This is a genomic window from Lysinibacillus sp. RC46 (assembly GCF_041262385.1).
Lineage (GTDB): Bacteria > Bacillota > Bacilli > Bacillales_A > Planococcaceae > Lysinibacillus.
The window spans coordinates 1-56611 of the sequence record NZ_JBGCCF010000032.1; the positions used below are offsets into that span (position 1 = coordinate 1).

The 56611-nt window shown below is 37.7% G+C and carries 57 protein-coding genes and 1 other RNA gene; 17 read left to right on the top strand and 41 right to left on the bottom strand.

Features of this window, described 5'->3' with window-relative positions:
• Window positions 1–439: 439 nt before the first annotated feature.
• From ABH966_RS21975 to ABH966_RS21985, 3 genes are all read right to left on the bottom strand, one after another.
• A complete protein-coding gene (locus ABH966_RS21975) occupies window positions 440–880 on the bottom strand; it encodes a CcdC protein domain-containing protein (RefSeq protein WP_370082155.1) in 441 nt (146 codons plus the stop codon).
• A 241-nt stretch (window positions 881–1121) separates the two neighbouring features.
• Window positions 1122–2126 carry a serine hydrolase domain-containing protein gene (locus ABH966_RS21980; protein ID WP_370082157.1) on the bottom strand — a complete coding sequence of 335 codons (1005 nt, stop codon included), beginning with the start codon at window positions 2124–2126 and terminating at the stop codon, window positions 1122–1124.
• 24 nt (window positions 2127–2150) lie between these two features.
• Window positions 2151–2975 carry a MerR family transcriptional regulator gene (locus tag ABH966_RS21985; RefSeq protein WP_370082159.1) on the bottom strand — a complete coding sequence of 275 codons (825 nt, stop codon included), beginning with the start codon at window positions 2973–2975 and terminating at the stop codon, window positions 2151–2153.
• 184 nt (window positions 2976–3159) lie between these two features.
• On the opposite strand from ABH966_RS21985, the gene ABH966_RS21990 reads away from it, so the two are divergent.
• Window positions 3160–3756: a TetR/AcrR family transcriptional regulator gene (locus ABH966_RS21990; protein ID WP_370082161.1), complete on the top strand. Its 597-nt coding sequence runs from the start codon at window positions 3160–3162 to the stop codon at window positions 3754–3756.
• 62 nt (window positions 3757–3818) lie between these two features.
• Window positions 3819–4961, top strand: a complete 1143-nt coding sequence (locus tag ABH966_RS21995) for an MFS transporter (protein ID WP_370082163.1) — start codon at window positions 3819–3821, stop codon at window positions 4959–4961.
• Window positions 4962–5236: 275 nt separating this feature from the next.
• On the opposite strand, the gene mdh is transcribed toward ABH966_RS21995, so the two are convergent.
• Genes mdh through pduL form a run of 5 tightly spaced genes read right to left on the bottom strand, consistent with a single transcriptional unit; the run spans window position 5237 to window position 8320 of the window.
• Window positions 5237–6181, bottom strand: coding sequence for a malate dehydrogenase (gene mdh, locus ABH966_RS22000; protein ID WP_370082165.1), 945 nt, complete (start codon window positions 6179–6181; stop codon window positions 5237–5239).
• The gene (locus ABH966_RS22005) at window positions 6178–6540 is read right to left on the bottom strand and encodes a BMC domain-containing protein (RefSeq protein ID WP_370082167.1); all 363 of its coding nucleotides are present in this window, start codon (window positions 6538–6540) and stop codon (window positions 6178–6180) included. The genes mdh and ABH966_RS22005 overlap by 4 nt, the downstream gene beginning before the upstream one ends.
• Window positions 6533–6817 carry a EutN/CcmL family microcompartment protein gene (locus tag ABH966_RS22010; RefSeq protein ID WP_132359031.1) on the bottom strand — a complete coding sequence of 95 codons (285 nt, stop codon included), beginning with the start codon at window positions 6815–6817 and terminating at the stop codon, window positions 6533–6535. The genes ABH966_RS22005 and ABH966_RS22010 overlap by 8 nt, the downstream gene beginning before the upstream one ends.
• Before the next feature lie 33 nt (window positions 6818–6850).
• Complete coding sequence (locus tag ABH966_RS22015; RefSeq protein WP_370082169.1) at window positions 6851–7717, bottom strand: phosphate propanoyltransferase; 867 nt, start codon at window positions 7715–7717, stop codon at window positions 6851–6853.
• Window positions 7718–7729: 12 nt separating this feature from the next.
• On the bottom strand, window positions 7730–8320 hold the full coding sequence (gene pduL / locus ABH966_RS22020; RefSeq protein WP_370082170.1) for a phosphate propanoyltransferase: 591 nt from the start codon (window positions 8318–8320) through the stop codon (window positions 7730–7732).
• 42 nt (window positions 8321–8362) lie between these two features.
• On the opposite strand from pduL, the gene ABH966_RS22025 reads away from it, so the two are divergent.
• From ABH966_RS22025 to ABH966_RS22045, 5 genes are read left to right on the top strand one after another with little or no spacing between them, the layout of a single operon-like run.
• On the top strand, window positions 8363–8683 hold the full coding sequence (locus ABH966_RS22025) for a hypothetical protein (protein ID WP_370082171.1): 321 nt from the start codon (window positions 8363–8365) through the stop codon (window positions 8681–8683).
• Entirely contained in the window at window positions 8680–8886 is a 207-nt protein-coding gene (locus ABH966_RS22030; RefSeq protein ID WP_370082173.1) for a hypothetical protein, read from the top strand. The genes ABH966_RS22025 and ABH966_RS22030 overlap by 4 nt, the downstream gene beginning before the upstream one ends.
• Complete coding sequence (locus ABH966_RS22035; protein ID WP_370082175.1) at window positions 8883–9053, top strand: hypothetical protein; 171 nt, start codon at window positions 8883–8885, stop codon at window positions 9051–9053. The genes ABH966_RS22030 and ABH966_RS22035 overlap by 4 nt, the downstream gene beginning before the upstream one ends.
• Window positions 9050–9256 carry a hypothetical protein gene (locus ABH966_RS22040; RefSeq protein WP_370082177.1) on the top strand — a complete coding sequence of 69 codons (207 nt, stop codon included), beginning with the start codon at window positions 9050–9052 and terminating at the stop codon, window positions 9254–9256. The genes ABH966_RS22035 and ABH966_RS22040 overlap by 4 nt, the downstream gene beginning before the upstream one ends.
• Entirely contained in the window at window positions 9253–9399 is a 147-nt protein-coding gene (locus tag ABH966_RS22045; RefSeq protein ID WP_370082179.1) for a hypothetical protein, read from the top strand. The genes ABH966_RS22040 and ABH966_RS22045 overlap by 4 nt, the downstream gene beginning before the upstream one ends.
• 58 nt (window positions 9400–9457) lie before the next feature.
• Here ABH966_RS22045 and ABH966_RS22050 read toward each other — a convergent pair whose 3' ends face one another.
• The 20 genes from ABH966_RS22050 to ABH966_RS22145 all read right to left on the bottom strand — a co-directional run bounded on the left by ABH966_RS22050 (window position 9458) and on the right by ABH966_RS22145 (window position 31510).
• Window positions 9458–9736, bottom strand: a complete 279-nt coding sequence (locus tag ABH966_RS22050) for a BMC domain-containing protein (protein WP_053482447.1) — start codon at window positions 9734–9736, stop codon at window positions 9458–9460.
• Between the two features lie 16 nt (window positions 9737–9752).
• On the bottom strand, window positions 9753–11243 hold the full coding sequence (locus ABH966_RS22055) for an aldehyde dehydrogenase family protein (protein WP_370082181.1): 1491 nt from the start codon (window positions 11241–11243) through the stop codon (window positions 9753–9755).
• Between the two features lie 15 nt (window positions 11244–11258).
• A complete protein-coding gene (gene eutL, locus ABH966_RS22060) occupies window positions 11259–11909 on the bottom strand; it encodes an ethanolamine utilization microcompartment protein EutL (RefSeq protein WP_370082183.1) in 651 nt (216 codons plus the stop codon).
• 11 nt (window positions 11910–11920) lie between these two features.
• Window positions 11921–12952, bottom strand: a complete 1032-nt coding sequence (eutC, locus tag ABH966_RS22065; protein WP_370082184.1) for an ethanolamine ammonia-lyase subunit EutC — start codon at window positions 12950–12952, stop codon at window positions 11921–11923.
• A gap of 9 nt (window positions 12953–12961) precedes the next feature.
• Window positions 12962–14332, bottom strand: a complete 1371-nt coding sequence (locus ABH966_RS22070) for an ethanolamine ammonia-lyase subunit EutB (RefSeq protein WP_370082186.1) — start codon at window positions 14330–14332, stop codon at window positions 12962–12964.
• Between the two features lie 5 nt (window positions 14333–14337).
• On the bottom strand, window positions 14338–15762 hold the full coding sequence (locus ABH966_RS22075; protein ID WP_370082188.1) for an ethanolamine ammonia-lyase reactivating factor EutA: 1425 nt from the start codon (window positions 15760–15762) through the stop codon (window positions 14338–14340).
• A 20-nt stretch (window positions 15763–15782) separates the two neighbouring features.
• Window positions 15783–16280, bottom strand: coding sequence for a EutP/PduV family microcompartment system protein (locus tag ABH966_RS22080; RefSeq protein WP_370082190.1), 498 nt, complete (start codon window positions 16278–16280; stop codon window positions 15783–15785).
• Window positions 16281–16290: 10 nt separating this feature from the next.
• Entirely contained in the window at window positions 16291–16632 is a 342-nt protein-coding gene (gene eutS / locus ABH966_RS22085) for an ethanolamine utilization microcompartment protein EutS (protein WP_053482454.1), read from the bottom strand.
• Window positions 16629–17891 carry an ethanolamine utilization protein EutH gene (eutH, locus tag ABH966_RS22090; RefSeq protein ID WP_370082192.1) on the bottom strand — a complete coding sequence of 421 codons (1263 nt, stop codon included), beginning with the start codon at window positions 17889–17891 and terminating at the stop codon, window positions 16629–16631. Before eutH ends, eutS begins: the two co-directional genes overlap by 4 nt.
• A gap of 183 nt (window positions 17892–18074) precedes the next feature.
• A complete protein-coding gene (locus tag ABH966_RS22095) occupies window positions 18075–18653 on the bottom strand; it encodes an ANTAR domain-containing response regulator (protein ID WP_370082194.1) in 579 nt (192 codons plus the stop codon).
• Window positions 18646–20076: a sensor histidine kinase gene (locus ABH966_RS22100; RefSeq protein ID WP_370082196.1), complete on the bottom strand. Its 1431-nt coding sequence runs from the start codon at window positions 20074–20076 to the stop codon at window positions 18646–18648. The genes ABH966_RS22095 and ABH966_RS22100 overlap by 8 nt, the downstream gene beginning before the upstream one ends.
• A gap of 256 nt (window positions 20077–20332) precedes the next feature.
• Window positions 20333–22240, bottom strand: a complete 1908-nt coding sequence (locus ABH966_RS22105) for an ATP-dependent DNA helicase (protein WP_370082198.1) — start codon at window positions 22238–22240, stop codon at window positions 20333–20335.
• An 85-nt stretch (window positions 22241–22325) separates the two neighbouring features.
• Window positions 22326–23462: a THUMP domain-containing class I SAM-dependent RNA methyltransferase gene (locus ABH966_RS22110; protein WP_370082200.1), complete on the bottom strand. Its 1137-nt coding sequence runs from the start codon at window positions 23460–23462 to the stop codon at window positions 22326–22328.
• Window positions 23463–23465: 3 nt separating this feature from the next.
• Complete coding sequence (locus ABH966_RS22115) at window positions 23466–25205, bottom strand: EAL domain-containing protein (RefSeq protein WP_370082202.1); 1740 nt, start codon at window positions 25203–25205, stop codon at window positions 23466–23468.
• Between the two features lie 293 nt (window positions 25206–25498).
• Window positions 25499–25879, bottom strand: an RNA gene (gene rnpB / locus ABH966_RS22120) — RNase P RNA component class B.
• A gap of 60 nt (window positions 25880–25939) precedes the next feature.
• Complete coding sequence (gene gpsB, locus ABH966_RS22125) at window positions 25940–26233, bottom strand: cell division regulator GpsB (protein ID WP_370082204.1); 294 nt, start codon at window positions 26231–26233, stop codon at window positions 25940–25942.
• Between the two features lie 118 nt (window positions 26234–26351).
• Window positions 26352–27605, bottom strand: a complete 1254-nt coding sequence (locus ABH966_RS22130) for a ribonuclease H-like domain-containing protein (RefSeq protein ID WP_370082206.1) — start codon at window positions 27603–27605, stop codon at window positions 26352–26354.
• A 378-nt stretch (window positions 27606–27983) separates the two neighbouring features.
• Window positions 27984–30248: a DEAD/DEAH box helicase gene (locus tag ABH966_RS22135; RefSeq protein ID WP_370082208.1), complete on the bottom strand. Its 2265-nt coding sequence runs from the start codon at window positions 30246–30248 to the stop codon at window positions 27984–27986.
• Window positions 30223–30597, bottom strand: a complete 375-nt coding sequence (locus tag ABH966_RS22140) for a YppE family protein (RefSeq protein ID WP_370082256.1) — start codon at window positions 30595–30597, stop codon at window positions 30223–30225. The genes ABH966_RS22135 and ABH966_RS22140 overlap by 26 nt, the downstream gene beginning before the upstream one ends.
• 718 nt (window positions 30598–31315) lie before the next feature.
• Window positions 31316–31510 (bottom strand): hypothetical protein, encoded by a 195-nt coding sequence (locus tag ABH966_RS22145; RefSeq protein WP_053482465.1) that lies wholly within the window; start codon window positions 31508–31510, stop codon window positions 31316–31318.
• 413 nt (window positions 31511–31923) lie between these two features.
• Here ABH966_RS22145 and recU point away from each other — a divergent pair, with 413 nt between their 5' ends.
• Together recU and ABH966_RS22155 are read left to right on the top strand one after the other, a co-directional pair.
• Window positions 31924–32574, top strand: coding sequence for a Holliday junction resolvase RecU (recU, locus tag ABH966_RS22150; RefSeq protein ID WP_370082210.1), 651 nt, complete (start codon window positions 31924–31926; stop codon window positions 32572–32574).
• Entirely contained in the window at window positions 32571–35306 is a 2736-nt protein-coding gene (locus ABH966_RS22155; RefSeq protein WP_370082212.1) for a PBP1A family penicillin-binding protein, read from the top strand. Before recU ends, ABH966_RS22155 begins: the two co-directional genes overlap by 4 nt.
• A 588-nt stretch (window positions 35307–35894) precedes the next feature.
• Here the strand turns inward: ABH966_RS22155 and ABH966_RS22160 are convergent.
• From ABH966_RS22160 to ABH966_RS22185, 6 genes are all read right to left on the bottom strand, one after another.
• On the bottom strand, window positions 35895–36209 hold the full coding sequence (locus ABH966_RS22160) for a YpoC family protein (protein WP_370082214.1): 315 nt from the start codon (window positions 36207–36209) through the stop codon (window positions 35895–35897).
• Window positions 36206–36868: an endonuclease III gene (gene nth, locus ABH966_RS22165; RefSeq protein ID WP_370082216.1), complete on the bottom strand. Its 663-nt coding sequence runs from the start codon at window positions 36866–36868 to the stop codon at window positions 36206–36208. The genes ABH966_RS22160 and nth overlap by 4 nt, the downstream gene beginning before the upstream one ends.
• Before the next feature lie 12 nt (window positions 36869–36880).
• Window positions 36881–37609, bottom strand: a complete 729-nt coding sequence (locus tag ABH966_RS22170; protein WP_370082218.1) for a DnaD domain-containing protein — start codon at window positions 37607–37609, stop codon at window positions 36881–36883.
• A 96-nt stretch (window positions 37610–37705) separates the two neighbouring features.
• The gene (gene asnS / locus ABH966_RS22175; protein WP_370082220.1) at window positions 37706–39001 is read right to left on the bottom strand and encodes an asparagine--tRNA ligase; all 1296 of its coding nucleotides are present in this window, start codon (window positions 38999–39001) and stop codon (window positions 37706–37708) included.
• Window positions 39002–39029: 28 nt separating this feature from the next.
• Entirely contained in the window at window positions 39030–40223 is a 1194-nt protein-coding gene (locus tag ABH966_RS22180; RefSeq protein WP_370082222.1) for a pyridoxal phosphate-dependent aminotransferase, read from the bottom strand.
• A 16-nt stretch (window positions 40224–40239) separates the two neighbouring features.
• Window positions 40240–40722, bottom strand: a complete 483-nt coding sequence (locus ABH966_RS22185) for a cell wall elongation regulator TseB-like domain-containing protein (protein ID WP_370082224.1) — start codon at window positions 40720–40722, stop codon at window positions 40240–40242.
• Window positions 40723–41190: 468 nt separating this feature from the next.
• On the opposite strand from ABH966_RS22185, the gene ABH966_RS22190 reads away from it, so the two are divergent.
• Entirely contained in the window at window positions 41191–43203 is a 2013-nt protein-coding gene (locus ABH966_RS22190) for a multicopper oxidase family protein (protein ID WP_370082226.1), read from the top strand.
• Window positions 43204–43344: 141 nt separating this feature from the next.
• Here ABH966_RS22190 and ABH966_RS22195 read toward each other — a convergent pair whose 3' ends face one another.
• From ABH966_RS22195 to ABH966_RS22215, 5 genes are all read right to left on the bottom strand, one after another.
• A complete protein-coding gene (locus ABH966_RS22195; RefSeq protein ID WP_370082228.1) occupies window positions 43345–46338 on the bottom strand; it encodes an efflux RND transporter permease subunit in 2994 nt (997 codons plus the stop codon).
• 38 nt (window positions 46339–46376) lie between these two features.
• On the bottom strand, window positions 46377–47129 hold the full coding sequence (locus tag ABH966_RS22200) for a helix-turn-helix domain-containing protein (protein ID WP_370082230.1): 753 nt from the start codon (window positions 47127–47129) through the stop codon (window positions 46377–46379).
• A 380-nt stretch (window positions 47130–47509) separates the two neighbouring features.
• Window positions 47510–48772 (bottom strand): MFS transporter, encoded by a 1263-nt coding sequence (locus tag ABH966_RS22205; RefSeq protein WP_370082232.1) that lies wholly within the window; start codon window positions 48770–48772, stop codon window positions 47510–47512.
• A 17-nt stretch (window positions 48773–48789) separates the two neighbouring features.
• The gene (locus ABH966_RS22210) at window positions 48790–49104 is read right to left on the bottom strand and encodes a YtxH domain-containing protein (protein ID WP_370082234.1); all 315 of its coding nucleotides are present in this window, start codon (window positions 49102–49104) and stop codon (window positions 48790–48792) included.
• Window positions 49097–49672, bottom strand: a complete 576-nt coding sequence (locus tag ABH966_RS22215) for a MarR family winged helix-turn-helix transcriptional regulator (RefSeq protein WP_370082236.1) — start codon at window positions 49670–49672, stop codon at window positions 49097–49099. The genes ABH966_RS22210 and ABH966_RS22215 overlap by 8 nt, the downstream gene beginning before the upstream one ends.
• A gap of 347 nt (window positions 49673–50019) precedes the next feature.
• On the opposite strand from ABH966_RS22215, the gene ABH966_RS22220 reads away from it, so the two are divergent.
• From ABH966_RS22220 to ABH966_RS22245, 6 genes are all read left to right on the top strand, one after another.
• The gene (locus tag ABH966_RS22220; protein WP_370082238.1) at window positions 50020–50394 is read left to right on the top strand and encodes a DUF2085 domain-containing protein; all 375 of its coding nucleotides are present in this window, start codon (window positions 50020–50022) and stop codon (window positions 50392–50394) included.
• Window positions 50395–50405: 11 nt separating this feature from the next.
• Window positions 50406–50813 (top strand): zinc ribbon domain-containing protein, encoded by a 408-nt coding sequence (locus ABH966_RS22225; RefSeq protein ID WP_370082240.1) that lies wholly within the window; start codon window positions 50406–50408, stop codon window positions 50811–50813.
• Between the two features lie 21 nt (window positions 50814–50834).
• Window positions 50835–51137, top strand: coding sequence for a zinc-ribbon domain-containing protein (locus ABH966_RS22230; RefSeq protein ID WP_370082242.1), 303 nt, complete (start codon window positions 50835–50837; stop codon window positions 51135–51137).
• A 216-nt stretch (window positions 51138–51353) separates the two neighbouring features.
• On the top strand, window positions 51354–53108 hold the full coding sequence (locus ABH966_RS22235; protein WP_370082244.1) for an ABC transporter ATP-binding protein: 1755 nt from the start codon (window positions 51354–51356) through the stop codon (window positions 53106–53108).
• A gap of 17 nt (window positions 53109–53125) precedes the next feature.
• Window positions 53126–53803 (top strand): response regulator transcription factor, encoded by a 678-nt coding sequence (locus ABH966_RS22240; RefSeq protein WP_370082246.1) that lies wholly within the window; start codon window positions 53126–53128, stop codon window positions 53801–53803.
• A 37-nt stretch (window positions 53804–53840) separates the two neighbouring features.
• Complete coding sequence (locus ABH966_RS22245; RefSeq protein ID WP_483308142.1) at window positions 53841–54872, top strand: HAMP domain-containing sensor histidine kinase; 1032 nt, start codon at window positions 53841–53843, stop codon at window positions 54870–54872.
• Between the two features lie 42 nt (window positions 54873–54914).
• Here ABH966_RS22245 and ABH966_RS22250 read toward each other — a convergent pair whose 3' ends face one another.
• Window positions 54915–55502, bottom strand: a complete 588-nt coding sequence (locus tag ABH966_RS22250) for an NAD(P)H-dependent oxidoreductase (protein WP_370082250.1) — start codon at window positions 55500–55502, stop codon at window positions 54915–54917.
• Between the two features lie 121 nt (window positions 55503–55623).
• Between ABH966_RS22250 and ABH966_RS22255 the strand changes: the two genes are divergently transcribed.
• Window positions 55624–56061, top strand: a complete 438-nt coding sequence (locus ABH966_RS22255) for a MarR family winged helix-turn-helix transcriptional regulator (protein ID WP_370082252.1) — start codon at window positions 55624–55626, stop codon at window positions 56059–56061.
• 44 nt (window positions 56062–56105) lie between these two features.
• On the opposite strand, the gene ABH966_RS22260 is transcribed toward ABH966_RS22255, so the two are convergent.
• Window positions 56106–56510, bottom strand: a complete 405-nt coding sequence (locus tag ABH966_RS22260) for a GNAT family N-acetyltransferase (RefSeq protein ID WP_370082254.1) — start codon at window positions 56508–56510, stop codon at window positions 56106–56108.
• Window positions 56511–56611 lie beyond the last annotated feature (101 nt).

Below are 56611 nucleotides of genomic sequence, written 5' to 3' on the forward strand. Positions count from 1 at the left end.
CTCCGCTTTGGTCACAAGGCTTTAGGAGTTAAAAGCAATTAACGTGGAGTTCGCACCAATCGCTTGATACGAAGGGTATTCTGTTATAAATCTATATTTCTATACATATTTGTATAGTTTTATCTAAATTTGTCACGACAGTTTAGTTACCCAATAAATCACACTTAATGCTTCTCCGTAGTGCTGCATTTTTTTTACATAATCAGTAAATTGTTGAACAGTCATACTTCATCCTCCTTTTCACGCTACTATTTTATCATATTTTCGAAAATTTTGTATATTATGGACTTTATAGTATTTTTATAGCAATAATAACTGTTCACAATTTTATATCTACAAAACTATTCTATTGCGAATGGCATATACAACCGCTTGTGTTCGATTCTCTGCACCAATTTTTTGTAAAAAGCGAAAGAACCATTTTAAATCCATATTTATTTCATCCCGTAAGTTGTTTGTATCTCATATAAATAATATACCGGCGAGCACATACACTACCAAGCGGTATAAACATAAGAGCATTCGTTAATGATATGACAGCATGCTCTTTTCCCCATTTTGCTGCAAGTAGACGCAAAAGAAGAATGCCAAGAAATAATATAACTCCAGCTACAGAGCTTTGTGTAGTTACGATTCCACTTTCATGATTAACACGAATTTTTTCTAATTTTCCTCTCCATATCCCGATACCTATGCCAATTATTAAACAAATGAAGTACAAGACAAAGCTTATCGGCGTTAATTTATCTGAATTTAAAACGGAAGTACACGTTATCCCAATTAACAAAATCGGTATTATCCACATTCGAGTTGGTCTAACTTTTTTCTCCCTTAACATAAGAAGAATAATGACTAAAAGGATAACCAAATAACTACTCATTTCTTTCCCTCTCTTTATTTAATAAATTCTTAATAAAAGTATAATTTAAAAGAAAAAAAACAGTCCATTTTTTAGATAATTTTTTGAACTACTGCCCTCTCAAAAAAACCTCCCCAGTTAGGAATGTAAATGACTTTAGCCGCATTTTTCATTTCTACTCGGAGAGGATTAACTTAATTGTAATAAGAAGTTGTTATTTGGATAACTCATATATCTTTCTCTTTTATGTACAGCATAAAATTTAAATTACCGCTGGGATTATATACTCTTTCATTAATGGCCATCTATCTCGTGGATTCATGATGAATTCTGAACTAATTGCCACAACCATATTCATCTTCGGTATACAACAAATCATATTGCCTCCATCCCCCATTGCTGAATATGTAGAAAGTCCATCTTCTTGTCGTAGCCACCATAAATAACCGTAATTATTATGGTTCATTTCCGTGGATTCACGAATCCATGTCTCTGAGAGAACTCTATTATCATCCCAAATGCCATTGTTTAAATAAAGGTAGCCAAATCGTGCCATATCACGAGTAGTTAATGTTAGCCCCCATCCACCTGTCGAATGACCGTATGGATCATGTACCCACCCCTTAACGTTTTTCCCGAATAAATCATCAAACCCATATGCGTTCATTTGATAGTCAGGAATTTCCTTCATGCCAAGCGGTGTAAACAAATGTTCATTAGCGAACGCTCGTGCACTCTTACCTGTACTTTCAGTAAGAATAGCTGACAATAAATGTGCGCCAGCTGTAGAATATTTAAATGCGCCTAAATCACCGTTTTTACCCATTATATCAAGTGTATATTTTATCCAATCCTGCTGTTGACATAGAACATCTAGTGGCTCATGCCAATCCTCAAATGGATATGGTACTGTCATCGTGAGAAGATGTCGTATAGTAATCTGTTGTTTCTGCTTATCAGCATCAGAAATATATTTAGGGAAAAAATCTAACACCTTTTCTTCAACGCTTTTAATATACCCTTTATCAATAGCGATGCCTATAAGCGCAGATAGTACACTTTTGGTAACAGAAGCTACATGGTGACATTCATCAGGACCTTTGCCGTTAAAATATTTTTCATAGGCTAAATGACCATTTCTAATAATTACAATGCCATTTATATTGTGATAATCACTTTTTACCATGTGCTCAAGCTTAGAAAGCTTTTCATTATTCATATATATGCTTTCAGGCTCTACCTTGTGCCAATTTATTGTTGTTTGCATAGGAATCTCCTAATGGTCGTTTTGTCATTTTTTCTTTACAGGAAAATATACCTCAGTAATATAATCTCCAGGGGAGTTTGCTTGATGTGGATCTGTTACATATATTTCATATGGCGGCAATATCAATTCATAACCCTCGTTTTCAATCCACTTCATCAAATTAGCATAGACAGATGTTAATTCGGGATATGCTCCCTTTAAAACGGATTTAGCACAGAGGCTACCAGGCAAATCTCTCGTTCCTTTGATAGACTCAGCTATTGGAATAGCGAACTCAGTATCATTACCAGTAGGATTAAATTCAGGGCTATGGTAAATTGTCATCGGCTTACCGAGTAAAGTGAGCTGCTCCTTCGCAATTTTTTCATATAACTTGCTAAAATAGGTACCGTATCCCGATGAATAGTCATCACTGCTCATTATTAGACGCTTAAAAAGGATATTTATTGGCTTTGTTTCAACCAGCTGTACTTCGATATCGTCAAGGTACGACATAATTGGTATACCCTTTTCTAAGTTTGCAATATCATGACTTAGTTGTTTAACAAGATATTCAAAAGCCTTTAGTTTTTCTTGAATTTCATTTTTCTTTTTGTTAAGGGCTGAACAAAGCATTTCTTCGGATTGATCCTCTTCTAATTCCATCATAGTTCTAATTTCTTCAAGGGAAAAACGATAGGATTTTAAACGGTTGATATAGAGCATCCTTTTTAGTTGTTCAATGGAATAATACCTATAACCGCTTTCAGCATTAATCACATCTGGATTAATTAATCCAATTTCATCGTAATATCGAAGTGTTTTTGTGGAGACACCACATATCTTCGAGAATTCTCCAATTGATAGCACAAAACCACCTCACTCTTTGATTTGTTACTTGCTACAATTCATTTATACACCTTTCCCTTAGGGCAAAGTCAATCAAGACTTATGCTTTACTACCTTTATCTTTAACTTTACTTGACTGAAAAATTTTATTGACCGTTTAGTACAAAAAAGATATTCTATTAATGTAAACGAGAGGTGGATAAATTTGACTAAACGAGGCAGACCCCGAGAGTTTGATTATTCCTCAATTGTAGATGTCGCTATGAAAACTTTTTGGATAAGAGGGTATGAGGGGTGTTCTACACAGGATTTATGCAATGATACTGGACTCGGGAAAGGTAGCTTATACAATACTTTTGGTAGTAAACATGAACTTTATAAACAAGTATTAGAACGTTACCATGAGTTTGGAATTAAGGAACAGCAGGAATTATTAAATGCTCCAATTCCATTGAAAGAGCGGTTTTGTAATTTTTTCGAATGGGCATTAAAGGAAGATTTTGAGAATATCGATCAAAAGGGTTGTTTATTAATTAATGCGAGTGTGGAAAGAGCTAAAAATGACGTAATGATTCAAGAAATTTTCTCACGGCATGTCGAGCTTCTTAAACTAGCTATTGAAAAAGTAATGGAGGAAGGATTACGAACTGGAGAAATTTCAAAAAAGCAAACAGCTGAGGAATTAGCTAGTCTATTTTTAAGCAGTTATTACGGGTTTCGTGTTCTTAATGTTTCGATGCAAAATCGGATGTTGTCTGAGCAAATTATGAATGGAACATTGGAATCTATTTTTGGCGCTTAGTGCGCTCTTTTTTAGCATCATTTTTGTACCAATCGTTACAATAATAAATTAGGAGTGTTTTTATGCCATCGATTATTTATTTACTAGCTCTAGCAATTTTTTGTATGACTACATCTGAATTTATGGTTGCAGGTATGATGAACGAGCTTGCTCTTGCATTTCAGGTTCCTATATCTTCAATCGGGTATTTAATTACAGCTTATGCAGGAGCAATGGTGATAGGAGGTCCCATTTTAACGGCAATTCTCTTAAGAATACGCAGTAAACAAGCTTTATTATTTTTAATGTTTGTATTTTTAATTGGCCAATCGCTCGGAGCTATCGCTTGGAACTATGATAGTATGATGGTTTCACGCATTATTACCGGTATTGCTTCATCTTCAGCATTTGGTGTTGCCATATCCTTTTCTGCAACATTGGTTCTTCCTAATTCAAGGGGAAAAGCTGCATCTATTGTTCTTGCAGGTTTAATGATCGCAACAGTCCTAGGCTTACCTATAACAACAGTTATCTCGCAAAATTTTGGCTGGCGTACGAGTTTTTGGTTTGTTTCTATTCTCGTACTAGTTTCCGGGATTATGATTCAATTGTTACTACCATCATCGCCAAACAAAGCACGTTTAAACTGGAAAGATGAGCTCATGCGCTTTAAAAATATTCATCTTTGGGCAGCGTACATAACAAGTATGTTTATTATAGGTGGTACGTTTGCAGCATTTAGTTATTTCACGCCAATCTTTACAAATATCACAGGCTTTTCAAGCGCAAGTATTCCCTATTTACTTGCTCTCTATGGTAGTGCAACAGTCATTGGGAATATAATGATTGGCAAATTTGCTGATAAGTATACAATGGAAACACTTTTGTGTGGATTGATTATTTTAATCGTAGCATTGTCTTTATTTGCTTTAGGAGCTGAGAATAAATATGTTGCAGTTATTACTACTGTTTTTATTGGCTTCACTGGAGTGGCAATGAATCCTGCTATGGTGGCGAGGGTGATGAAAACTGCTAATAATGGCACGATGATAAATACCATTCATAGTTCTTTTATTACGCTTGGTATTGTTATTGGTTCATCACTTGGCGGCCTAGGTATTAGTAAAGGATATGGCTATATATCACCACTGTGGATTGGCGTTGGTTTAGCTATCCTAGGATTACTATCATTATTCCCATATTTACATAAAAGGAAGGAAAATTAATGGGTACTGCATTACGTGCGTTCCGGTGGCTACCAAGCCGTTTTTCAGCAGGTGTGTCTAAACATTCACCCTATCTTAAATTGCTCAATTTGAGTTGTATATACCAAAGAAGCTCTCCTCATCGTTTTCACGATCAAGGAGAGCTTCTACTTTTATATAAATACGGGGAGTTTTACTAGCTTTCAAGTCCAATGTTAGGTTTCCAATCAAACATTTTTAAGGGCAAAAATTTATAACAACAGATATATAGTTGGGGATCCTACATATCAAAGAAGTTAAATGTTTTGACAAATTGTTAATACTTGTTTAACGGCTTCTGCCGATTGATGGAGCGCCGCTTTTTCTTCATTTGTCAGGTGCAATTCAATGACTGATTCAATACCATTGCCACCTAATATTGTCGGCACCCCTAAAAATAATTCGTGGTAACCATACTCTCCTTCTAGTAGGGCGATAGAAGGAATTATTTTACGTTGATCTTTCATGATGATTTCAACCATCTGTGCGCAGGCAGCAGCTGGTGCATAATAAGCACTGCCATTGCCTAATAAACCAACAATTTCTCCGCCACCTTTACGTGTACGTTCTACGATTTGCTGTAGTCTATCTTGAGGAATTAGTTTTTCTAATGGGATCCCTCCAGCATAGGAATATCGAATTAAAGGGACCATTTCGTCGCCATGTCCACCTAAGACGAATCCTGATACATCCTCTGGTGCAATTTGCAGTTCTTGTGCTACAAATGTATTAAAACGCGCTGTATCTAATACACCTGATTGACCGATGATACGATTTTTCGGAAAGCCTGTTTCCTTATAGCAGACATAGGTCATGGCATCGACTGGATTGCTTAATATAAGGACTATGCTGTTTGGAGCATAATGTTTTATTTGTCTAGATACTTGTTGAATAATTTTTGCATTCGTCGTCACTAAGTCATCTCGGCTCATTCCTGGTTTACGAGGAATACCGGCTGTAATAATGACAATATTTGCTCCAGCAATATCCTCATAATTGCTCGTTCCTTTAATAGAAACATTAAACTTTTCGATTGGTCCTGTTTGTAATAAATCCAGCGCCTTTCCTTTTGTCGGATTTTCCGCTTCTGGAATATCTAACAGGACAATATCTCCTAGCTCTTTTTGTGCCAAAAATAAGCTTAAAGTTGCACCAGTATGACCAGCACCGATGACAGCAATTTTACTTTTTCGAAATGTCATTTTGCCTCACCTCGATTGTCAGTGGCTGCTGTTTCCGTCGTTTTTTTAGCACGTGTTGCTGCTGGTGCCGGCTTTTTCTTCAGTGCTTCCGGTCCTTTAATCATCTGAAAAACATCTTCATCAGGTCTCGGAATTACGTGAGCGCCTAATAGTTCTCCAACGCGTTTAGCCGCCTCTTTTCCAGCATCAACAGCTGCTTGAACTGAACCAACATCACCTTTAACTACTACAGTAACGATGCCACCATCAACAAATTCTTGTTTGACGATGGTCACATCTGCCGCCTTTATCATCGCGTCTGCTGCCTCAAAAGAACCAACTAATCCTTTCGTCTCAATCATTCCAATTGCGCTACCCATTTTCCTCACCTCGCATCACTTCCGTAGAATCAATAATACCTATAACGACCGCATCGATAGGCAATGGATTTTCTTTCATAATATATCGGGATGATCCACCACTTGTAATGAGCACATCATCTCCAATTCCTGCCCCGATACGGTCAGCTGCTACAATTTCTGTACGAATCGGCTGTTGATTGGAATCGATTGGTTGAATAATTAATAATTTTAAGCCATTCAACCCTTCTTCTTTACGTGTTGCCCATACACTACCGATCACTCTGCCCATCTGCATGAACTTCACCTCTTTATCCCGTATGGACTATATTTACTCAGAGCGAATTGTTAACGTCTTATTCAGCTCTCGTATTTTGTCATACGCCAATGCTGTCACAATTGTTTTTTTAGGAACCACAATTTCCTGCGCCTCTATTTCAAGCACTTCTACTTGCGAAAGTAGTTTCTTATCAAATTGATAGCTTAATGGTTTTTCAGCCTGACTTACGACTGGCGAAAGTTCTTGAACATTCATTTGTCCCTTAGCTTGAGCATTGACAATTTCCGCAAATGCACCTTGCTGGATTAAACCGGCATTTGCCTCATCTGTATCGATATGCATCTCCAATCGATAACGCTCTGAAACGCGAATCATTACATTTGATAAAATAATCGGTCTTATACCTTCTACTTTAATTTGTACCGATTGTCCGTCCACTACTTGGAACTGAGCACTGTCAGTCGGTGACATATGAATATGTGCTTGTGCAATAATGAGTCCCTCATTTAGCACGACACTGCCCTTTGGACCAATAAGTGTAACGGGGCTAGAGCCTTTAATATCTCCTGATACCCTTAAAGGTGGCTTAACCCCTAATTTCATCGCGTCTGTCCAGCTAATTTCTACTTGAGATAATGAACGAGCAGGGCCTAAAATGCGTACTCGTTCAATAGATCCCTTCGGACCAGCAATAACAACTGTTTCCTCAGCAGCAAATTGTCCTGGCTGCGAAAGCTCAAACTTAGGTGTTAATTGATAGTTTTCACCAAAAAGCTGCTCCACTTCCGCTTGAGCAAGATGAACATGTCGTGCTGATACACCGACAGGGATCTTTCCGTCATGCTGAGAGGAAGGCTGATTTTTTAAAACTTGTTGTAATACTTCTTCAACAATTTCTTGGATTAAATTTTCCTGCATCTAACCTCCTCCTTATGTCAATGATCTAATAATTCTTCCTTGGGCTTGTTGTTCAATAAAGCCAGCATTTGCTTCATCTGTATCGATATGCATCTCTAAACTAAAATCGTTTGATACACGAACTACAACCCCTCGAAATGTCACAGGTCGCTCACTATCAACTTCAACAAATACTAATTCATTATTTTGAACGTCCAATGCTAACGCATCTTCTTCCGTCATATGAATATGTGCCTGTGCAATAATGACTCCCTGCTTAATGATAATTTCTTGTTCTTGATTGATTAATTTGATGCCAGCTGAACTTTCAATATCACCCGATTGTCTCAAAGGAGGGGTTAATCCTAATTTCATTGCATCTGTTCGACTAATTTCCACCTGTGTTGCCGCTCTTACAGGACCTAATACACGTACATTGTGAAGAATACCTTTTGGTCCCTCAATAGAGACACGCTCTTTAGCTGCAAACTGTCCTGGCTGCGAAAGATCAAAATCCTTCGTTAGCGCTGCATTCGGACCAAAAAGTGCCTGTAAATCTTCTTCACTGACATGTATATGACGAGCTGAAATGGCCACAGGAAATGTTTTTGTCGCTGTATTCAAGTTAGCCACCTCTATATCTATTTCGCTATATTGTTATAGGAAATGAAGCAGGATGAGACGCAATGTGTAACATCCTGCCCTTCCGTTTATGATGTTCTATCTGTCGGTTCGAGGATTCTTTCCGTCACCTCGGACCTTCTATCCGTCACTTTGATTTTTATCCATCGCTCCTGGGATTCTTTCCGTCGCTGCGGACCCTCTTTCCGTCACTTTGGCACTTCTTTCCGCCGCTTCGGCTTTTCTATCCGTCACTTCGTTGATTCTTTCCGTCGCTTCGGACCCTCTTTCCGTCACTTTGACTTATGTCCGTCACTCCTGGGATTCTTTCCGTCGCTTCGGCTTTTCTATCCGTCACTTCGTTGATTCTTTCCGTCGCTTCGGACCCTCTTTCCGTCGCTTTGACTTCCATCCGTCACTTCGGCACTTCTTTCCGTCGCTTCGGCTTTTCTATCCGTCACTTCGTTGATTCTTTCCATCGCTTCGGATCTTCTTTCCGTCGCTTTGACTTCCATCCGTCACTTCGGGGATTCTTTCCGTCGCTTCGGACCCTCTTTCCGTCGCTTTGACTTCCATCCGTCACTTCGGCACTTCTTTCCGTCGCTTCGGCTTTTCTATCCGTCACTTCGTTGATTCTTTCCATCGCTTCGGATCTTCTTTCCGTCGCTTTGACTTCCATCCGTCACTTCGGGGATTCTTTCCGTCGCTTCGGCTTTTCTATCCGTCACTTCGTTGATTCTTTCCGTCGCCTCGGACCTTCTATCCGTCGCTTTGACTTATATCCGTCACTCCTGGGATTCTTTCCGTCGCTTCGGCTTTTCTATCCGTCACTTCGTTGATTCTTTCCGTCGCTTCGGACCCTCTTTCCGTCGCTTTGACTTCCATCCGTCACTCCTGGGATTCTTTCCGTCTCCCCGGATCTTCTTTCCGTCGCTTTGACTTCCATCCGTCACCCCGGGGATTCCTTCCGTCGCTTCGGCTTTTCTATCCGTCACTTCGATGATTCTTTCCGTCGCTTCGGACCCTCTTTCCGTCGCTTTGACTACCTTCCGTCGCCTCGGATCTTCATTCCGTCGCTTTGACTTCTATCCGTCACTCCGACTTTTTCTTTCCGTCGCCCTTGTCTGGACAGAAATAAAATTAAGCTTCTGCTTTTGGTAAAATTAATTCTAATTCATGGTGTGGGCGTGGGATTACATGAACTGATAGAAGTTCTCCAACACGTTGGGCCGCTGCTGCACCTGCGTCTGTAGCTGCTTTTACTGCGCCGACATCACCACGAACTAATACAGTGACAATACCGCCACCAACATGTACTTTTCCTACTAAATTAACGCTAGCAGCCTTCACCATTGCATCTGCTGCTTCAATTGCTCCTACTAATCCTTTTGTTTCTACCATTCCTAATGCTGTACTCATTTGTCATTCCTCCAAATTATTTATTTTGTAATGTTATTTGTTTTAATACTTGATCAACAATTTGTTGAACTACTGCTGTATCCAAAGATGGATCTTGTGCCTTGATATTCTCTACTACTGGTTTTGCTAAAAATTCTGGTTTTGGCACTTCTACATCTTTAATGCCGTAAGCCATACGTTTAATATTCAATAAATGTCTCGCTGTAATGTTATCGGACGTAATATTGCCACCAAACGTACCACACCCTAATGTAAAGGATGGGGCCAATCCAGTAGTTCCACCAACAGCGCCGATGGATGATAATGTATTAACAACAATTCTAGACACCGGTAATTCAACTGAAAACTGCTCAGCTAAAGCTGTATTTTCTGTATGAATCGAGCATGTATGCCCGCGTCCACCTATGTTTAATAAATCAATCATCACCTGTTTTGCCTCTGTACTGTCCTCGACAGTGTATAACGCAAATATCGGTGATAGTTTTTCCAGTGAAAATGGAATGTTTTTGCCAATCATCGTTTCCATACCAACAAGTACTTTTGTATCTTCCGGCACGGTAATACCGATAGAATCAGCTAAGCAAGCTGCTGACTTACCTACAATTTGAGGATTTACCTTCCCAGGGATAGGAGAAATCAACTTCTCCATCTTCACCTTCTCTTCATCACTCAAAATATAAGCGTTGTTTTTCTTTAGCTCTGTTAAAACTTGTTCGGCAATGACTTTATCTACAATAATCGATTGTTCTGTAGCACAAATTGTACCGTTATCAAAAGACTTACTTTGGACAAGCTGGCGAACAGATTTGGATATATTCGCCGATTTTTCAATGTAAGCTGGCACATTTCCTGGTCCTACACCATAAGCAGGTTTGCCTGAACTATAGGCTGCTTTTACTAGTGCACCACCACCAGTCGCTAAAATTAAGTGAATATCTGGGTGCTTCATTAATTGCTGCGTAGCTTCCATAGAAGACATTGTTAAACAGTGTAGCAATCCTTCTGGTGCTCCTGCTTGTTCTGCAGCTACTCTACAAATCTCTAAAGCTTCCTTTGTACAATTAACCGCATATGGGTGTGGGCTTAGTACGAGACCATTTCTAGTTTTCAATGAGATAAGTGTTTTAAAGATTGCTGTTGATGTTGGATTTGTCGTTGGTACAATGCCCGCGATGACTCCAAACGGACTAGCAATCTCTGTCACTTTTTTCATTCGATCGACACCAACGACACCAACAGTCTTCAAATCTTTAATATCTTCATAGACATCTCTAGAGGCTACCTCATTTTTCATTTTTTTATGATTAGGTATGCCCATTCCTGTTTCTTGAACGGCCATATTTGCCAAACGTTCTGCCTCTTTAAATGCGGCATCTGCAACAGCCTTGATGATATGATCAACTTGCTGCTGTGAATACTGCATGTAAGCAGCCTGTGCCATATTGGCATGTCTCACGGCGTCTCTCATTTCTTGAATTGCTAATAAATCTTTATCTAGTGTGGCCACTAAAGCCCCTCCTTTCTAAACAACTGGGTTTCTCGCTAAAATTTCAATAGCTTCTCTAAAAGCATTAGCAGCAGCTTGGCAGGAAGATTGGCTACCACTTACTAAACCGCCACCGAAATTGGTTTCAGATGGTGGACCAAAGAAAACCTTTAACTCTACATCTGCCGCTTTTAATGCAGCATCTAAACCAACTACAGCCTCAAGTGGCGGTGCAATTAAATATGCAAGGGCTGTTCCAACCTTTACGTTTGCTAGCTCTGCCAAATACGTACCACAGCTCGCTACAGTATGTGCAAAAAGAGCGTGGCTTTCATTTTGAAGAATGGCTTCAAAATACGTATCAAACTGGATTTTCTGCTGAATCGCATCGAAACCACTGCGTATTTCATCAGGCGAGCTACCAGCAATGATGCCAATGACCTCACCAGATAATGGCCCAGATGCGTGTGCCGCTCCAGCATAGAAGCTTTTTGCATAAACAACATCAACATCTGCTTTTTTCGTAGCCTCGTCCAGCGCTACATATCCAACATCATCTATTGTTAGAGTTACGAGTCCAATGCTATTGTGATATGGCTTTAAATCTAATTGCTCTGCTAATTCATTATTCACTCTTGGAATGATTTGCATTGCCAAAATTTCTGCCATAATTTTTTGAGGATTCATTGTTTGGCCCCCTAACTTTCTTTTGCCACAAGACCTACTCCACTTGCCTTGTAATGCAATATTTTTTGAACGACTGTTCCTAAATATGCACCTGCCTCTAATGGCGGGATACCACCTTTATGAATATTCGAAACGACCATTCGATCTGCTTCTACAGTGCCCATTCTAGGTTGATAGCATATATAGGCACTCATTGACTCAGCAGATACAAGTCCTGGACGCTCACCTATTAAATAAACGATTACTTCTGCTTGTAAAAGCTCGCCAATTTCATCCATAAGAGCAACACGCCCTTTATCAATATAGAAAGTAGTTCCTATTTCAATATTTAAATTACTAAGACTTTGCTGTAACGCTAAGTAAACATCTTGCACATTTTCTTCAATCGCACTTGCACTTAATCCGTTAGAAATAATGATTTGTACCTTTGGGTTTTTTCTACACTTCGATTGAATAAGTGTCTTTGCTTCATCTGATAAACGACGACCTAAATCCGGTCTAGTAATGTATTCTTCCTTATCTGTCACTCTTGATGTTACTTGAAAGACATCGAGCTTTTGTAGTAGCCCTTCTGTCACTTCTCCATATACTGCATCTACTGCTGCCGCATGATCGAGTCGGAACTTTAGCCAAGTTTTTGTTTTAGGTCTTGTTCCAGCTCTGCCAACACCTATTCTTGCTGGTGTATGCTTTTTTGCAGCTTGAACACTTTCAGACACTTCATCCTCTTCAAATTTAAAAGCTGTGATAGGTACTGAAGTGTAAGTCGATTCATCATTACTTGCACTGTAATATGATTGTTCATGATTACTTGATTCAGTATGATAAAGTCTAATTAGTGGTTCATTAGATTGTTCTGTTACGCTCGGACTTGCTACTTCATCAGCATACTTAGCATTAGCTACTGTATCGTGAAACTTAATAAGTGGTTCCTTTTGGTCTTCTGTTAGCACTTCTATGTCATGAGAAGATTTGTCTAACGCATTATTGCCCATCTTTTCCATTACGAGCTGAGTAATCATCGATACTAGTTGGTCATTCAATTGACTCACCTACCTTTCAAATATAGATAAATCGCCAGCTCTTGCAGATAGACGACCATTTTCATAAATGCCCATTTTTTCTAACCACGCTAGATATTCAGGTGCTGGTTTTTTACCAAATGTTTGAAGTAATGTAGCGACATCATGGAAGCTCATGGACTGATAATTCAGCATGATATCGTCGCCCATAGGTGCAGCGATAATAAAATTGACACCAGCTGCTGTTAGTAAAACACTTAAATCTTCAACATCATTTTGGTCTGCCTTAATATGGTTCGTGTAACAAATATCAACGCCCATTGGGATGCCGTGCATTTTGCCCATAAAGTGATCTTCTAGTCCTGCACGTATAACCTGTTTGTTATTGTATAAATACTCGGGTCCAATAAAGCCAACAACCGTGTTCACAATATACGGATTAAAATGTCTAGCAAAGCCGTAATTGCGCGATTCAAGTGTTACTTGGTCAATACCCCTATGTGCCTCAGCAGATAGCTCCGAACCTTGTCCAGTTTCAAAATAGAATAAGTTCGGACCTATTCCTGTTCCTTGCTTTTTCACAAGCTCTTCTGCTTCTCTTATTAAGTCAGCAGAAATGCCGAACGAGCGATTGGCAATTTCCGTTCCAGCAATACTTTGGAAAATCATATCGGCTGGTGCCCCTTGTTTAATAGCTTTCATTTGTGTTGTAATATGTGCTAACACACAGTTTTGTGTAGGAATCGACCAATCATTGATAAATTCCTTTGTGGCTTGCAATACTTTTTTCACACTTTCAACTGAGTCATCTACTGGGTTAATTCCAATGACTGCATCGCCAATACCATAGGACAATCCTTCTTTTAATGAGGCAATAATCCCGTCAATATTGTCTGTTGGATGATTCGGCTGTAATCTTGAGGAAAGTGTGCCCTTTTGTCCGATCGTAATATTACAAGTTGACAGTATTTCTACTTTATTGGCAGCATGGACGAGATCTAAGTTAGACATTAGCTTAGTAACGGCCGCAATAATTTCTGAATTCATGCCCTTGCTTAAGCGTTTTAATTCCCGGTCGCCTGTTTCGTTGGATAAAATATATTCTCTTAGTTGCTCGATACTCCAGTTTTTAATTTCTCCATAAATTTGCTCATTGATATCACCTTCAATAATGCGTGATACTTCATCATTTTCAGAAGGAACTAATGGATTTTCTCTTATATCCTTCACTAACAGCTCACTGAGAACGGCCTTTGCCGCAATTCGTTGCTGTACAGATTCAGCCGCGATTCCAGCTAGCTGATCTCCTGATTTTTCTTCATTGGCCTTAGCCATTACATCTTTTAATGAATTAAAATTATATTTTTCTCCACCAAATATCACCGATAGATTCACATTCATCCTCCTTACTTTGAATGGAAAGCAAGTGTTTTTACAACGACTGGGACAACACCAGATGGTAGTACTTCCCCAATGTCAATATAATCACCTGTTTCTACTTTGATTTGATCGATGCAAATGATGGGAACTGTTTGATTGATTGCTCGTATCGTTTGCCCAATAACCTTTGCATAATCTGATTGAATGACTATGATAATTGGTATTTCCTTGGAGCTTCTCATAGCTAAGTGCTTCAAAATGGCCTCACATAATATATGGACATCCTGGAAGCTTAAATAGGGTAAATGACTAAAATAAAGTGCAAACGGAGAACGATTCTCCTGTATAGAAAAGAGAGCCTCAGCTCGTGCAACAGCTGTTTTCACCGCATAGTCGAATTCTTTGCTGTGCGTATCCATATGGCAATTGAAAACAGGCACATTTTTCAAAGGCAATACTTCCGCATCTACCTGAATCGTTGCACCACTAATCTCAGTTGTTTGCGTACCCGCACCAGTCACTGTTGCCCTCGCTGTTTCCTCTGGTTTTAACCATAAAAAGGATTGTAGCTGTTCATGCTGTAAAAGCTTTTTTGCCAATTTTTCACCGATATCATCATACTGTCGATTTATACATTCATTTTCATAAATACAGGCAGCTACCCCACCGGAAAAAACGATTGCATCAATTGGTTTATCCCAAGTTGGCAAATGTCCTAGCAATAAAGGATGCTGTTCTTCTGTTAATTGTCCGCTTAGCGTCATCGCTACTATATCCGCCATTTCTTGTATTAGTTGTATGACACGTACATCTTCTGCTGAATCACCAACCGTTAATGGCTTTGACCATTTCTCCATTAGTTTCATAATGGGTGGTGAAATCGATTGAACAATGCCATTCTGAAATTCTATAAGTCTTCCACCGACATGCAATGTACACGTACCCATTACTTCTCCGAATTGCATTACCGCAATATTTGCTGTACCACCACCGATATCGATGTTAGCGATAACTTTGGCAGTATTTTTAGATTGCTGTAATGTACCTGCGCCTTTTGCCGCAATAATCCCTTCCAAATCAGGTCCAGCAGTAGCAACTAAAAAGTGCCCGGCTGTATCTGCAATCGCATGAACAACCTCGCTGGCATTTTCCTTTGTGGCAGATTCGCCTGTTATGATAATGGCACCTGTTGAAATATCTGCCGGTGAAATGTGAGCCAATTGATATTGCTGAAAAATAAATTGCTCGATTTTTTCCATGTCGATAATTTCTTTATTGATAAACGGTGTTCTAATAATTGGACTTTGATGCAAAATCGTTTTTTCAATAATTTCTATGCGTGGCACATGCGTTACACCTGCAACGTTTTTCAACAGAAAACTACTGACAACCATCTTTGTTGTACTTGTACCAATATCAATGCCTGCACTATAAATTTTTTCTGTCTTCAATTTACTCTCCCCTCTCGCCACTACGGGCAATACATGAGATAAGGACTATCACGATCCTTCACAAATTGACGAATTTCTTCCTCAGTACTGAGCTGTATAAGTGGTGCAATAAATTTAATACCTAGCTTTTGCCACGAAGAGGTTTTCACAATAGGACCATGCGTCATGACATTTTGTAATAGCGATACTGCTCTTTCTACATCTGCAAGGGGTGCATCAATTTTTGTAATGACACCAATTTGTATTTTGGGAATTCCTAAGCTAAATTGCGGAGGAAAAACACTCTTTGATGAGGTGGCATCCTGCAAATAAATCACATGTGTCACTTCAAGCGATGTCGCCATAATGTTTCTGTAATACATCGGATTTTCTATATATTCTCCGGGTGTATCAACTATCCAGTCATCATAAACGAGCGCCTGTGTTTTATTGGCTTGTCTATCTTTCCCCAATAACGCATTCATCAGTGTCGACTTACCTGCTTGCACACCACCTATGATCATTACTCGATTTTTCATACAGCACATCCTATGACTTGGTTATTTTTGATGGCGTATAGCCTAGCATCTCTGATAGAAAACGATTAATCTCTAACATCGCCATTTCAACCTCGGAAACACTACCAACAATAACGAGACTGCCAGTAAAGCGATCTAAAAATCCTAGTCTTACATTGGCTGCCTTTGTTGCTAAATCTCCTGCGATAATAACTGTTTCACTCGGTGTACAAGTCATGATGCCTAGTGCACCGGCTTCTTGAATGCCGAGCTTTTGAAACATCTCAGGATCAGGATTTGCTATTAGATGACTCAATGTTAGTTGCTTTCCTGGCACAAACTCCTGAATAAAGCGTTTCTTTTCTTCACTCACACATCATCACTCCTTTCAAGATTTTTATCTGTTAAATATTCACCTTCTTTAATAATGCCTGCCTTGCGATCCTCTTGTTCTAGCCTTAGAGCTGTTGGAACAGATAATTTATAGGCTAAAATAATAGCGATCACACCCGCTAAAAACTTACCAGTAATAACAGGTAAAATAATTGTCGGCTGGAAATTAGCCGTAAACGATAAATGATCTCCTAGTAGGAATGCTGAACAAACACCAAAGGCAATGTTAATAACCTTATCTTTCGGCGGCATATGTCGAACGAGTGTAAACATGGCTAAAATATTGGCAATCGTCGCTAAAAGACCTGCGCTTCCTACTGATGATAAGCCTAATTTTCCACCTACTGCTTCTAGAGGTTTCGATGCATATTTTCTTATTAAGTACACCATTGGGAATGCACCCGATAACATAATACCGATATACCCTGCTGTTTCTAATGCCCGGAATTGATCGATTTCATCTGCCATGATCGGATCAAAGCCCCACGCACCAAAAATTTTGGTGAAAACACCTGTGAATATTTCTACAATCGAGAACACTAGCACAAGCTTGATAGCAGCATCCATCACGCGTCCAAAAATCATGAAACCTTTGATCATGCCATTCGGAATTAGTTTAAGACCTAGCGCAATTAACACTACGAAAATAAATAAAGGCAATAAATTAATTAATATTTGTAAAACAGAAATGGCAAACACGTATGTTGGTGCAGCTGTTGTACTAATCACTTCACGAACATCTGTATTAAACGTCACAATCATGATGGAAGAAATAAATGCTCCAATCGGAATTGTTAAAACACCTGCCATAATACCTAAAGCCATATATTTATGATCACGCTTATCTAACATGGCAAGTCCCATCGGAATAGAGAACACGATTGTTGCGCCTGACATAAATCCGACAACTAGAGCCATAACCCATCCTTCATAAGACTCTTTTAACGCATTCGCTAATTGGTATCCTCCCATGTCCGAGGCTAAAATTGTCGTTGCTGCAATTGCTGGATCTGCACCAATCAATTCAAAAATCGGACTAATAAAATGACTTATAAACCACGTTAAGTAAGGTATAGCAGCCATGATCCCTGCAGCAGGTACAAAAATATGTCCAACCGTATGAATACCATTCATAAACTCTTTCCCGATTCCATATTCAGCATCTCGAATTGCTCCGATTGCCCCTAAAACTGCACAGGTCATAATAATATAAACGATCACCGTTCCTACCATTGCCATCCTACTCATCCCCCCTTTAATTTTTCTATTTATCAATTCCGCCTTGGCGTAATTGTTGCTGTCACTGCGCTTTCGCACAGAAAACACTTGTGGCTGGCGCTTTGTTTTCGCCACAGAAAACATCTCTGAATGAAGATAAAAAAAGACGCATTAAAGAGGAATTCTCTTTAAAGCGTCTTTGCTTTAACTATTTACTTGTAATGTATTGATAATGCGCCTTGCAATAAGCGCCATTTCCTGTTGAGTCTGCATACTCTCATTGCGAATTTTTTTATAAGCTTCGTCCTCGCTAAGGTTCTCTGACTGCATTAGCAAACCTTTTGCTCGTTCGATTATTTTTCGCTTTTCTAATTCTGTTTGTTTATGCAGCAATTCCCCGTTTAGACGGTTGAACTTATCAATCTGATGAAATGCCACTTCCAACGCCGGAAGGACATTCCTCTCAGAAAACGGTTTCATAACATAGCCTAAAATATTGTCCTGCTTCATATACAGTAACAATTCTTTTTCACTATAAGCTGATATAAATAGCACCGGTATACCGAGCTGCTGTTCAATAATTTTGCTTGCCTTCAAACCATCTAGCTTTGGCATTTTAATGTCCATTAAGATTAACTGTGGCTTATGTGTAAAAGCCAACTCAATTGCCGATTCTCCATTATTCGCTTGTGCTACCACTTCGTAGCCGTTATCTTCTAGCATAAACTTCAAATCAATGGCAATAAGTGACTCATCTTCGACAATCATAACTTTCCTAGTCATTTAGGATAAATACCTCCTCACTTACAGGGAACTGAATTTGAGTATGTGTACCTTGTTCACTAGGGATAATTGAAAATGTGCCAGCTAAATCATATTCAACAAGCCTTGTAATAATCTCCATTCCAAATGATGCCTTCACCTCTTGCATTCCAACGCCATTGTCAGAAATATAAAGTGAAATAGTGGAAGCATCCTGTTGAAATTGAATATTGATTGTACCCTCCTCACGACCAGTAAAAGCATATTTCAGTGCATTTTGCAGTAGCTCACAAATGATTAACGCGAGCGAAACAGCTTTTTTAGAATGACAAAATAACTGTACATTATCATCATGAAAAGTCAACTGAATAGATGGTGTGTTGGATGTCCCAACCATTTTATGTCCAATTTTTTTAGCCAACGCGATAACGTCTACTTTCTCTTCAGCGTTATCCTCATTTTCTAAAATAAGTTCATAAACTGATGAAATACTATATATTCGATTTAACGCCTCTTGAAAAGCACTTGCACTTGAAGCTGACAAGTCATTTCGCATTTGCAAGCGCAATAGACTTGTAACTGTCTGTAAATTATTTTTCACTCGGTGGTGAATTTCTCGTATAGCAAATGTTTTCATCATTAGTTCATTTTCTTTTAGCTTAAGCTCTGTAAGATCATGAATAATGAGGAGTGTCACTCTATCGTTTTGATCACGAATAGGAATTTTCTTTACAATAAAGGATTTACGATCAATCGTAATTTCTAAGAAAAAGACATCATCGCCTTTATCATAGACCTCCTGTAAAAAAGGTAAAATCTTATTCAATGCAACGTTGTCAAAACGTTCTAGCCCTGTTAGTTCCGATATAAATCGGTAACCCGCAGGATTGCTATAGATCACTTTATTTTCATGATTTGTGAGAATAATTGATTCAACTAGCAAATCAGAAACTACTGGAATCGGTTGAGAATTTGGCTCTACAATATGCTCAATTAATGCAAAAGGCATATGACGAAAATCATCTTTAGGTGTTGTTTGCATTTCCACCTTTTTTTCCTGGATTAACACTGCAATAACCTGTTGGTGGTTATTAAAGAGAGGGACAACGTTTTGTTCAACCGTTATACCTTCCTGTGTGATTGCTCTAGTAATTGATGATTTTTCTTTATTTTTAAAAGCAGCAAATACTGCTGGCTCGAAGCTTTCAAAGACAAATTTGCCAATTACAGATTTTTCGTATAAGCCTCTTTCTGTTTTTGGGAAAGCTTCTGCCACAACAATTGCATGTGGTAAGTTTTCCAGCATGCAATCTATGAACATATAACAATCTGTCAACTCAGCATAATACGATAATGTAGCTTCTATTTCTATTAACTTTTCTACATCTGTTGCAGATAAGCTCGTAAATTTTTGGCACAGCGATTGAATGTTCGACAGGCTCAAACCCCCTATCATAGAATAATCAAAAATTAACGTTGATTATTCTTGAAATTTCTTGTCATCATTATAAACCTTTTGCAAAATTATTTTCAATATAAAAAATAATTTATTTTAATAATTTTCGTTACATTACAAAGAACTATATAGCTTAAAAGAGAAATATTCAACACTTTTTTCAATCTCATCATTATCTCACGATAAAAATATTATATTAATATATAAAAAAGCGAGATTGCAACAGATGCAAACTCGCTTTTTTCTACTTTATTTCTGGTGTAACGGCTAATATATTTTCAAATGTTTCACGTTGCTTTGCTTCTTCTTCATTTAACAAGATATGAATATCTCCATGGTCGTTTGAAGTACGAATTAAACGCCCCATTCCTTGCTGTAAACGAAGTTGCATAAACGGTAATTCCACTTCTTCATATGGATTTTCTGCAAATGTACGTTTCGCATCAAATAATGGATCATGTGGTGGGAAAGGCAAATCATAAATAATAACTCGTGTTAATGCCTCCTCCGGCAAATCTAGACCTTCCCATAAATGATAGGAGCATAATGTTTTGATGGTGCCTTCTTGGAAATCACGAACAATTCCTGATAGTTCACGGTCCCCCTCAAACGCTACATACATCCGTTCCATAAGAGGTAACTCTGCTTTGAAATCTAACATTGCTTGTTTTGATTTAAACAAAATTAATGTTTTTTCACCGTCACGTAATAGCTGTTGAACACGCGCCGTTTTCCCCTTTTGAGATAGCTCATGTAAATAAATTCGCATAACTTCTTCATAATCGAATGGAGATGGAACAGAAAACGATTGATAATCGCGAATTCCTAAGCTATAAGCAATATAGGAGAAATCTTTGTTGACTGATAAAGTTGCTGAAGAGAATATTATTGGAAGTTTTTTAGAGAATAATTTTTCTTCTAAAACTTCTGTGATGAGACGCGGCATAATTACGAGCGTTTCCTCTCCATCAGTTTCCTCTAACCAATCGACTGCATCTCCCTGCGCTATGAAAATACGTAAGGATGCCTCGTATTGTTCTAAATACTCCTCTGCCATATTTAATTCATACTCTGGAATCATATACATTTCAGATTCAAAGACAAGTTCCTCGAGTAATGTTTCAACATCAGCAATAAGTTGTTTACCGTATTTCAATAAATTTGGCGATTTATTAATACGTTTACGCTCTTCTTCAGAAGCTACTAGATCATCTCGTAGCTGGTCAAAAAATAACTCATGGTCATCTTGTAATTTTTCCATCGCATATAATGTACGTTCTCGCACACCATCTACCATTAAACGCTCTAACAATGTAACAATTGTTGTCGCCTGTACTTTATACGTCATTGCTTTTTGTGCGGCATATTCTAATAAATGGCCTTCATCTAGCACCATCATTGACACTTCAGGTAATAAAGCTAATTGCCCTTCACGTTCACGAGAATCCTTTGTAGCTAAATGCTCCATTAAAAAATCTTGTGAACAAATAATGAGATCCGCCGATTTACGATAATGTGCACGATGTAATGTTTGACCACATCGATTACGTAGGTCACATACTGAACACTGCATAATCGAGTTGTAGTTTACTTTTTGCCAATCTTCATCACTGACAGTTGGATAATCACTACGTTCACCATAAGGTTGTATAGCAATCATCGAGCCTTGTGCATATACTCCATCAGGTATAGAAAACGCAATATCGTCGATCCATTCATCGGACACTACTTTTTCAGCTTCCTCAAAACGCTTTAAACATAAATATTGGTCTCGTGACTTTGCTAAGCGAACATCAATTTCAAGACCTAACGTTTTTTGTAGCTTATAAATATCGCCGCCCTCTTTTACTAGCTGATCGATTAAGGTTTCATCAGCACATGCGATCAGAGCTGGTTTTCCAGTATAGCGTGCATAAGATACTGCAGGTAGTAAATAGGCAATTGTTTTCCCAGTCCCTACACCTGCCTCTGCAAAAAGCACGTTTTTCTCTTTTAAGGCCTGCTCAATTTGATATGCCATAAAAATTTGTTCATCACGGCATTCAAAGCCCTTTTCAGGTAATTCATCGTAAAGGACGTCCCCCATCCAGTCACCTAATGACTCAAAAAATGAGCGGTCCTTCGTTAATACAAATGGTAAAGATTTACGCAATTGACGTTCCCCCTCTAACTATCTGTTCCTATTATACGCGACGAAACGGAAGATAAGAAAAATTCTTATCTTCCGTTACCGTTTGTTAATCTCTTTTAGACTTTTGTCCCCAGAACTGGTAATAATTCGTTTCAATAAAGCCATTGAATAATTTACGCTTCTTCGTCGATTGACGACCGTACAATTCCTCAAAGTTTTTCATTGAAGACAACATGTATACAGACCAAGTCGGATAGTTTTTCATAACTTTTCCTAAATCACGAATTACCTGTTCCACGACTTCGATGTCGCCAATACGCTCTCCATATGGTGGATTACCAATCATAACACCATCTGTTAGCAGTGTTGTAAAATCACGTGCTTGCATTTGCTTGAACGTCATCATATCACCAAAACCTGCTTCTAGTGCATTTTCTTGTGCAATACTCACCATACGATGATCTATATCAGACCCGATAATTTCTAATGGCTGATCATAGTTCGCTAAGCTATCCGCTTCATCTCGCACTGCATCCCAAATTATTGCCTTCATCCATGGCCAATTCTCTGAAATAAATTCACGATTATAGCCCGGTGCAATATTTTGTCCAAACATTGCTGCTTCTAATGCAATTGTACCTGAACCGCAGAATGGATCAACAAATGGTCGATTCGGATTCCACTTTGAAATTTGTACGAGTGCCGCTGCTAATGTTTCTTTTAATGGTGCTTCGCCCTGTGCTTGACGATAACCACGCTTATGCAAGCCCGCACCAGAAGTATCAATAGTAAGTGTAGCCACATCTTTTAAAATTGAAACTTCAATTTTATAAGTTGCACCAGATTCATCTAAAAATCCTAAACGCTTATAATGTTGTTTCATGCGCTCTACAATTGCTTTTTTAGTAATTGCCTGACAATCGGGTACACTAAATAATTTGGATTTAACAGATTTCCCCGATACTGGGAAAGCCGCATCAACTGGTAAGTATTTTTCCCAAGGTAGAGCTTTTACACTTTCAAATAACTGTTCAAAAGATTTAGCAGGAAACTGTCCTACAACGATTTTTACTCGGTCAGCTACACGTAGCCATAAGTTTGTTCGTGCAATGGCCGTCTCGTCACCTTCAAAATACACTTTACCGTTATCGACTGTTGTTTCATAACCTAATGCCTGTACCTCTTGTGCTACAATCGACTCTAATCCCATTGCAGCAGTTGCTACTAATTTATAGTTTGCCATACACTAATTCCTTCCTTGATGTTCAATTTCCCAATACTCCATAAACTCAATAAGTTCGTGAAGTGGCAACGGTTTGCTGTAATAATAACCTTGAATTATATCACAGTTCATTTTACGTAGTATATCCACTTGTTGTGCTTGTTCTACACCTTCAGCAACAACTTTCATTTTTAGGCGATGCGACATTTGAATTATCGCATCCACTACTGCCTGTTTTTCATCGAGTGAGCCAATATGCTGAATGAAGCTGCGATCGATTTTTAAATAATCAAGGGGGAAGCGAACTAAATAACTAAGAGACGAATAACCTGTCCCAAAATCATCAATAGAAATTTTAAAGCCCATTTTCTTCAGTTGCACAAGCTTGCTAACCGTTTCATTGGCACTGTTCATCACAGTACGTTCTGTAACTTCGATTTCAAAATTGTTAGCAGGTGTGTTATAACGCTCTAATATTGACTGAACAGAGTCTAAAAAGTTTTGTTGCTTAAAGTGAATGCTTGAAATATTAATAGCAACTGGCGTTTTGTAGCCACCTTGACGCATCTCTATAACTGCCTCACAAGCTTTTTCTATGATTACTTCACTTAAAGGAATGATTAATCCTGTTTCCTCTGCATAAGGAATAAATTCTGCTGGAGAGACAAATCCTAATCTTTCACTATTCCAACGAACAAGTGCCTCTAATCCTTGAATCTCTTCATTTTCCATAGATATTTTAGGTTGGAAATGCAGCTCAAATTCTCGGTTTTCGATGGCTCTTCGTAGTTCTGAATCTAATAATAAAACACGCTGAGAGTCAGTCTTCAATTCATCAAAATAAAACGCATAGTCGTTAAGCCCATTCTTTTTTGAATAAGTCATTGCCTTGTCAGCGCAATGAATCAATTGCTCCGTTGCTTCACCATCTAATGGATACATACTGATACCAATACTCGTAGAAATAAAAATATCTTGACCATTAATATCCAAAGGCTGTTCAATAATCCCAATAATTTGTTCAGCAAAATTTGCGGCTTCTTTAGCATTCTTCACGTTTGTTAACGTAATAATAAATTCGTCACCGCCATATCTAGCAATGATATCTTTATTTTTTAACAATGTTTTTAAGCGTTTCGCCACTTCGACTAGAATGGTATCTCCGACTGCATGACCTAACGTATCATTAATTTGCTTAAATCGATCTAAATCTAAAAAATAGACTGCATGCTGTACTGAATGAGAAATAGTAGAAGTTGATTCTAATAGATTATCCATTCTTTCAATATATGCAAATCGATTTGATACTTCCGTTAATGAGTCAGTTAATAAACGCTTTTCTAGTTCATTTTCTACTATTTTTCTTTCAGACAAATCTGAGAAAATACCACAGTAATTTGTAATTTCTCCCTCATCATTGGCTACACCAACAATTGTTAACCATTCTGGATATACGTCTCCGGTTTTACGGCGATTCCATATTTCCCCCTGCCAATTGCCTTCTTGTCGTATCTTTTGCCACATATCTAAATAGAATTGCAATTCATGAACACCTGACTGTAGAACGGCTGGCGTTTTTCCAATCACTTCATTACGCTTATAGCCGGTAACAAATTCAAATGCAGGATTGACCAATTCTATTCTTTTCTCTTTATCCGTAATCATGATGCCTTCCGATACATTTTCGAAGATTTTTGTCATTAATGCAGTAGGATATTTGGAAATCGAATTTAGCTTCTCCAGACTATCGTTCACACCGTTCATGTTTCTGCTCCATCCTATCTCTCTTTACTACCCTCATTTTTTAGAAAAGCGCTTTTGCGCCAGTCTACTCGTATGTAGACAATATGTACATCGTTGCGATAACAGTTTATTAGATGTTTATGTTTCGAATCGTAGCGACAGAGGCATGACCAACAGTGTACAGCCTTATTCTCAAACGTATATCGCGCATGCCTAGACATGATTAACAAGTAACTTTTTCTTACTTTATTCAAAAGAAAAGCTCTCCACCAAATTGGAGAGCGCTTGTCATTTCATAAATAAGCATCAAAAAATTCCATAAGCCATGTTTTGTTCCCGAGTACTCAAACAGCTATCGCCTCGTACGGCCGGGTAGTAATCATCTATCTACAGAGCGAACTCTGTCCCTCTATCCGTTCAATTCCTTCAAGAGAGTGCCCCTACCATAATTTGGGTTTCTCACTCGTGGGGTTTACCTCGTTCCACCTTGCATGTTTCCAAGCAAGCTACGTCACTGTGGCACTTTCAGGAAGTTTCAACCATATCATTAAGACTTAGGTTTTCCTTCCGCCGTCAGCCTTTACAGCTGCCTTACCTTATTTTTTCAGTAAGCACGAACACTACGGTCATCTCAGAACCGTGCGAGCATGGACTTTCCTCTACGACGTCTAGCGCCGCAGCGATTACCAGAATTTCATGATGATAAAAAGATTATACTAGAGTTTTATGATAAATACAATATATTTGACAAAAAATTATTCGTACAACTTACTTCCGAATACGTGTTTCTCTAAATTCGAAAGACGTTTTAAAATATCAAAGTTTGTCGTACCAGTAGCCGATGCGACAGGTTGTCTCTTAGGAGTATTATCAATTTCTTCTTTTAACTGTTTATTTTCTTCACGAAGTTGGGCCACCACTTTTTCAAACGCTTCATAGTCTTGTATTATCTCATCAAGAAATGAATCGACTTCTTCTACATTGTAGCCTTTAAAATTTTTCTTAAATTCCTTTTCAAGGATCATTTTTGACGTTAATTTAATATCCATTCACATCGCCCTTCCTCACACTACATGCGTTACATTATAGCATACTTCATCACATTATATCGTCTGAAAACATCAAATGTAAGGCTAAACTTGTCGTTTCTTGCGTTTACCTGGGAAATTATTTCTTATTTCCTAACCTGAGTAACCTCTTTTCCCACGAAATTTCCCATTTCTGCTTTTGTTCTACTCTCCATTGCTCATTCTTAATTAATTTTATGCCCTCTTGCGTATAATAAATGGCCTGATCATAATCTTTCATTTGATGCTCATATATCATAGCGAGCTGTTCTAATACATGCAACTTTTTTCGTAGATCAACGAAATGGAGAGCAGCCACAAATGCATCGATTGCTTCACTAAACTTTTTATTTCTTTTATGCTGGATTGCTAAATAATATTGTGCATTGCCTGCTTCAAGTGCATCAAATTGGGTCGTTACCTTTTCCAAAACTTTTACGCTTTGTGAACCCTCTTTTAAATCAGCATACCATTTCCCGATATTTGTAAACGTTTTTGCCGATTCTTCGCTTGTCTCTTCAAATAGCAAATTTGTAGAATGGACATAAAGCGTAATCAGTGAAAGTAAATCCCATTCATTATGAAGAAGGACTTTCATAAGCGCATCTGGAACACCGCTTTTGATTGCATCTAAATAAATAATTGGTGCAAGATATCCAGGTATATCTCCAATGCGTGAAAAACCAAGCTTCTCTTCTTCCACAGATTTTAATTTCATTCGTTCCATATCATTTTTCCATAAACGCTTTGAACTATGCAACAAATCAATTTGCCGCTGTGTACGCAATTTAGGTAATTCTTTTTGGTGGAGTGTCCAACGTGTTTCAAGTTGCGGCCAGTCAAAGCTTTTTCCATTGTAGGTAATAACCGTTGCTGTTTTTTGCCAAAGCTTTGATTCAAAAAGTAACGCGGCCTCATGTGCGGGATCGGCTAGAATATATTGAGTTAAAATAAAGCTTCCATCTTCTTTTGACACTTCTAAAAAGCCCAGAAGAAAAATTTGTGTACCTACACCCTTTAAGCCAGTAGTTTCTGTATCAAAAAACAATACCTTTTCATTCATTTCTAACGCATATGGATGTTCGAACTTTGCCTCTTGCCATTTTACTAATGCATCAAAATATGACTGCAACTTATAATGACCATGTTGAAAACTAAAAGGATAACGCACTTGTCGTTTAAAAACAATACCGAAATCATTTTCTACAACTGTCAGGCCCGCCTTTTTCCACTGCTCAGTATAGCTTGGAGCAATAGGTTTTTGATAAGCAGGTTTTTCCTCTTTTTTTATAGTTGTTGTCGTTTTTTTACCGAGCATTTTTTTCATTTGTAAAATTTTATTTTCGTAAGACATTTACTTCACTCATTTTCTGCATGTAAAATTGCTAAAACTTGTAGTACGTTTTTCTTCGCTTGCTGTAAACTATTTTGAGTTTTTACCACAAGTATAACCTATAGTAATCATAGTGCAACTTCTAGCCATTGCACAAAAAGGAGGCGATTTTCAGAAGGGCTGGACAAGTGCTCTTGTCGCTTTACTTTCGTCGTAGAGTACGGGTGGATTTAGTGGATAAAGTTAATCAACACACCTTATATAATAATTGAAATCTTTTTCTGATAATCGAGAGTATATTTTTCGCTACAAATAGAGCAACCGTAAACTTATACGCATGAAAGAAGAGGGCTTAAAGGAATAGTATTAGACTTTTCCCTATCAAACCCTCTTTGTACTCTAATTTAAAATTTGAAGCAGCTCTATTACTTTTTTCTTCCCCTGCTGCAAGCTATCTTGAGCCCCAATACAAGATGGACAGCCAGACTCACAAGCACAGCTCACTACATGGTGCTGTGTTCTCGATAATAGCTCTTCCCACAGTTCATAAACTTTTTCACTTAGACCAATACCACCAGGATACTTATCATAAACAAAAAACGTCGGTTGCTCATTATGAGTTGCCTTTACCTGTGGAACAACTGCTACATCACTACTATCACATTGAATAAACAAAGGTATGAACGCATTCATCGCATATGCAACTCCTGTCATAGCATCCGTTAGCTCCGCCTCCGACCATTTTTCTAGTGCAGAGAATGATAGCCACGAAGAGCTTGTGTGCATTTCATCTGGTGGTAAATGAATAGGGCCAGAACCGATATTATCGTGTGTACCAAAGCGAATTTTTTTAAATATCGTTGCCTGCGCCACTAAGCCAACATCTCCGAAGCCAATAACTCCACCCTGATAATCTCGGCTCCGATCTTCCTCTAGCACCTTCATCTCGACTGCTAAATTAGCGTCAGTATAGTAATCGACATCTACTTCTCGTACATACGCTTTCTTTTCTTCCCAATCTAGCTTTTCGACTTGAAATTGAATGCCCTGATGCAAATAAATAGCCTCTTCATGTAGCAATGTCATCGCACTATGGCGATCCATTTCACCAATAACTTTTGTTTGTGCAGGAACAGTCATATCAATGATCACAACATTTTCTTGTGAAGCAGAACGAAGACTAATGTCATGTGCCGGGAAACGGTCACTCATCCAATGCCACTTCTCGCTCGTTTTAAAAACAACGCCTTCTTCCGCTAAATATTCCAGTAACTCCTGAATCTCATATTCACCATACGTATCATGTACGGAAAATGGTAGCTCAAACGCTGCACATTTCAAATGATCCATTAAAATCAACATATTTTCAGGATAAATACGCGCTTCCTCTGGTGCACTGCCAAGTAAAAAAAGTGGATGGTTCACTACGTACTGGTCAAGTGCTGCCGATTGTGCTACATAAATGATTAGCGCCTCGTCCTGACGACGGCCAGCGCGACCAGCTTGCTGCCAAGCACTAGCGATATTTCCCGGGTATCCTGTCATGATACAAGCTTGTAATTGGCCAATATCAACGCCTAATTCCAGCGCATTTGTACTAACCACAGTTTGAATAGTACCATCACGAAGCCCTCGTTCAATAACACGTCGCTCAGATGGTAAATAACCACCCCGATAACCTCGCACCGATTCATCTAAAAGCTTATTGCGTGTAAGCTCCTTTAAATACGTTACAATCATTTCTACTCGCACACGACTTTTAGCAAAAATAATGGTTTGAATACCTGCTGTATATAATCTTTTCGCGAGATCGCTCACCTCTAAAACAGCACTTCGACGCACGCCAAATGTTTTATGGACGATAGGTGGATTATAAAAAAGAAATGTCTTTTTCCCAACTGGCGCTCCAGAATCGCTGATTAAGGCATGGCTTTCATTCGTTAAAGCTTCTGCTAACTCTTTTGGATTTTTAATGGTTGCTGATGTACAAATGAAAATCGGCTTACTGCCATAAAACTCACAAATACGCTTTAATCTTCGAATAACGTGCGCAACATGCGAGCCAAACACACCTTTATATGTATGCAACTCATCAATGACGATATACTGTAAATTTTCAAATAACGAAACCCATTTCGTATGATGTGGCAAAATCCCCGAATGAAGCATATCAGGATTTGTCATCACAATATGCCCTGCCTTACGAACCTTTTGGCGAATGCCAGGCGCGGTATCCCCATCGTACGTATAGCTTAAAATTTCCTCACCGCTTTGTTCGATTAGTTCATTTAAATCATTTTTCTGATCCTGCGCTAAAGCTTTCGTTGGAAATAAATAAATCGCGCGTGAATTTTTATCTTCTAATATTTTTTGTAGTACCGGTAAATGGTAGCAATATGATTTTCCAGACGCTGTTGGTGTAACGGCAGTAAAGGAAACACCCTCCATCGCGTAATCAAACGCCTGACGTTGATGGGTATACAGTTGTTCTATCCCTCTTGTTCGAAGAGCCTTTACAAGTGAAGGATGTAAATTCTCTGGAAAAGGTGCATATTTAGCTTCACGCCCTTCAAGCGTTTGCCAGTGTAAAATACGTTCCTTTAACTCCTCATCATATCTCCACTCGTTTAATAGTTCACTAATGGTCCTTTTTTTCGATAACATCTGTTTCTATCTCCTTCACTAGCCTTTCAAAAATTTTTAACGTATAAGAGGTTGAATGAATCGCATCTAAAAAACGCTTTTTACTTGTTTCTTTAAAAAAGGATTGCACAACAAATTGCTCCATCGATTCCACTGCTGAAGCAATTTGCTGTGTATGCATATATTTTGGCTTATTTTTTTGAATCCACTCATTCGCCTCCTGCTGCCATTCCTTTAAAAGCTGGTGAATGACATCAGCGTGTGGCTTAACCTCCACAAAAAAGTCAGGAGTACGATTCTCCTCACGCATTTTCCAAAAGCGTGAAACACATTTTTCACATTCATCTATCAATTGGGAAGTTTGCTGCATTAACAACAATTTCGCACCTCATCTCATTAATGAAGGTTCATCACCATAAAGTAGGGTTGACTCCGTTCCGACTGCGCACTTTCCTGAAGGCGTCCAATAAGTCGCTTAGGAACAAAAGGGGTTCTTCTGTGCGAAAGCGGAGCGACAGCAACAACTGAGGTCCTTCAAGCCTTAACCTATTACATGTCACACGTTTCAACACAACTTTTGGTGATGAACCTTAAAATTTTATCTTATTTAGGTAACCATCCTTAAAATGAAGATTCATCTGCATTTACATGAAAGCAGCGAACCTACTATTTTAAAATTCGTTCTATCTTAGTCTACAAAATAATTTATATTATATGAGTAATTTTACTACCAATGATGTTTTAAAGCTTGGCTCATCACCTTAACTTGAGATGCATTTCCGTTTCGACTGTGCGAAAGTGCAACGACAGCGTACAATGTTGACCACAAAAGAGTTAGCACAGGACGTAATGCTTTTAGCCTTTGTCCCACCACTGACTCGTTCTCTGGCCTCACCAGTGACTAGAGCGTTACCCAGTCTTCACACCAATCAGCCCATATAAATGGCATATCTTTCAAGAAAATGACATCCCTAGCTTTTGGTGATGAGTCCTATTCAAGGTACACCACTCATCGTGGTAGATAATGTATGAAAAATACTCATATTGGGTTATTTATATTGCATATGAGTTAAGTGTACCAAAGTCTATCATTTTTCACTACTAATAGGCGAACAAGCATTCTTTACTTGCCAGTTCTTTTCTGCTAAGCTTACTTTCTGGCTAACAGATTTGAGCTGCATAAAAAAATTCATGCTCTGTGCGTTGTTTTCCAAAGACACTCTCGTTAACAGTAATTGATTGACCAGATCCAACTGCGCAACTAATTGTTTTAACTTGTTCAAAATAACGCCTCCTTTGCTTTAATTTATGTATTCCTCGCATGTATAAAATTACCTTCATGCGTGACAAAATAAGCGTAAGTTAGCTGAAAGAAGAAGTATTTCGATAAAATTTAATTGAACTAGTCTATTTTCGTAGTCTTCAAAATCGTCTATCAAGTATAGAAACTAACGTAGAGACCAGTTTTTTCTATAAATTCGTTTGGAAATTTCATCAGTTAATTTGACGATTCGCGGGTTATATCACATGATATTTTTCGACTTTAAGAGGCGAAAATTGCCCAAAGATCAGTTATTTAATGGTAATTTAAACCATAGTTAATCTAGCATCAATCATACTATTAATAGAAGTGGAGAACTGCTACTTAATCATGGTAAACTATTGTATAATAGCAGTATTATAGAGGGTGAACTACGTGACAATTCGTTATCCGAATGGGAAATTATATTCCCCTAATCCAACTGTTCAAAAAACAGCCAAAAAGGGAAAGGACAAGGATTTTTCTTTTAGTAATCGAGGGAAAACACTAGAAGATGAAATTAATGAAGCAAACGATTATTATGTAAAAAGGCGACTTGCTATCATTCATAAGAAACCTGTTCCCGTGCAAATCGTCAAAGTAGAGTACCCATCACGAAGTGCTGCAGTTATTCGTGAGGCTTATTTCCGGACACCGTCGACAACAGATTACAATGGTGTTTGGAATGGGCATTATATTGATTTTGATGCAAAGGAAACTGCTTCAAAGACCAGTTTTCCACTAAAGAATATTCACGTACATCAAATGACACATATGCAGCAAGTGACGGAACAAAATGGTGTGGCTTTTATTATCGTTCGTTTCTCAGCTTTTGAACGATATTTTATCGTGCCATACGATGTTTTACAAAAGGCCTGGCTAGCGATGGAAAACGGTGAACGTAAATCGATTCCCTTTTCAACTATAGAAAAGGAAGCTTTTGAAATTCCTACAAGCTATTATCCACGGATCGATTATTTACCGATTGTCCAAAAGCTAATTGAAGCAAAAAGCCATGGTTCTGAAAGTGAGGAGATAGTAGAATGACTGAACGTCGTCCGACACGCGGTGAGCATCAAAAGGCTCTCGCTCAAAAAAATAAAAAAAGCGCTCCGAAACCATCGAAGAAAAAATGGTTTAAGCGCATTACATTAACAATAGTAGCTGTTATAGCTGCATGTTTTATTGGAGGTGCGGGGTTATTCGCCTATTATGCAAGTAGCGCACCTGAACTAGATGAGAACTTACTGAAGGACCCAGTTTCCTCAGAATTCTATGATAAAAACGGTGATTTATTTGCAACGATTGGTGCAGAAAACCGTAAATATGTAAAATATGAAGATATACCACAGGATATGATTAACGCGATCCTTGCAACGGAAGATGTACGCTTTTTCGAACACGGTGGTATGGATTTTTATCGCCTTGGTGGTGCAATACTCGCTAACTTCCGTGATGGCTTCGGGGCACAAGGGGCTTCGACATTAACACAACAAGTTGTTAAAAACTCATTTTTACAAAATGAAAAAAAATTAAAACGTAAGGCACAGGAAGCTTGGCTTTCCTTCCAATTAGAACGTAAATATACAAAAGAAGAAATTTTTGAAATGTACTTTAACAAAATGCTGATGTCAGGTCGTGTTTATGGCTTCGGTACAGCAGCCCAATATTTCTATGGTAAAGAACTAAAAGATTTAACTTTAGATGAAGAAGCATTACTTGCAGGTTTAGTACAACGTCCAAATGCTTACAATCCATTGAAAAATCCTGAACTTGCAGAAAAACGTCGTAATACAGTTCTAGGATTAATGTATCAACATGGTAAAATTACAAAAGCTCAGATGGAAGAAGCTAAGAAAGTAGACGTTCAAGCTGGCCTAGCTGACGATGCAACACGTCAAAAATTTTCTGGCTCTAAATACGATGCCTTCCTTGATGTCGTTATAAATGAGCTAGAGCAAAACGGTGATGGTAGTGCAATGGCTGAAGGAATTAAAGTATATACAACACTTGATCCAAAAGCACAACAAATTGTTGAAAACATTATGAACGATGACAGTAACTTCCCAACAAAAGAGATTCAATCGGGTGTGTCAGTCATTGATACGAAAACTGGTCAAATTCAAGCAATCGGTGGCGGACGCAATTATGGGACTGAACGCGGTTGGAACTATGCATATGACTTAAAACATCAACCAGGTTCAACGATGAAGCCATTACTAGATTATGGACCAGCAGTTGAAAATTTAAAATGGTCAACTGGTCAAACAATTGTAGATGAACCTATGACCTACTCAGGAGGAAAACAAACGATCAGGAACTGGGATAATAAATATATGGGTGCAATAACAGCACGTAAAGCTTTGTATGCTTCACGCAACGTTCCGGCTGTTAAAGCATTTAAAGAAGTCGGTCCTGATAAAGCTAAAGATTTTGCTAGTCGTTTAGGTATTAATACTGAAAGCGTTATGGAATCAGATGCAATTGGTGGTGGGGATATTACAATGTCTCCTACTCAAATGGCAGCTTCCTTTGCAGCATTTGGGAATAACGGTGTTTACACTGATCCTTATGCAATTACAAAAATCGTTTACCGTGACGGTAAAACAACAAAAGACTACACACCAGAGCCAAATGTAGCAATGAGTGATTATACAGCTTATATGGTGACTGATATGTTACGTGACGTTGTCGGCAATAAGCCTGATGCATCAGGTACTGCAGCAAATGTACCTGGATTAGATATCGCAGGTAAAACAGGTACAACAAACTACGCAGCTGCTGATTTTAGCAAGCATAATTTACCGGATACAAGTGTACCGGATTCATGGTTTGCTGGGTACACTACAAACTATTCAATCGCTATTTGGAGTGGTTATGAAGGACACTTTGATCCTATTACAACTTGGGATGAACGTCGTTTACCACAACATTTATTTAAACAAATTATGAAAGAGATTTCGGCGAACGTTGAAACACCACGTTTCAAAAAACCAAACTCAGTTGTGGAAGCTACAATTGAAGTAGGCACAAAGCCACTTAAATTAGCAAGTAATTTCACTCCAAGTGAGAAACGTCAAACAGAGCTATTTGTACGTGGTACAGAGCCTAAGGAAGTTTCAAATGAATACGCAGTGCCAGAACTATCTACACCTTACAATGTAAGTGCAAGCCTTGATATAGAAGGTCAATCTATCAATATTTCTTGGGAGCATGATGCCATGCTTAATCCGGAAACAGATGAACCACTACCAACTACCTTCGAGGTATCTGCTAAACGAGAAGGTGGAGAGACTATTTCTCTTGGTAAAACGGATAAAAAAGGCTTAACAGTTAGTAGCAAACAACTGGAAGATGGCAATTACACGATTTCTGTCGTAGCAGTTGTTGATGGTACACGCAGTAAACCAGGTACAGCTACCTTCCAAGTAACCGGTACGACTGATGAAGAAGATAAAGATAAAGATAAAGAGCCAGATACTCCGGATCAACCTGATGTTGAGGAGCCAACAGCACCTGATCAAAATGGCAACAACGGGGACAACGGTAACCACAATGGTAACGGAAATGGTAACAATGGCAATAACAGCAACAATGGTAATGATAATGGCAATGCTAACACTGGTGGGAATGGTAACGCTGGTGGGAATGGTAACAACGGTAATACAGGAAATAACGGTACCCCCCCAGGTAACAATGGCAACAATAATGGTAGTAAGCCACCAACAACGCCAACTGAACCAACCGCACCGGATGATGGTACCGGTAGTACTGAATAAAAAAAAGCAGAGTAGCATAACGCTACTCTGCTTTTTTGTTGTTGGAAAACTATATGTCTATAAGTCAAAGTGTCATAATAAAGTATGACTCTTCGGCAAAACGAGAGGTTGATTTCCGTTCCGGCCTGGGCGCTTTGTCGCTGACGCTTCGCTTTCGCACAGAGCAAAGCTTCCTGGGGGCGTCCGATGAGCCGCTTCGCTCCAGGGTCTCGGGCCAACAGATGTTTTTTGCGCGAAAGCGTAGTGCTAACGCAGCGTCAGCAGCACCGATATTGGTCACGAAGGCGTTATCACAGATGTGATGGTCTTAGCCTTCGTTCCTCTATTGCTAATCCCCAAGGAGTCGCCCAGCCTCCACTCCAATCAACCACATCACATAGAATGTTTCTTTGGCATGGCTAGTGATAATTTGAAACTTCAAAAGTTACTTTTTTTGCGCGAAAACGTAGCGATAGACTGTGGAAATGGCTCAACACTTTGACCACAGAAAAGCGCGAGAAATTCAACATTAATTGATTTCTCGCGCTTTTAAGGTTTTGACCAGTTATGTACCAGCCTCTTTTTATATTTCTGTGTTTATTTGTTGTATTACTTTTTTGCAGCCTGCAAGCGTAGCCGTGCTGCTCGTTTTTTTGTTTCCTTAAATAATTCATCGAGCTGACGATAACAGGCATATTGGCCAGGCTTTGCTTTTATAAAGGTTAATCGTTCGACACCGTTAATAGGCAACACTTCATCCCCTACTTCTTGCACTAAGCGTTCAAACAATAGAATGGCCATGTCCATCAATCCTTTTGCTTCACCATTTCTTGCATCATGAGCTGCATGAATTTTGCCTTCGAGTTCCACCCACTCTGCAAACCAGGCATCTACTTTTTCCTTTTCAAGTGCCTCTACATTCACGCTTCCTTCACCAACCCTTTCTTTAAACGCTTTTGCCCTTCTCTACAGTCATTAAGTAAAGGGCAAGTGTGACAGTTAGGGTTTTGAGCTTTACAATGATAACGACCGAAGAAAATTAGTTGATGATGTGTTTTCGACCACTTGTCCATCGGTGTTTTTTTCATAATTGTTTCTTCGACTTCAAGCACTGAATCCTTCCAGCGACATAGCCCTAATCGTTTAGAGACGCGCTCTACATGTGTATCCACTGCAAGGGCAGGAATTTCAAAAGCAACAGACAACACGACATTAGCCGTCTTACGACCAACTCCAGGCAATGTGACTAGCGCTTCTCGACTTGCAGGTATTTCTCCCTCGTATTCCTCTAATAGCCTTTGACATAATGCTTGAATATTCTTTGCCTTATTTCGATACAAACCAATGGAGCGAATGTCCTGTTGCAGCTCTTCTAAAGATACAGCTAAGTAATCTTCCGGCTTTTTATATTTTTGAAACAATGTTTTCGTTACTTTGTTTACAAGTACATCTGTACACTGTGCCGATAATAACGTGGCAATAGTTAGTTCAAACGGATTGTCATGTACTAACTCACAATGTGCATCAGGAAACATACGATCCATTTCCGCTAGACAATGCTCCCATTGTTTTTTTGTTAACATGTTGGAAGCCCCCTATTCTCTTTCTTCTAACCAATTATAAAATGGTACTTTATTTGTCGACTGCGTTTCTTGCTGCACTGTTCGGACTGGCGGTCGGTTAAATGTTTGTTTTTCACGGAACTGCTCGCTTTGCTTCTGTGCAGCCTGAGGTGTCGTAATATTTTTCTTTTTCCACTCCAGTAATATTCGATCAATATAACGAATACTTAGCTTGCCAGCAAACACAGCCTCCTTAAGCGCCTCCTTAATAAGCGCCGGACTGTGCTTATCCTCATCTAACCAAAATCCGATTTTTTCTAGCTCTAAAGGAGATAAAAGACGCCCCATTTCCTCTTCAAATAATCGGAAAACCTCCCCCTCTTCTTGTCGAAGTGATGTTGCGGATTTTTGATGTTCCTTCATTTCAATTATCTGCATAATACGCTCCCACAGTGGGTATACCGAGTATTTTTCATATAGTTTGCCACTTGCATCGACGTCGCTTGTTATTTCTAGGAAACCTTTTTGCATTAATCGCTGTAGACGTGAAGTAATGTCATTGCTAGGCATTGTTAGACGATTCATTAGATCATTAGGCGTTGGAAAATCATTCCCCTCTATATTGAATGCAAGTAAATGCATAACAATAAGTGCCTCATCATCCTCAATATTTAACTCCTTATAAAACTGAAAAAAAAGCTGAGGAATTTGAATCATTCTCTGCTCAGTCCATGTACGGAGTCGATTATTATTTGCGCTCATATTATACTTGACTCCTTTTCCATCGTAAGTAGAAAAGCCGCGTAGACATATCACTACGCGACTTTTTTAATTTTACACTTTCAAAACCTAAATTGCTTAAGGGTATAAGCGGTTTAATAAACGTGGGAATGGGATTGTTTCACGAATATGCTCCGTGCCAGAAATCCATGCTACTGTACGTTCTAATCCAAGACCGAAGCCTGAATGTGGCACAGAGCCTTGTTTACGTAACTCTAAATACCATGCATAAGCATCTAAAGATAAATGATGTTCTTCAAGACGAGATTTTAATAAATCAAAGTCATGGATACGCTCAGAACCACCAATTATTTCACCATAACCTTCTGGTGCAATTAAATCTGCACATAATACTACATCATCGCGGTCAGGATGTGGTTGCATGTAGAACGGCTTAATGCCTACTGGGTAGCATGTGATGAATACAGGTTTGTCATATGAATTAGCAATTGCTGTTTCATGTGGTGCACCGAAATCATCGCCCCATTCAATATCGTCAAATCCTTGTTCATGTAATAATTTAATGGCATCGTCATAAGAAATACGAGGGAATGGTGCTTTAATATTTTCAAGTTTAGATGTATCACGGCCAAGACGCTCTAAATCTAATTTGCAATTTGCCAGAACTGATTGCACGATATGCTCCACGTATTGTTCTTGCATTTCTAAGTTTTCTTCAAATTCAACAAACGCCATTTCCAGCTCAATCATCCAAAACTCGATTAAGTGACGACGTGTTTTAGATTTTTCAGCACGGAATGTTGGGCCGAATGAGAACACTTTACCTAAAGCCATCGCAGCCGCTTCCAAGTAAAGCTGACCAGATTGTGAAAGGAATGCATCTTCATCAAAATATTTTGTATGGAATAACTCAGAAGTACCTTCAGGAGATGATCCAGTTAAAATTGGCGGGTCCATTTTTGTAAAGCTAGTGTTGTTAAGAAACTCATAAGTTGCACGAATAATTTCGTTACGGATTTTCATGATCGCATGTTGCTTACGAGAACGTAGCCATAAGTGACGGTTATCCATTAAAAACTCAGGACCGTGTTCTTTTGGCGTAATCGGAAAATCTGTTGCAGCGTGAAGCACTTCAATACCAGTTACAACAAGCTCACAACCAAAGCTTGAACGCTCATCTGCTTTAACCTCTCCTGTAATGTACATAGAAGTTTCTTGGGACATACCTTTTGCAATGGCAAAAATTTCTTCGCCTACTTCTTCTTTTACAACAACGCCCTGTACAAAGCCAGAACCATCACGTAGTTGTAAAAAGGCAATTTTACCACTTGATCGTTTGTTCGCTAACCAAGCACCTAGCTTGATTGTTTCGCCGATATGCTTTGGCATATCTTGAATCATAATTTTTTTCATAGAAATCCTCCAAAGTTGGTTAAAAGGATTAGTCTTGCCATTTTGATTTTACAAATGTATCAATTCGACGGACTGCCTCTTCTAATAAGTCTAAAGATGTAGCATAAGATAATCGCATTGTAGTTGGTGCACCAAATCCAGAACCTGGAATCACTGCTACGTTTGCTTCCGTTAAAATATCCGAAGCGAATGCATCTACTGAATCATAGCCAGTATGAGCCATAGCTTCCGCTACATCTGGTAATAAATAGAATGCACCCTGAGGTTTTAAAACGTTGAAGCCAGGAATTGCACTTACCTGTGGATAAATTTTTTCAAGACGAGATTCGAATGCTTGACGCATTTCTTCTACAGCGTCTTGTGGTCCATTATACGCTTCCACTGTTGCATATTGTGCAGTTGTTGTTGCGTTTGATGTAGAGTGTGATGCAAGATCGGTCATTGATTTAATAATGTCCGCATCCCCTGCAGCATACCCGATACGCCAACCTGTCATAGAGTGAGATTTTGCAACACCATTTACAACGATTGTACGTGCTTTCACTGCATCAGATAGCTGTGCAATTGAAAAATGCTCAATACCATTGTATACAAGCTTCTCATAAATTTCATCTGACACGATTAAAATATCTTTTTCTTCTGCAACAGCAGCAATTTCAGCAATCTCTTCACGAGAATAAATCATACCTGATGGGTTGCTAGGAGAGTTAATAATAACTGCTTTTGTTTTATCTGTCACAGCAGCTCTTAATTGATCCGCAGTAATTTTATAGCCTTGCTCACGTGTGCCTTCCACATAAACAGGTACACCGCCCGCTAATTTTACTTGCTCAGGATAAGATACCCAATAAGGAATTGGAATAATAACTTCATCGCCCTCGTTTAAAATAACTTGGAATAAAGTATAAAGAATATGTTTTGCTCCAACACCTACAATTACTTCATTCGGCTTGTATGTAAGATTGTTGTCGCGTTGAAGTTTATCGATAATCGCTTTCTTAAGTACTGGAAGACCGCCAGCAGGTGTATATTTTGTTAAACCTTTTTCCATCGAGTCAATAGCAGCATTTAAAATATTTTGTGGCGTGTTGAAGTCAGGCTCACCAGCACCTAGACCAATAACATCAATACCTTGCTCTTTTAATTCCTTTGCTTTCGCAGTAATTGCTAAAGTTGAAGAAGGTGTTAAAGTTTTTACACGGTTTGCTAATAAATTTTTCATACGGGATCTACTCCTCTTATAAATTCGTAATGCGCTTCCACCAGTCGCCGTCCTTAAACATAATATAGACATAGTTGAGCTTATCGTGATCGTTTAGGTATGTAATTTCCCAAACAGCACCTGGCTCCTCATAGCCTAATTTGATATTAAGGACTTTTTGTACATTGCCTTCTTTTTTCAAAACCGATAATGCCTGCTTTTCCGTAATACCATCTTTTAAAAGTACTTCCTTAATTGAATCAGCTTTTAGATTCGTCGGAACAAAGACAGCTTTTTTATCACCATATTCATCTACCCCGAACACAGTGACATACGAATGTTTGCCATTATATGTGTAAGACTCCGAGACAATTGCGAGGGCTTTGGCATCGAGTGCCAACTGTTCAGCCTGATCTTCAATTGAATGGAATGGAGCCTCGGCTTTCCAGAGTACTAAAATACTAATGACAAGTGACAACGAAACCATAAAGACAGAAATGAAAATCAACCAGTTTTTCATATATTCACCTTATGTTTCACATCTAGCATATTCTTTAACCCCAATGCCTGATGCTTTTGTATGTTTATAACTGCGTATACATTCATTTTGCTTTCCATTTTTGTCAACCTGCTTTCTTTCCTCATACCACAACATTATACAACAATTTTGTGCTGTCGTGTTTCTTAATTTCATATATTGTACGTTGATAGAATAACGTTTTCAAATGATTCGGGTAGTAATTTTTTTCTTTTTAGTGCAACCCATAAAAATAATAACCCTTTCAATTTAAAAATTCCTATTCACAATTGCAAAGAGGAAGTAAAATTTGCCACTAAAAAACCTATAATAATTCACAAATAGCACAGTTAAATGTAGATATTTTTTTATTAAGTACAATTATCTCCATTATTGTCCTAGTTGCCTATTGTTTTTACCCATATGATAAGGTAATGAGCAATTTTAAGAATTGAAAAGGGACGTGATGTTTTGACTAAAGAAGTTAATCCTACAGATCCAGCAACAATACCTAAATTTGTGGATGAGCTGCCAAAACCGGTTACCGCTAAACCTAAATATTATAAAGGTCAACAGAGAAAAAACTATTATGAACTTAAAATGATGCAAGCAGAGCATTCTTTCCATAAAGATTTCCCAAAATCAATCATATGGGGCTATAACGGGCTTTATCCCGGACCGACAATTGAGGCTACAAAAGACAAAAGCATTTATGTTAGATATAAAAATCAATTGCCCTTAAACCACTTTTTACCCGTTGATTTTTCACTTCATGTGGCAAACGATTCAAAGGAAGTAAGAACTGTTACACATTTACATGGCGCAAATGTAGATTGGGAGAGTGACGGCCATCCCGATGCATGGTATACAAGAGATTATGCGCAAACAGGTCCAAAGTTCAATAAAGAAATACATGAATATACTAATCATCAACCAGGCACAACACTGTGGTATCATGATCATGCAATGGCGCTAACTCGTTTAAATGTGTATGCTGGATTAGCCGGTTTTTATTTACTTCGAGATTCGCTTGAGGAGCGTTCTAACCTACCTTGTGGTGACTATGAGTATCCTATCTTAATACAAGATAAATCGTTTAATGAAGACGGCTCACTTTTCTATCCTGATGAACCACCATTTCCAGTTCCCGTTCATCCATCTATTACACCTGGTTTTGTTGGTAATACCATCGTTGTAAACGGCAAGGTCTGGCCTTATTTAAATGTCGAGCCTCGTAAGTATAGATTTCGTTTTCTCAATGGTTCCAATAGAAGAGGTTATGTCATTAGCCTTTCAAACGATGAGCCTATGATACAAATCGGAACAGACGGAGGCTTTTTAACAGCCCCTCAAGAAATTCAATCTGTAGAATTATTGCCGGCAGAACGAACAGATGTTATTGTCGATTTTTCATCATGTGAAGGTCAGGAAATAACGTTAGTCAATTCTGATGAAGATTTCATTGATGAACATACACGAGTAATCATGCAGTTTAACGTGTGTCTTCCTCTAAAATGTGAGGATGCTAGTGAAATACCAGAAAGACTCGCAGTATCAATGGATTTACATTCACACGATGCACATATCGAGAGACACTTACCATTAACTGCTACGACAGACGATTTTGGTCGACCAATGTTATTATTAAATAATCGTATGTATCATGATCCTACTACCGAAAAGCCTGCACTTGATAGTATAGAGATTTGGAATTTTATCAATGCCACGCAGTTTGTTCACCCTATTCATCTACATTTAATTCAATTTAAAATACTAGAACGACGCCCTTTCGATATGGAGCTATATCAAAATGAAGGTAGACTGGAATTTACAGGTCCCCCTGAAAAACCGCATAACTATGAGCAAGGTTGGAAGGATACTGTAAAAGCGGAAGCAGGGAAAGTTACGAAAATTATTATGCATTGGAAAGATCATGCCGGTCATTATATGTGGCATTGCCATTTCCTAGAGCATGAAGATCATGACATGATGCGACCAATACTTGTCATGGAGGATGTTCACCCTGTGCAAGAGCCACATGCTGAAATCCAACATGAAATAGAGCATTCGCAAGAACAGCATCATGACGACTCTACTATTGTTATGGGCAATAATGAGCACACTGTACCACTCTTGAACACTACTGCACACATCACGCCAACTGAATACTCTCAAGCTTCAATGCAAACAACGTATTTAGAAGACGAAATAGAATATACTCCGCAAACTATCCCTCTCTTAACTAGTACTCAAAACACTACTCACTCTACTGAAACAACTCATTTAGAAGACAATGTGGAATATAATCAGCTATCTTCTCCACTCTTGAACAATACTCAAAATATCACTTTTTCAAAAGTAGAACCCCCGGAACACCAAATTGTTCGTTCTGATATTGAAAGCATCCCCCAACCAATCTTCCCGTCTGCTGAGTCTCTGCCTCGGCAAAGGATACCTGTTAGGCGTCGGAGAAGATGGTACTAATGTTAAAAAGGCTGGGACAAAACTGGGCAACTCTTAAAAAGCGCGAGAAATCAATTTTAGAAACATTGATTTCTCGCGCTTTTCTGATGTAAAGAAATTCTTTTCTTGAAAATATACTTATGTCCCTACCTCTCTATGATTTTAATTCTTTTTAAATAGACTATAAAGAATAGGTACAATAAACAATGTTAAAAAAGTAGAAGTAGATAGCCCTCCTATAACTACAACAGAAAGAGACTTCGATATCATCCCAGTTTCATTCGAAATAGCCATCGGGATTAATGCACCCATTGTTGCAATTGCAGTCATCAAAATTGGGCGAATACGTACGACCCCTGCTTCAATTAAAGCTTTTTGCTTGGTCATTCCACATCTTTCAAATTGCTTCACCTTATCAACTAGAACGATAGCATTCGTTACGACAATTCCATTTAGCATTAGTAAACCGATCATTGCTGGCATACCGATTGGTTCCTTCATAATATAAAGTCCAATTAATGCACCTATAATAGAAAATGGAATAGCGAACAAGATAACAAACGGTGCTTTTCCTTCTTTGAAGGTAAAAACCATAACCAAATAAACTAAGATAACACTAATTGCTATGGCAATCGACAAATCTTTGAAACCATCATCCATCGATGCAGATACACCTTCCTTATAATAGCTAATATTTTCAGGAAGCCGTAAGTTATTAAGTACCTTATCTGCTTTTGCAGTTACATCTCCTACTTTTTCATCAGTAATAGTTCCATACACCATGATATATTCATTGCCATTTAGATGAGTAATTGAAGTTACATTATTAACCCTCTTCAGTTCTCCTATTTCATGAAGAAAGACAGGCATTCCCATTGCATTACTGATTTGGAGCTGTCCTAAATCTTTAAGAGATGTAACCTCATCCATTTTCAAACCTAGGTTCACTTCTCTCGTTTCCTCTTCAAGTCTCATGGTCGTTACTACATCACCATTAATGAGTGTTCGAAGGCTTTGTGCAACTATAGCTGGAGTTAATCCTTTTGCAGCAAGTTTTTTATCATCCAAATCGAAAACGATTTCAGGTACTTCTCCTTCTAAAGATGTTGTCACATCCTTCATCCCTTGTACTTCTTTTAAAGCCGTTGTAATCTGCTCACTTGCTTTTTTAATATCCTCAAAATCCGCCCCGTTTACAACTAGGGTGTATCTGCTTTCTTCCCCTCCTATAATTCCACCGATACCTGATACTGTCATTTCCTCTGGTTCAGAGATCGTTGTTAATTGTAGGCGAACGTCATTTACATAGTCGGTCAAATTTCCAACAGAATCATTGACAACGAATGAAATCGTCGCACTTCCAGAGTGTCCGTCAATATTAGTATTTATAAGGTTGATGTCCTTTCGATCTAATAATATATTTTCTACTCTACTTACGACATCAGCTGTTTTCATTGGAGCAGTTCCTTTTGCCATTGTGATGTCGACCTTGAAATCATTCACTTTCTCTTGTGGCAAGAAGGTTGTCCCTAGCCTCGGTGCAATAATGAAAATAGAACCTATCAAAATTAATATTGCGACGGTTAAAGTAACTAAACGATGATGTAAAACCCAAGTCAAACTGTTGCGATACCAAGTTTGAAGTCTATTTTCACTTGATTCTTTAGGCGTAATTTTTAATAAAAAGATCTTGGACAATATTGGAACAACGGTTACAGCAACAATTAATGAAATCAACAATGAAATAACAATAGTCCATGCAAGTGGCTTAAAAAAACCTCCTACAATTCCTGGCACAAAGGCAAGTGGTAAGAAAACAGCAACTGTTGTGATCGTTGAGGAAGTAATCGCAGATGCTACTTCACTTGTAGCCTGCTCTATTAATTCTACATTTCTTTCTTTTGAAGCTCTTACTCTTCTAAATATATTTTCAATGACGACAATTGAATCATCTACAACTCGCCCAACTGCTACAGCAATACCAGCAAGTGTCATAATATTTAATGTATATCCCATTGCTTTCAACAAAAGAAAAGATGCAAAAATTGAGACCGGAATGGAGATGACAGCAATAATGGTCGAACGGATATTTTTTAAAAATAATAAGGTGATGATGATTGTCATTAATGCCCCTAAAAATACTTCACGTAGCATTGAATGGACCGATTGATTAATTTCGATGGATTGATCACGTAAGATTTCGACTTTATAATCTTCCGGAATCGCTAAATTATTTATTTCTTTTTTCACTTGATCAACGATTGCTACTGTATTAGCACCACCTTCAGGGATAATGCTGAAACTTACGCCAGGTTTTCCGTTAATGCGTGTCATATTGTTTGTGTAATCACTTTCATATGAAATTTCAGCTATTTCGCCTAAATTCGTGGTTGTAATATTTTGCGAATTTACTTCTTTAGTAAAAAGCTTTATGTCTTTAATGTCCTCAATAGATTTTAGCTCGCTATTTATTCGTACTGGCAATACTTCATTTGAAATGGAGATGTCTCCAGTCGGCATTGAAAGATTATTTGCCAAAATAGCTTCTCGAACATCGTTTAAAGAAATTCCTCTTGTCATCAATTGATGTGGCAGGAGTTGAATAATGACAAACCTTTCCGTTGTTCCACTGATTTCTATATCACTTATACCCTCTATTACAGAAAGTTGTGGAATTATAGTATTCTTTACAAAGGTTTCAACTTCATCATTTTTTTCTGTAGCATATATGCCCATTGAGAAAATTATTGGGTTTCCACCAGGTTTAGTTAATTCATACCTCGGCTCCCCTGCAAATTTAGGCAACTGTAATTTATCTACACTTCTCCTTACGAGCTGCTCCGCTTCCTTCATATTCATTGTCATTTCAAATTCAATAGTTGAATATACGGCATTGGCTACACCGTTTGTATAATCATTTTTTCTCCCTTCTAGCTTCTTAAATTCCCTTTCCATTTGCTCCCCTATATCATTCATCGCTTGTTCAGGTGAAGCTCCTTGATAAGGAATAACTACTGTTAAATATGGAATATCAATATTCGGGTACTTCTCACTATGTAATGTTTGTAATGAATAAATTCCTCCTACAATAATAAGAGGTATTACTAATATCATTGTTAAAGCATTTTTCATACAAAAGCGGATGAATCGTTTCATATTGCTCCTCCCTCAAACTATCCCCAGTCCTTTTATCCCTACTCAATTTGTATAACAGGTAACAATAAATCTAGTTGAGTAAAATCATCACCTCGATACCACTCAAGAATGGAGCGTGTCGGTACCCATTTATGTTGAAGCGCGTATTGAAGTAATTTAACGTATCCATCCTTGATCGTTGACATTTGTTCTTTAAATGGCAATGCCAGACATATACAAGAAGGCATATGTTCAATAAAATCACTTTCAGCTATATCATTTATGTTTGTATTTGCTGGAACACCAAAGCCAATTTGAGCTTTGATTACATCTTGGCCTGATAAATAATTTAAATAATAACTTTTAATGCTAATATTTAATTGTTTTAATTCATTTGCTCTGTTTTCAAAATGAGCTCCAAATTTACCAGTTGTGGATTGAGCTGTATACCAAATAATTTTTTCATCATTTTTATCAATCAAATAGATATCATCTCGAATGGGGTCACTTTCTAAATAGCGTAAGCTAATATCCAACAGTTCTCGTTTTTGTTTCATATGTTGAATCCACGTTTTCATCATTTCCTGGCGAGTCGTTTCATCCTGCTCGTGTAAATAATTTTGAATTTCATGTATAGGTACATCTGCTAATCGCAACGTGGATATTAACTTTACAGTTGCAATTTGACTATCCGTATAAACTCGATAGCCATTTGAACTTCTTTCCTCCGGTAACAGTAAATTTTTAGTTTCATAAAATCGTAATGTACTTTTGGCTATACCTGTTCTTTCAGAGAAATCTTGAATTGTCATAAATTTCCTCAAAGCATTACACCTCTCTTAACTCCAATGTAAACCTTCAACTAACTTGAAGGTCAAGTATTATTTACCATATTAATATATTATTAGGGGTTTAAATTAACCATTTGTATCCACTTTAGAATGATTTCCTCTACAATCAGCTAAAAATAGGTACACATAAGTAAAATATCAACAAAAAGATCCTTTAATCGGTCAATAATAAGCCTATATTTCCTCAAAGCAATACACCTAATTTTTTTATCTATAAAAAAGAGCCCCTTTTGCTGTGCTTTAAGGGACTCAAAGGTTAATCATTTGAAAATGATCGTCAGTATTTAATTTTGTTTAGAATTATTGAAGAGTAAAACATAGAGTAGCAGATTTCTTTTCAATCATTCTGCTACCTCGCTCTTTTCAAATCGTAAAATTCTCTTTGTTACAATTGCCATCACTACCATGGCCATACTAATCATTAAAATAGGAACGTAGACTTTAATACTAAACGCTTCAAATAATAAACCATACAATATTTGCCCAATCGGTGCCATACATTGTGAAACGGCAATGATAATAGCCATGACCTTCCCTAAGTTTTCATTAGGCGTTTCTTTTTGTACAAGTGTAATAACATATATTGAAATAATGGTCAGAATCATAGCGATGATAAGCGCACTACCAACAAATAAAGTATAAGACGGATAGAAACCTAGATGAAGTATGAGAGGCGTAACTGCTAGAGCCATTGGAACAATCAATAAAGCGGTGATAAACACCCAAAAGTATAAATTATTGATACCCATTTTTTTCGCAAAGTATCCCATAGATAAAGCTCCTAAAATTGTAGCAAAATCGATTAGCCCCATCCCTACACCATACAGAGTATCACTACTTTGCATTGTAACACGGAGAATAATCGGTACCCCCACGACAAACAACGGTGTTAATAATAAATTTAATAATGCCGCTAAAATCATACATTTGAATATAAAAGATTTCTTCACTACATAGCTAAAGCCCTCTTTCAAATCATTTACAAGCGTCGGAATAATATGTCCGCTCTTCTCTCGTCGGATAAATGGTATATGAATAAACATTTCTAATATGGCAGAAAGGAAAAAGAACACTCCACTTGCCAAGACAAGTACTTTTAAGCCAATCATACCGTACAGTATTCCACCTAATACAGGAGCAGCTACATTAGACAATGATTGAATACCATTGACAATTCCATTTGCTTGCTCAAGCTTTTCCTCTTCTACAAGTACTGGAATACTTGCCATCACTGCAGGTGCATACATAGCACTAACAAAGGAAAGCAGTACCATCACAACACCAATAAGCCAAACGGAACTATTACCAATCGCTAGCATTGCGAAGAAACTAAACACAATTATGCTACTCGTAAAATCGAAAATCACCATCAAATTGCGTCGATTAAACCTATCAGCAATTGCTCCTCCAAGCGGTGCTAGTAAAATCGGGACACTCGATATCGCAAATAGTACTGCAAAAAGATCTGCACGTCCTGTAATATCTAGTACATAAAGTGATAAGGCAAACCTTAAAAGCGCAGACCCTAAAATAGAAATAATTTGCCCAATCACCATAAGGTTAAAATCTGTTGAAAAGCCTTTTCTATTAATCTGTGATTCCATTCATTAGACCCCTTCCTTTAACATTCATGACCCTTTTGAAAGTGTAGAAATTGTATTGTAAGAAGAAAGACATTACTAAAAATACTTATAGTACTTAACCAAATGAGCCACTCCATTTGCGTACTCCAAGACATTATTAGCAATAAGAACCCCACGATAATGGATACATAATTTCCAGTACGACTAATTTTTGAAATCCGATAAAATTTTTCCTTAACCTCATACGCAGATTTCTTTATTTTACGTTTCATAAGATAAACTTTTTCTGTTAACTTCTGCTTAGTATCTTTTGCTTTTTGAGGATAAAAAAATGGTGTATCTCCTTTAATCATGGCGTTCTTCATCTCCATATCGTCGTTTTAATAACTCAGTTAAAACTCGCTCTTGGAAGTCCGAAATCCGTTCTGGTTCCTCAATCTCCATATTTACCGTTTCTTCATACCCATCTAGTTCCTCACCATCAAAACGGTAAAGTTTTTGCAATAACTTCCACAATGTTTCAATTTCCTCAGTTTTAAAGTCTTTAAAGATATCTGCTAAAAAGTAAGTAGACTTCTCCGAACAAACAATCAAAGCTTTTTTTCCCTCTGAAGTAATCTCGACATTGATCGATCTTTTATCTAATTTACTTGGTATCGTTTGGACATATCCTTTTTTCACAAGACTCGTTATTAACTTATTCGCAGTTTGCTTAGTTGTCCCAAGCTTTTTAGCGATATTTACGAGCGTTGTATTTTCTAATGGTAAATGGGCAATGGCAATAAGAGCCATATGCTGTCTCGAAGTTAATACCTCTAAATATTCATCTCCTCTTATTTGAACTTTATTGACAACTGAAAACAATGTCGCATAACTTTGCTGCATAAAATGCAATTCCTTCAATAAAAGATTTAAATCCATATGTAGCACCTCTCTATTTAGTCACCATGTTTACCAAATGATACATAACGGTTCCCAAGAAGTCAACATGGTGACTTTTATACTTTTCAAATAGAATGAGATACCACACCAATAGACCGACTGTCGGTTTATAATATTATATAATATCCCTGCAAAAAAAGGAACTTATTTTAAACATTCTTCTTGAAAAATCTAGGGAATTTTCCATAGGAATAAATCCCTATCCATTTAATCATTTTATACTAAATTATGTTAAAATTAATTTTTATTATTCCAATATTCCTTTTTATAGTATATTATATTCGTTGTTTCCTTTTATTGAAAAACTTGATTAAATAGGTGATTTCGTGAATCGATATTTTCAATTTTTGTTCCTTTGCCATAGATTACCAAGCCGATCTTTTTTTTATAGAGGTGTTCAATTTCCGATTTGCGCACGTTGCACAGGAATTTGTATTGGATATGTAATTGGCATTATATTGGCGTTATTTAAAGTTTTACCTTTTTTTTATGCTCTTATTTTAACAATTCCTATGATTATAGACGGAACGGGACAATTATTTAATAAATGGCTTAGTACTAACTATCGGCGATTAGTAACAGGAATACTCGGTGGAATAGGTATTGTTTTTATGATTTTACACGCCGCTCTCTTATTTTGGAATCTAACTATTTATCTCTATAAAAAAGGAGAATATATTGGTTCATTAATTTTTAACTAAGGAGACTGAAAATGTTTTGTACCTATTGTGCATCCAATCTATCAGAACAGGCAGAAATTTGCCCAAATTGTGGTGTTAGAAAATTCAAAGTACATAATTACTGCCAGAATTGTGGGAATGAATTAAATGCTTTACAAGAAATGTGTACTTCATGCGGTATTATTTTAAAAAAATCTCCAAAGGGTACTCATCCATTAGTTCCTGCATTACTTACATTTCTAATACCTGGTGTAGGCCAAATCATTAATAATCAAATGGGGAAGGGATTTCTTTGCTTATTTATATCTACAATAATTATTTTTTTCATTCCTTTTCCTTTAGGATTCATTTTTGTTGGTTTACCCATTTTAATTGATGCTTATTTAATCGGGAAAAAAAACAATGAAGGAAAAACAGTAGGAAAATGGGAATTCTTTTAATTTTAGGAGGTATAATTTAATATGTTTTGTCCACACTGTAATGAAGAAATTGCGGCACAAGCAGAAATTTGTCCAAAATGTGGTGTTCGTGTAAATAATACAAACCCCGAGGATAAACCAAATATAGCTATTAACATCCTTTCTTTTTGTTGTGTACCGCTCTTAGGGATTATTATGTACTTTGTATGGAAAGATGAAAAGCCTAAAGCAGCTAAATCCGCTTTAATATGGGGGCTGATTGCAATCGCTGTATATGTAGTAATAATGCTCTTATTTGGAATATTAGGGTTTGTACTTGGTTCTGTTGACGAGTATAATTATTAAAAAGAGGCTTGGTCTTAGCTATCGAAACTTTAAAAAGCGCGAGAAATCAATTTTAAAACATTGATTTTTCGCGTTTTTCTGATGTGGAATTTTTTATGTTCCTGCCACCTATCCTCATCACCTTCTCATTTCATATTCAGTTCATAAAGACATGCTATAGTTAGTAACATAAAAGATTCATATTTTATTGTTGATGAATTCGAAGGAGGATTTATTTTGCAGGAGGCTTCAAAAGATACGACAAAACTGAAGGATTGGCGGCGCTTTGTTCGCTTAGTCAAACAGGCTGAGCCACCAATATGGCTTTTAATTATTGCATTAATAATGAGTTTAGCAACTACGGGCGTAGGCTTTATCGTTCCGTTATTTACAAAAAAATTAGTCGATGGCTTTTCATTAGCATCCCTTGATTATTGGCAAATACTTTTATTAGGGATTGCTTTTATCGCGCAGACTATTGCGGGTGGACTTTCCATTTATTATTTAAACCGTGTCGGACATCATGTTGTCGCGAAATTACGAGATCAGCTTTGGAGAAAGCTACTTCACTTACCAATTCCTTATTATGATGAGAACGATACAGGCGAAACATTAAGTCGTGTTACGAATGACACAGCTGTTGTCAAGGATCTCATTACGGAACATCTTGCGAACTGTTTATCAGGCGTTATTTCTATTATTGGATCGACCATCATTCTATTAATCTTAGACTGGAAAATGACCTTAGTCATGCTGATTGCTGTTCCGCTTGCTATGGTTATTTTAATGCTGTTAGGAAGACGAATGTTTGTCATTTCAAAAGGAATGCAAGATGAGACAGCAAAATTTACGGCTGTGCTCAATCAAGTTTTACCTGAAACGCGCTTAGTAAAAGCTTCAAATGCCGAGAATATTGAATATGAGCGTGGCAAGAAAGGCATTACAAACCTCTTTACGTTTGGTTTAAAAGAGTCTAAAATCCATGCTCTTATTTCGCCTCTCATTTCGTTTGTATTAATGTCAGTTCTTGTGGCTATTATTGGTTATGGCGGTGTACGAGTTTCTTCAGGAGAGCTTACAGCTGGCGACATGGTGGCATTTATTTTATATTTAATCCAAATCATCATGCCGATGACCCAATTAACAATGTTCTTTACACAGCTACAAAAAGCAATGGGTGCTACTGAGCGAATTAGTGCATTACTTGAGCATGAGGAAGAAAATATTTTCGAAGGAAACACATTAGAAAAAGTGGATCAACCGATTTATGTAAAAAATGTTGACTTTGCATATGGAGAAGACCTAATTTTATCGAATATTAATTTTACCATTGAACCAGGTAAAGTTACCGCCATCGTCGGCCCTAGTGGCGGAGGAAAAACAACAACATTTTCTCTGTTAGAAAGATATTATCAGCCTACTAATGGAAGTATCACACTCGGTGAAACCCCTATCAACACGTACTCCCTACATTCTTGGAGAAGCCAAATCGGCTACGTTGCTCAGGAGAGTGCGCTGCTATCTGGAACGATTCGTGAAAATATTTGCTATGGCATTGACAGAGAAGTGCAGGATGAAGAGCTTGATAGAGTTGCTAAAATGGCCTATGCCGATCAATTTATTAATGAATTACCAGAGCAATTTGATACAGCGGTAGGAGAACGTGGCATTAAGCTTTCTGGCGGTCAACGACAACGAATTTCTATCGCTAGAGCTCTTTTGCGTGACCCTCAAATATTAATGCTAGATGAAGCAACATCTAGTCTAGATAGTAAATCGGAAATCTATGTTCAAAAAGCATTAGATAATTTAATGCAAGGTAGAACAACGCTTGTAATTGCACACCGCCTTTCTACAGTAGTAGATGCAGATCAAATACTTTTTGTGGAGAAAGGACATATTACGGGCAGTGGCACTCATGATACTCTATTTGAGACTCATGATATGTATCGAGAGTTTGCCAAGCAACAATTACGTATTAAAGAGGAATAACGAAGGGATTTGTTAGCATGACAAAACTATTAATTGTAGATGATGATGCGCATATTCGGGAATTAGTTAAGGTATTTTTACAAAATGAAGGTTTAGAGGTAATTGAAGCTACGGACGGTGTGGATGCACTGTCCAAATTGGATTCCGATAAGGTGGATATGATTATTATGGATATTATGATGCCAAATATGGATGGCTGGGAATTATGCGAAGAAATTCGTTCATTTAATGATAATCTACCAATCTTAATGTTAACCGCAAAGGGAGAAACCTCGCAAAAGGTAAAGGGTTTTCATCTTGGGACAGATGATTATCTTGTTAAACCATTTGAGCCTGCAGAGCTGATCGTCCGTGTGAAATCAATACTTAAAAGATACCATATTTCCCTATCTCAACTTGTGGAAGCCGGCAATATTAAGTTAAATCGTAATACACATGAAGTCTTGTATAGCGGTGAATCTTTAACACTTCGTTTAAAGGAATTTGAACTATTATTTACGTTAGCAAGCTATGCTGGAAAAACTTTTTCACGTGAACAGCTAATCGAAGAAATTTGGGGATACGACTATGAAGGTGATGAACGAACAGTCGATGTTCACATTAAAAGACTTCGTCAACGTTTCCCTCAAGAAACAAGCGGATTTTCTATTCGTACAATTCGCGGCCTAGGCTATCGATTGGAACTTGTTTCATGAGAAGACTAAAAAATTTTTTAAAGCTTTTTTAACTTTAATGCTTCTTCTTATCATTAGCATCGTCTTTGCCTTTATTTCCTACCACATAACGTCCTGGATTTATGATTGGTTAGGCAAACATCCACAAGGTTTCTGGCTTCAATTATGGACCGTAGTTGGTGTTTTTGTTCTCTTTGCTTGCTCAGTCATCATCACCTTTTTAATTGGGCTAAAAAGACAACGGAACTATTGGAATACGATTGTAGATGCATTAAGCCGGATTGCTAAAGGTGATTTTTCTGTCAAATTAGATCTGAAAGCAGATGACGAAGATCAATTTGGTCAATTAATACATGGCATCAACCATATGGCAGTCGAATTAGGTGAAATGGAAAGAATGCGCCAAGAATTTATTTCGAATGTATCTCATGAAATTCAGTCGCCTCTAACATCTATTAACGGCTTTGCTAAAGCATTGAAAAACATAGACCTCCCAGAGGATAAGCGACAGCATTATTTAACAATCATTGAGATGGAAAGTAATCGACTATCAAAAATTAGTGACAATTTACTAAAGCTAACGTCGTTAGAATCACAACACCACCCCTTCGAGCCAAGGCATTACCGACTTGATAAGCAATTGCGTAATGTCGTACTATCGCTAGAACCAAATTGGTTAGCTAAAAATATCGACATGGATATGCAATTAGAAAATATTTCGCTAATGGCGGATGAAGATTTAATGAATCAAGTATGGATGAATTTACTAAGCAACAGCATTAAATTCACGCCAACTACTGGCACTATTACAATATCAATGACAAAACAAATGGACACGATCACTATTGCCATTCGTGATAATGGTATCGGTTTAACAACGGAACAACAAAAGCATGTATTTGAGCGATTTTATAAGGCTGACCAATCAAGGACGGCTGAGAATGGCGGCAGTGGTTTAGGACTATCTATTGTGAAAAAAATCATCGATATGCATAACGGAACCATTACTGTTGAAAGCAAGCTTGCTGAATATACAACGTTTTTTGTAACACTGCCAGTAGAAATAGATCAGACTCGTGCAAACGAATAGAAGATTCAATCTTCGTCCGCACGAGTCTATTAGGCAGATGAACTAGTAAGCTATTTTTCTAAAATATTGATAAACTTTTTCGAGTCTTCTGCTTTGTCTCCCCTTCCCACTCTCCATGTTGCCAAATTCAAAAAACTTCACTTGTTTAATGCCAACAAAATTAAATAACGCTCTTTTCATTAATATTTTATGAGCATTATTTAGCCATAATAGTGGATATTTTGTTGGCCCCTTCATTGTCGAAATACACACCACTGATTTTCCTTTAAGAAGCCCCTCAGGAAATAGTCCTTTTTTATCTTTATAAGCAAAATTGGCCGAAAACAATTGATCAATATACCCTAGAAGCATTGCTGGTGGCCTTCCCCACCATATCGGATAAACAAAAACGATTTTATCAGCCCACCTAATTTGTTCTCGATATTTCTCAAGTTTTGGATCACGAAACATATCACGACGGCGTTTATGTTCATGGAATACTAAAAGCGGATCAAATTGCTCCTCGTATAAGTCTAGTACTTGAATATCCCTTATGAAAGGATTGTCATTACAGCCCTTCTTAACCTCCTGTAAAAAAGCATAATTCAAACTTTTATGATTGGGATATGTATAAATAATTAATGTGTTCATCATGCACCTTCCATTACTTATCATTTGATAACTAAATAATAAACCGCCTGATTTTAGTTGTCAAATGATAATTGTTTTAAGATAAGTTTTTTGTTATCTTGTCAATAAGAGGTGGTCACGTTTGGACAAAAAAGAATTATTTAATCAGTTTGTAGCATTTACAACAGCGGTACATCAAGTAACACATGAACTAACTCAAAACGTTAAAATCGATAATATTACACCTGTACAATATAAAATTCTAGAATATATAAAAGTAAGCCAACCAGTTACGCCTACTGAAATTAGTGATTGTCAGCATATGTCCTTACCAAATACAAGTCGTGAATTACGGAAATTACAGGAAAGAAAGTTAATTAAAAAAATTAACGATACCGAAGATCGTAGAAAGCACTATGTTTGCCTTACAGAAGATGGAGAAAAAGTAATGGAGAAAGCATTTGCCTGTATAGAAGAGCGTTTTCAACAGCTTATTCAACATGCATCTAAAAAAGACTTAGATGACATTCATCATGCATTAAACATTCTTGACCAAAAGGTTTTTAATCCAAAATCATAAAAAACCTGCATTGCTTTTCATTAGGAAAAGCAATGCAGGTTTTTTCATTGTTTATTAAATTGACATAGAAAGCGTTCTACACCTGGGTATTTCTCTCCTAGGCTAGTTATGAAAAAACCATAGCGTCGATAAAAATCTACGGCCTCATAATCTGTTTCAGCAACAATTGATGGGTACTTACTTGCTATAAAATTAATCATTTTACTCCCAATGTTTTTTCCTCTTTGATCAGCTAATACAGCAATATGCTTAATCTCGCACTCTGATAAGCTGATTTGTTCTATACCAATACAACCAGCAATTTCACCTTCGAATTCAATGCTATACAATGTCCTATTCGATAAAAGTATATATTTTTCATACTCTTGTTGAACTTTTTCATCCGAAGTTGCAAAAGAAAGTAGTTTTCTAATAGCTGGTGAAATAGTGTTTGCTTGAACTATATTCATAACTTACCTCCTCGTATATTAGTAGTAAGAGCTCTTTCCGATAGAATTTCCAGTTGATCCGGACAACTGGGGAATCTGTTGGATTTCCTATAGGAGATAGT

Coding starts and splice junctions, on each gene's coding strand:
- ABH966_RS21975 (WP_370082155.1), bottom strand. CDS start 880: ATGAGTAGTTATTTGGTTATCCTTTTAGTCATTATTCTTCTTATGTTA.
- ABH966_RS21980 (WP_370082157.1), bottom strand. CDS start 2,126: ATGCAAACAACAATAAATTGGCACAAGGTAGAGCCTGAAAGCATATAT.
- ABH966_RS21995 (WP_370082163.1), top strand. CDS start 3,819: ATGCCATCGATTATTTATTTACTAGCTCTAGCAATTTTTTGTATGACT.
- mdh (WP_370082165.1), bottom strand. CDS start 6,181: ATGACATTTCGAAAAAGTAAAATTGCTGTCATCGGTGCTGGTCATACT.
- ABH966_RS22005 (WP_370082167.1), bottom strand. CDS start 6,540: ATGGGTAGCGCAATTGGAATGATTGAGACGAAAGGATTAGTTGGTTCT.
- ABH966_RS22010 (WP_132359031.1), bottom strand. CDS start 6,817: ATGCAGATGGGCAGAGTGATCGGTAGTGTATGGGCAACACGTAAAGAA.
- ABH966_RS22015 (WP_370082169.1), bottom strand. CDS start 7,717: ATGCAGGAAAATTTAATCCAAGAAATTGTTGAAGAAGTATTACAACAA.
- ABH966_RS22025 (WP_370082171.1), top strand. CDS start 8,363: ATGAAGCAGGATGAGACGCAATGTGTAACATCCTGCCCTTCCGTTTAT.
- ABH966_RS22050 (WP_053482447.1), bottom strand. CDS start 9,736: ATGAGTACAGCATTAGGAATGGTAGAAACAAAAGGATTAGTAGGAGCA.
- eutL (WP_370082183.1), bottom strand. CDS start 11,909: ATGAATCCTCAAAAAATTATGGCAGAAATTTTGGCAATGCAAATCATT.
- ABH966_RS22070 (WP_370082186.1), bottom strand. CDS start 14,332: ATGAATGTGAATCTATCGGTGATATTTGGTGGAGAAAAATATAATTTT.
- ABH966_RS22080 (WP_370082190.1), bottom strand. CDS start 16,280: ATGAAAAATCGAGTAATGATCATAGGTGGTGTGCAAGCAGGTAAGTCG.
- eutH (WP_370082192.1), bottom strand. CDS start 17,891: ATGGCAATGGTAGGAACGGTGATCGTTTATATTATTATGACCTGTGCA.
- ABH966_RS22095 (WP_370082194.1), bottom strand. CDS start 18,653: ATGACTAGGAAAGTTATGATTGTCGAAGATGAGTCACTTATTGCCATT.
- ABH966_RS22110 (WP_370082200.1), bottom strand. CDS start 23,462: ATGGCAAACTATAAATTAGTAGCAACTGCTGCAATGGGATTAGAGTCG.
- ABH966_RS22115 (WP_370082202.1), bottom strand. CDS start 25,205: ATGAACGGTGTGAACGATAGTCTGGAGAAGCTAAATTCGATTTCCAAA.
- gpsB (WP_370082204.1), bottom strand. CDS start 26,233: ATGGATATTAAATTAACGTCAAAAATGATCCTTGAAAAGGAATTTAAG.
- ABH966_RS22130 (WP_370082206.1), bottom strand. CDS start 27,605: ATGTCTTACGAAAATAAAATTTTACAAATGAAAAAAATGCTCGGTAAA.
- ABH966_RS22135 (WP_370082208.1), bottom strand. CDS start 30,248: ATGTTATCGAAAAAAAGGACCATTAGTGAACTATTAAACGAGTGGAGA.
- ABH966_RS22140 (WP_370082256.1), bottom strand. CDS start 30,597: ATGCAGCAAACTTCCCAATTGATAGATGAATGTGAAAAATGTGTTTCA.
- ABH966_RS22155 (WP_370082212.1), top strand. CDS start 32,571: ATGACTGAACGTCGTCCGACACGCGGTGAGCATCAAAAGGCTCTCGCT.
- nth (WP_370082216.1), bottom strand. CDS start 36,868: ATGTTAACAAAAAAACAATGGGAGCATTGTCTAGCGGAAATGGATCGT.
- ABH966_RS22170 (WP_370082218.1), bottom strand. CDS start 37,609: ATGAGCGCAAATAATAATCGACTCCGTACATGGACTGAGCAGAGAATG.
- asnS (WP_370082220.1), bottom strand. CDS start 39,001: ATGAAAAAAATTATGATTCAAGATATGCCAAAGCATATCGGCGAAACA.
- ABH966_RS22180 (WP_370082222.1), bottom strand. CDS start 40,223: ATGAAAAATTTATTAGCAAACCGTGTAAAAACTTTAACACCTTCTTCA.
- ABH966_RS22185 (WP_370082224.1), bottom strand. CDS start 40,722: ATGAAAAACTGGTTGATTTTCATTTCTGTCTTTATGGTTTCGTTGTCA.
- ABH966_RS22195 (WP_370082228.1), bottom strand. CDS start 46,338: ATGAAACGATTCATCCGCTTTTGTATGAAAAATGCTTTAACAATGATA.
- ABH966_RS22200 (WP_370082230.1), bottom strand. CDS start 47,129: ATGACAATTCAAGATTTCTCTGAAAGAACAGGTATAGCCAAAAGTACA.
- ABH966_RS22205 (WP_370082232.1), bottom strand. CDS start 48,772: ATGGAATCACAGATTAATAGAAAAGGCTTTTCAACAGATTTTAACCTT.
- ABH966_RS22210 (WP_370082234.1), bottom strand. CDS start 49,104: ATGATTAAAGGAGATACACCATTTTTTTATCCTCAAAAAGCAAAAGAT.
- ABH966_RS22215 (WP_370082236.1), bottom strand. CDS start 49,672: ATGGATTTAAATCTTTTATTGAAGGAATTGCATTTTATGCAGCAAAGT.
- ABH966_RS22225 (WP_370082240.1), top strand. CDS start 50,406: ATGTTTTGTACCTATTGTGCATCCAATCTATCAGAACAGGCAGAAATT.
- ABH966_RS22230 (WP_370082242.1), top strand. CDS start 50,835: ATGTTTTGTCCACACTGTAATGAAGAAATTGCGGCACAAGCAGAAATT.
- ABH966_RS22240 (WP_370082246.1), top strand. CDS start 53,126: ATGACAAAACTATTAATTGTAGATGATGATGCGCATATTCGGGAATTA.
- ABH966_RS22245 (WP_483308142.1), top strand. CDS start 53,841: ATGCTTCTTCTTATCATTAGCATCGTCTTTGCCTTTATTTCCTACCAC.
- ABH966_RS22250 (WP_370082250.1), bottom strand. CDS start 55,502: ATGAACACATTAATTATTTATACATATCCCAATCATAAAAGTTTGAAT.
- ABH966_RS22260 (WP_370082254.1), bottom strand. CDS start 56,510: ATGAATATAGTTCAAGCAAACACTATTTCACCAGCTATTAGAAAACTA.